General features: G+C 68.2%; 50 protein-coding genes and 1 tRNA gene (2 of these 51 only partly in view). 21 read left to right on the top strand and 30 right to left on the bottom strand.

Features of this window, described 5'->3' with window-relative positions:
* Positions 1-417 carry the 5' end (the start) of a hypothetical protein gene (locus ACFYWX_RS32905; RefSeq protein WP_389428394.1) on the bottom strand. Its footprint begins 942 nt before the window's first position, so only the first 417 of its 1,359 coding nucleotides appear in the window; the start codon lies at positions 415-417; its stop codon lies beyond the left edge, outside the window.
* 117 nt (positions 418-534) lie between these two features.
* Entirely contained in the window at positions 535-663 is a 129-nt protein-coding gene (locus ACFYWX_RS32900) for a DLW-39 family protein (protein ID WP_003999697.1), read from the bottom strand.
* A 313-nt stretch (positions 664-976) separates the two neighbouring features.
* On the opposite strand from ACFYWX_RS32900, the gene ACFYWX_RS32895 reads away from it, so the two are divergent.
* The gene (locus ACFYWX_RS32895) at positions 977-1,336 is read left to right on the top strand and encodes a DUF6344 domain-containing protein (protein ID WP_389428392.1); all 360 of its coding nucleotides are present in this window, start codon (positions 977-979) and stop codon (positions 1,334-1,336) included.
* Positions 1,337-1,579: 243 nt separating this feature from the next.
* On the opposite strand, the gene ACFYWX_RS32890 is transcribed toward ACFYWX_RS32895, so the two are convergent.
* The 9 genes from ACFYWX_RS32890 to dnaA all read right to left on the bottom strand — a co-directional run bounded on the left by ACFYWX_RS32890 (position 1,580) and on the right by dnaA (position 14,593).
* Positions 1,580-1,653, bottom strand: a tRNA-Ile gene (locus ACFYWX_RS32890).
* 134 nt (positions 1,654-1,787) lie between these two features.
* The gene (locus ACFYWX_RS32885) at positions 1,788-2,594 is read right to left on the bottom strand and encodes a DUF3566 domain-containing protein (RefSeq protein WP_389428390.1); all 807 of its coding nucleotides are present in this window, start codon (positions 2,592-2,594) and stop codon (positions 1,788-1,790) included.
* Between the two features lie 18 nt (positions 2,595-2,612).
* Positions 2,613-5,207, bottom strand: coding sequence for a DNA gyrase subunit A (gene gyrA / locus ACFYWX_RS32880; protein WP_389428388.1), 2,595 nt, complete (start codon positions 5,205-5,207; stop codon positions 2,613-2,615).
* A gap of 42 nt (positions 5,208-5,249) precedes the next feature.
* On the bottom strand, positions 5,250-7,310 hold the full coding sequence (gyrB, locus tag ACFYWX_RS32875; RefSeq protein WP_389428386.1) for a DNA topoisomerase (ATP-hydrolyzing) subunit B: 2,061 nt from the start codon (positions 7,308-7,310) through the stop codon (positions 5,250-5,252).
* Positions 7,311-7,719: 409 nt separating this feature from the next.
* Positions 7,720-8,253 (bottom strand): DUF721 domain-containing protein, encoded by a 534-nt coding sequence (locus tag ACFYWX_RS32870; RefSeq protein ID WP_389428384.1) that lies wholly within the window; start codon positions 8,251-8,253, stop codon positions 7,720-7,722.
* Positions 8,250-9,371, bottom strand: coding sequence for a DNA replication/repair protein RecF (gene recF / locus ACFYWX_RS32865; RefSeq protein ID WP_389428382.1), 1,122 nt, complete (start codon positions 9,369-9,371; stop codon positions 8,250-8,252). Before recF ends, ACFYWX_RS32870 begins: the two co-directional genes overlap by 4 nt.
* Positions 9,372-9,413: 42 nt before the next feature.
* Positions 9,414-10,289, bottom strand: coding sequence for a phosphogluconate dehydrogenase (NAD(+)-dependent, decarboxylating) (gene gnd / locus ACFYWX_RS32860; RefSeq protein WP_389428380.1), 876 nt, complete (start codon positions 10,287-10,289; stop codon positions 9,414-9,416).
* Between the two features lie 251 nt (positions 10,290-10,540).
* The gene (gene dnaN, locus ACFYWX_RS32855; protein ID WP_389428378.1) at positions 10,541-11,671 is read right to left on the bottom strand and encodes a DNA polymerase III subunit beta; all 1,131 of its coding nucleotides are present in this window, start codon (positions 11,669-11,671) and stop codon (positions 10,541-10,543) included.
* Between the two features lie 882 nt (positions 11,672-12,553).
* A complete protein-coding gene (gene dnaA / locus ACFYWX_RS32850; RefSeq protein WP_389428376.1) occupies positions 12,554-14,593 on the bottom strand; it encodes a chromosomal replication initiator protein DnaA in 2,040 nt (679 codons plus the stop codon).
* Between the two features lie 373 nt (positions 14,594-14,966).
* Here dnaA and rpmH point away from each other — a divergent pair, with 373 nt between their 5' ends.
* From rpmH to ACFYWX_RS32805, 9 genes are all read left to right on the top strand, one after another.
* Positions 14,967-15,104: a 50S ribosomal protein L34 gene (gene rpmH, locus ACFYWX_RS32845; protein ID WP_005482975.1), complete on the top strand. Its 138-nt coding sequence runs from the start codon at positions 14,967-14,969 to the stop codon at positions 15,102-15,104.
* A 21-nt stretch (positions 15,105-15,125) separates the two neighbouring features.
* Positions 15,126-15,497: a ribonuclease P protein component gene (gene rnpA, locus ACFYWX_RS32840; RefSeq protein ID WP_389428374.1), complete on the top strand. Its 372-nt coding sequence runs from the start codon at positions 15,126-15,128 to the stop codon at positions 15,495-15,497.
* A complete protein-coding gene (yidD, locus tag ACFYWX_RS32835) occupies positions 15,494-15,847 on the top strand; it encodes a membrane protein insertion efficiency factor YidD (RefSeq protein WP_389428372.1) in 354 nt (117 codons plus the stop codon). The genes rnpA and yidD overlap by 4 nt, the downstream gene beginning before the upstream one ends.
* Before the next feature lie 3 nt (positions 15,848-15,850).
* Complete coding sequence (yidC, locus tag ACFYWX_RS32830) at positions 15,851-17,137, top strand: membrane protein insertase YidC (RefSeq protein ID WP_389428370.1); 1,287 nt, start codon at positions 15,851-15,853, stop codon at positions 17,135-17,137.
* A 15-nt stretch (positions 17,138-17,152) separates the two neighbouring features.
* Positions 17,153-17,665, top strand: coding sequence for a protein jag (locus tag ACFYWX_RS32825; RefSeq protein WP_389428368.1), 513 nt, complete (start codon positions 17,153-17,155; stop codon positions 17,663-17,665).
* Between the two features lie 118 nt (positions 17,666-17,783).
* A complete protein-coding gene (gene rsmG / locus ACFYWX_RS32820; protein WP_389428366.1) occupies positions 17,784-18,500 on the top strand; it encodes a 16S rRNA (guanine(527)-N(7))-methyltransferase RsmG in 717 nt (238 codons plus the stop codon).
* Positions 18,501-18,765: 265 nt separating this feature from the next.
* Complete coding sequence (locus ACFYWX_RS32815) at positions 18,766-19,839, top strand: ParA family protein (protein ID WP_389428404.1); 1,074 nt, start codon at positions 18,766-18,768, stop codon at positions 19,837-19,839.
* The gene (locus ACFYWX_RS32810) at positions 19,836-20,936 is read left to right on the top strand and encodes a ParB/RepB/Spo0J family partition protein (protein ID WP_389428364.1); all 1,101 of its coding nucleotides are present in this window, start codon (positions 19,836-19,838) and stop codon (positions 20,934-20,936) included. Before ACFYWX_RS32815 ends, ACFYWX_RS32810 begins: the two co-directional genes overlap by 4 nt.
* 323 nt (positions 20,937-21,259) lie before the next feature.
* On the top strand, positions 21,260-21,877 hold the full coding sequence (locus ACFYWX_RS32805; protein WP_389428362.1) for a GNAT family N-acetyltransferase: 618 nt from the start codon (positions 21,260-21,262) through the stop codon (positions 21,875-21,877).
* Between the two features lie 173 nt (positions 21,878-22,050).
* On the opposite strand, the gene trxA is transcribed toward ACFYWX_RS32805, so the two are convergent.
* From trxA to ACFYWX_RS32770, 7 genes are all read right to left on the bottom strand, one after another.
* Positions 22,051-22,383: a thioredoxin gene (gene trxA / locus ACFYWX_RS32800; protein WP_062707865.1), complete on the bottom strand. Its 333-nt coding sequence runs from the start codon at positions 22,381-22,383 to the stop codon at positions 22,051-22,053.
* Between the two features lie 40 nt (positions 22,384-22,423).
* A complete protein-coding gene (trxB, locus tag ACFYWX_RS32795) occupies positions 22,424-23,392 on the bottom strand; it encodes a thioredoxin-disulfide reductase (protein WP_389428360.1) in 969 nt (322 codons plus the stop codon).
* Between the two features lie 167 nt (positions 23,393-23,559).
* Positions 23,560-24,483, bottom strand: a complete 924-nt coding sequence (locus tag ACFYWX_RS32790) for an anti-sigma factor family protein (RefSeq protein ID WP_389428358.1) — start codon at positions 24,481-24,483, stop codon at positions 23,560-23,562.
* Entirely contained in the window at positions 24,480-25,205 is a 726-nt protein-coding gene (gene sigM / locus ACFYWX_RS32785; protein WP_389428356.1) for an RNA polymerase sigma factor SigM, read from the bottom strand. The genes ACFYWX_RS32790 and sigM overlap by 4 nt, the downstream gene beginning before the upstream one ends.
* 27 nt (positions 25,206-25,232) lie before the next feature.
* Entirely contained in the window at positions 25,233-26,951 is a 1,719-nt protein-coding gene (locus ACFYWX_RS32780; protein ID WP_389428354.1) for a protein kinase family protein, read from the bottom strand.
* A 138-nt stretch (positions 26,952-27,089) separates the two neighbouring features.
* Positions 27,090-29,354: a murein biosynthesis integral membrane protein MurJ gene (gene murJ, locus ACFYWX_RS32775; protein WP_389428352.1), complete on the bottom strand. Its 2,265-nt coding sequence runs from the start codon at positions 29,352-29,354 to the stop codon at positions 27,090-27,092.
* 44 nt (positions 29,355-29,398) lie between these two features.
* On the bottom strand, positions 29,399-31,786 hold the full coding sequence (locus ACFYWX_RS32770) for a DUF6049 family protein (protein WP_389428350.1): 2,388 nt from the start codon (positions 31,784-31,786) through the stop codon (positions 29,399-29,401).
* A 274-nt stretch (positions 31,787-32,060) separates the two neighbouring features.
* Here ACFYWX_RS32770 and ACFYWX_RS32765 point away from each other — a divergent pair, with 274 nt between their 5' ends.
* Positions 32,061-33,527: a CCA tRNA nucleotidyltransferase gene (locus tag ACFYWX_RS32765; protein ID WP_389428348.1), complete on the top strand. Its 1,467-nt coding sequence runs from the start codon at positions 32,061-32,063 to the stop codon at positions 33,525-33,527.
* 766 nt (positions 33,528-34,293) lie between these two features.
* Here the strand turns inward: ACFYWX_RS32765 and ACFYWX_RS32760 are convergent.
* The 4 genes from ACFYWX_RS32760 to ACFYWX_RS32745 all read right to left on the bottom strand — a co-directional run bounded on the left by ACFYWX_RS32760 (position 34,294) and on the right by ACFYWX_RS32745 (position 38,070).
* Positions 34,294-34,770 carry a hypothetical protein gene (locus ACFYWX_RS32760; protein WP_389428346.1) on the bottom strand — a complete coding sequence of 159 codons (477 nt, stop codon included), beginning with the start codon at positions 34,768-34,770 and terminating at the stop codon, positions 34,294-34,296.
* A gap of 134 nt (positions 34,771-34,904) precedes the next feature.
* Complete coding sequence (locus tag ACFYWX_RS32755; RefSeq protein ID WP_389428345.1) at positions 34,905-36,167, bottom strand: MFS transporter; 1,263 nt, start codon at positions 36,165-36,167, stop codon at positions 34,905-34,907.
* A gap of 95 nt (positions 36,168-36,262) precedes the next feature.
* Complete coding sequence (locus tag ACFYWX_RS32750) at positions 36,263-37,345, bottom strand: inositol-3-phosphate synthase (RefSeq protein WP_389428343.1); 1,083 nt, start codon at positions 37,343-37,345, stop codon at positions 36,263-36,265.
* 44 nt (positions 37,346-37,389) lie between these two features.
* Complete coding sequence (locus tag ACFYWX_RS32745) at positions 37,390-38,070, bottom strand: PadR family transcriptional regulator (RefSeq protein ID WP_389428341.1); 681 nt, start codon at positions 38,068-38,070, stop codon at positions 37,390-37,392.
* A gap of 371 nt (positions 38,071-38,441) precedes the next feature.
* Here ACFYWX_RS32745 and ACFYWX_RS32740 point away from each other — a divergent pair, with 371 nt between their 5' ends.
* Entirely contained in the window at positions 38,442-41,132 is a 2,691-nt protein-coding gene (locus ACFYWX_RS32740) for a transglycosylase domain-containing protein (protein ID WP_389428339.1), read from the top strand.
* A gap of 131 nt (positions 41,133-41,263) precedes the next feature.
* Complete coding sequence (locus ACFYWX_RS32735; RefSeq protein ID WP_389428337.1) at positions 41,264-42,772, top strand: glycosyltransferase family 87 protein; 1,509 nt, start codon at positions 41,264-41,266, stop codon at positions 42,770-42,772.
* A gap of 110 nt (positions 42,773-42,882) precedes the next feature.
* Here ACFYWX_RS32735 and ACFYWX_RS32730 read toward each other — a convergent pair whose 3' ends face one another.
* The 3 genes from ACFYWX_RS32730 to ACFYWX_RS32720 form a co-directional block, all read right to left on the bottom strand.
* Complete coding sequence (locus ACFYWX_RS32730; protein ID WP_389428335.1) at positions 42,883-43,914, bottom strand: alanine racemase; 1,032 nt, start codon at positions 43,912-43,914, stop codon at positions 42,883-42,885.
* A 75-nt stretch (positions 43,915-43,989) separates the two neighbouring features.
* On the bottom strand, positions 43,990-45,108 hold the full coding sequence (gene femX / locus ACFYWX_RS32725; protein WP_389428333.1) for a peptidoglycan bridge formation glycyltransferase FemX: 1,119 nt from the start codon (positions 45,106-45,108) through the stop codon (positions 43,990-43,992).
* Positions 45,109-45,285: 177 nt separating this feature from the next.
* Positions 45,286-45,600 carry a hypothetical protein gene (locus ACFYWX_RS32720; protein ID WP_389428331.1) on the bottom strand — a complete coding sequence of 105 codons (315 nt, stop codon included), beginning with the start codon at positions 45,598-45,600 and terminating at the stop codon, positions 45,286-45,288.
* Positions 45,601-45,885: 285 nt separating this feature from the next.
* On the opposite strand from ACFYWX_RS32720, the gene rpsF reads away from it, so the two are divergent.
* From rpsF to rplI, 4 genes are all read left to right on the top strand, one after another.
* Positions 45,886-46,176 (top strand): 30S ribosomal protein S6, encoded by a 291-nt coding sequence (gene rpsF, locus ACFYWX_RS32715; protein ID WP_006604399.1) that lies wholly within the window; start codon positions 45,886-45,888, stop codon positions 46,174-46,176.
* A gap of 69 nt (positions 46,177-46,245) precedes the next feature.
* Complete coding sequence (locus ACFYWX_RS32710) at positions 46,246-46,848, top strand: single-stranded DNA-binding protein (protein ID WP_389428329.1); 603 nt, start codon at positions 46,246-46,248, stop codon at positions 46,846-46,848.
* Positions 46,849-46,926: 78 nt separating this feature from the next.
* Positions 46,927-47,163, top strand: a complete 237-nt coding sequence (gene rpsR, locus ACFYWX_RS32705) for a 30S ribosomal protein S18 (protein ID WP_003949403.1) — start codon at positions 46,927-46,929, stop codon at positions 47,161-47,163.
* A gap of 18 nt (positions 47,164-47,181) precedes the next feature.
* Entirely contained in the window at positions 47,182-47,628 is a 447-nt protein-coding gene (gene rplI, locus ACFYWX_RS32700; protein ID WP_389428327.1) for a 50S ribosomal protein L9, read from the top strand.
* A 104-nt stretch (positions 47,629-47,732) separates the two neighbouring features.
* Here the strand turns inward: rplI and ACFYWX_RS32695 are convergent, their stop codons facing one another.
* Positions 47,733-49,070, bottom strand: a complete 1,338-nt coding sequence (locus tag ACFYWX_RS32695) for an MATE family efflux transporter (protein WP_389428325.1) — start codon at positions 49,068-49,070, stop codon at positions 47,733-47,735.
* Positions 49,071-49,530: 460 nt separating this feature from the next.
* Between ACFYWX_RS32695 and dnaB the strand changes: the two genes are divergently transcribed.
* On the top strand, positions 49,531-51,009 hold the full coding sequence (gene dnaB, locus ACFYWX_RS32690) for a replicative DNA helicase (protein ID WP_389428323.1): 1,479 nt from the start codon (positions 49,531-49,533) through the stop codon (positions 51,007-51,009).
* Positions 51,010-51,017: 8 nt separating this feature from the next.
* Here dnaB and ACFYWX_RS32685 read toward each other — a convergent pair whose 3' ends face one another.
* Positions 51,018-52,316 carry a phosphatase PAP2 family protein gene (locus tag ACFYWX_RS32685; protein WP_389428321.1) on the bottom strand — a complete coding sequence of 433 codons (1,299 nt, stop codon included), beginning with the start codon at positions 52,314-52,316 and terminating at the stop codon, positions 51,018-51,020.
* Positions 52,317-52,618: 302 nt separating this feature from the next.
* Between ACFYWX_RS32685 and ACFYWX_RS32680 the strand changes: the two genes are divergently transcribed.
* Entirely contained in the window at positions 52,619-54,004 is a 1,386-nt protein-coding gene (locus ACFYWX_RS32680) for a serine hydrolase domain-containing protein (protein ID WP_389428319.1), read from the top strand.
* Positions 54,005-54,101: 97 nt separating this feature from the next.
* Here the strand turns inward: ACFYWX_RS32680 and ACFYWX_RS32675 are convergent, their stop codons facing one another.
* Together ACFYWX_RS32675 and ACFYWX_RS32670 are read right to left on the bottom strand one after the other, a co-directional pair.
* Positions 54,102-54,554 carry a GNAT family N-acetyltransferase gene (locus tag ACFYWX_RS32675; protein ID WP_389428318.1) on the bottom strand — a complete coding sequence of 151 codons (453 nt, stop codon included), beginning with the start codon at positions 54,552-54,554 and terminating at the stop codon, positions 54,102-54,104.
* A gap of 9 nt (positions 54,555-54,563) precedes the next feature.
* The gene (locus ACFYWX_RS32670) at positions 54,564-55,022 is read right to left on the bottom strand and encodes a MarR family winged helix-turn-helix transcriptional regulator (RefSeq protein WP_389428316.1); all 459 of its coding nucleotides are present in this window, start codon (positions 55,020-55,022) and stop codon (positions 54,564-54,566) included.
* A 142-nt stretch (positions 55,023-55,164) separates the two neighbouring features.
* Between ACFYWX_RS32670 and ACFYWX_RS32665 the strand changes: the two genes are divergently transcribed.
* Positions 55,165-56,373, top strand: coding sequence for an MFS transporter (locus tag ACFYWX_RS32665; RefSeq protein ID WP_389428314.1), 1,209 nt, complete (start codon positions 55,165-55,167; stop codon positions 56,371-56,373).
* 163 nt (positions 56,374-56,536) lie between these two features.
* Here the strand turns inward: ACFYWX_RS32665 and ACFYWX_RS32660 are convergent, their stop codons facing one another.
* The gene (locus ACFYWX_RS32660) at positions 56,537-57,403 is read right to left on the bottom strand and encodes a GNAT family N-acetyltransferase (protein WP_389428312.1); all 867 of its coding nucleotides are present in this window, start codon (positions 57,401-57,403) and stop codon (positions 56,537-56,539) included.
* Positions 57,404-57,587: 184 nt separating this feature from the next.
* Between ACFYWX_RS32660 and ACFYWX_RS32655 the strand changes: the two genes are divergently transcribed.
* Positions 57,588-57,671, top strand: partial view of an HAD family hydrolase gene (locus ACFYWX_RS32655; RefSeq protein ID WP_389428310.1) — the 5' end (the start) only. Its footprint extends 549 nt past the window's final position; 84 of the gene's 633 nt are visible here — the first part of the coding sequence; it begins with the start codon at positions 57,588-57,590; its stop codon lies beyond the right edge, outside the window.

Below are 57,671 nucleotides of genomic sequence, written 5' to 3'. Positions count from 1 at the left end.
CTGGCTCTCGATGGAGCAGCTGTGGCTGTCGGCGTCCTGCACGGTGACCTTGAGCCCGTCGGTGGCGGCGACCGTGGTGCCGGGGCGGGGGACGGCGGTGGCGGAGACGTACGCGTTCGAGGTGGCGTCGAGTTCGAGGCGGTAGTAGATCTTCCCGCTGCCCGGGAGGGTGCTCCGGTAGGTGCTGCCGGGTTCCAGGCGTTCGGCGTCGGTGGTGCTCGTCGCGCCCTCGACGGACCGGACGTCGTCGGCGAAGGCGTACGCCCCGGCGGTCGGCAGCCCGACGGCGTGGGCGCCGGGCGCGGGAAGTGCGGCGGCCGCGCAGAGTAAGGCACCGGCGACGATCGCGCGCGGGGGCGTGGGCCGACGAGCGCGCCGTTCTGCCGCGCGCCGCCACGCCGTCGTACGCCGCCCCATCGCACGCCCCCTTGTCGTCGCCCATCCTGCCCCGTCGGGCGGTACGGCACCCCCGAGACAACGCAAAACCCCGACCGCGAGGGCGGTCGGGGTCTGTTCAGATTCCGGTGTCGGGACTCACGAACCCGTGGGCACGGAGTCAGTCGCCTCCGTCCACAGATCCTGCTCGGCGCGATCCGCCTGGATCTGGCGGTACACGAGGAGACCGCCGATGGCGGCCAGTGCGACCAGGAGCAGCTTCTTCACCGCGCGACCTCGTCTTTCCTTGACGTAGGGGACCTCTGGCGCCCGACTATACACACCGACCGATACCGATCGGTGACCTGAGTCGACCGCCAACTACCGCTCGGTACGGCCCAGTAGAACCGGATGCCCAGATTCCATCTGAGGATCAGGCGCCCCTATTTCTCCTCTTTTCTTATTTTTCCTCCTTCGTGCCCCCAACCGAGTGGTGTTCATCCGAAGAACGACGCGCCACGGGCGTCGGTCCACCACTTTGCGCCCCCCATACACATCATGAGGAAAGTACGCAAATCGCCCAACCCGAAAGTGAGGGGTCATGGCTCAGAACCACGTCATGAAGCTGTGGACCGCCATCGTCACCGCCTTCCTCGCGCTCTGCACGACGCTCGGACTCGTCACCACGACCGCCACCGCGGCCGTACAGGAGACCGGCACCGCGCGCAACAGCGACGACAGCACCGCGCACGTGACACCACCGGCGATGACCCCCTGGGCCTGGTCCCATAACCGGGCCCTGCCCCCCACGATGAAGCAGCGCATTCGTGCCGAGGCCCACGGCAAGTCCCCCGGCTGCCGCCACCGCCCGCTCTCCGACACGGCGGAGGCGACCACCCCGGCCACACAGCCCGCCTGCGACGAGACCCCACCCAGGCCCGCCATCCCCCTGCAGCGCTGACACCCCCGCCCCACCAGCACAATCACCGGCGAAATTGCGTACCGCCGCCCGAGAGGCCCGGCCCCTCCCCCAGGAGCGACCGGGCCTCCGCCATGTCCTCGGCCCCCGCCAACCTCCGGGCCCACCAGCTTCCGGGCCCGCCACCCTCCGGGCCCCACCATCCTCCCGGGCGCCACCGCCGCCCACGTCTTCCGGGAACGCCGAAGGCCCCCAACCTCAAGAGGTTGGGGGCCTTCACGTCTGTGGGGCTAACAGGATTTGAACCTGTGGCCTCATCCTTATCAGGGATGCGCTCTAACCAACTGAGCTATAGCCCCGCCGCGCTCTGCGGTGTGTGTCCCGCGCGCTGACTCCTGAAGATTAGCGCACGACGTGGGCAGTCCCAAAATCGGTTGTCGGGGGACCGTCAGAGCACATCGGGAACGGCCTACGGACGACCTTCAGGCGAAAGTCACTCGTCCTCGGCCAGCGTCAGCTCGACGCCGCCGACAAAGCCCGCGGAGAGGTTGTAGATGAACGCGCCGAGGGTCGCGAGGGCCGTCGCGAGGACGACGTCGATGACCGCGATGATCGACGTGAACATCAGCACGTGGGGGAGCGAGAGGAAGGACTGGAGGTCGAAGCCGTTCGACTCGTTCGAGCCGGTCGCCTCCGAGATCGTGCCGCCGACCGACGAGAAGACGCCCATCGCGTCCATGACCATCCACAGCACCGCCGCCGCGACGATCGTGCAGATGCCCAGCGCGATGGAGAGCAGGAAGCTGACCTTCATCACGGACCAGGGGTCGGCCTTGGCCACCCGCAGACGCGCCTTGCGGACGCGAGGCGTCGTGCTCGCCCCCGTGCGCGGCCGGCGTACGGACCCGGAGGGGGCCTGCGCCTGCGCCTGGTAGGCCTGCGGCGGGTGGTACGGCCCCGCCGCCTGCTGCGACTGCCGCTCCCCCGGAAGCGGGGAGGCGGGCGGCGCGGAGGCCGACTGCGGCGCCGCGGGCCGGGCCGGCGGCTGTCCCTGCGCGCCGGAGGCCGCCGGGCCCGCGCCGGCGTCCTGCTTCCGGGCCTGCGGACCTCGGGAGTCCGTCACAGTTCCCCCCTGGGATCCCTGAGCGTCAGGCGCGTGCGAGTCGGTCGCCTTGATCGCCTTCAGCTGGGTCGTGTGCGTATCCGTCGCACGCGCGGCGGAGCCACGGCCGCCGCCGTCCGTTTCCGTACCGGTGGAGGTACCGGAACCGGTCGACCCGGCGCCCGTGGCTCCGCTCACGATGACTCACTCCTCGTGCTACTCAGCCGAGGGCGCCTCACCCTCGTCCGTGCCGGTGGGCGCGACACTGTCGGCGGTCTCGTCGACGACCACATCGCCGTCGACCTCCTCCGCCTCGCGTCCCGCCTCGGCGTTACGAGCGATGCCGACCACGGCATCGCGCTTGCCCAGGTTGATCAGTTGGACGCCCATGGTGTCACGGCCCGTCTCCCTGATCTCGTTGACTCGCGTACGAATCACACCGCCCGACAGCGTGATGGCGAGGATCTCATCGGTCTCCTCGACCACCAGCGCGCCGACGAGCGAACCGCGATCCTCGACGATCTTGGCAGCCTTGATACCGAGGCCGCCGCGACCCTGAACGCGGTAGTCGTCGACGGCAGTCCGCTTCGCGTACCCACCGTCTGTGGCAGTGAACACGAACGTACCGGGTCGAACAACATTCATCGAGAGCAGCTCGTCTCCCTCACGGAAACTCATGCCCTTGACACCCGAGGTCGCACGGCCCATGGGCCGCAGCGACTCGTCCGTGGCGGTGAACCTGATCGACTGCGCCTTCTTGCTGATCAGAAGCAAGTCGTCGTCCGCCGAGACCAGTTCGGCTCCGATCAGTTCGTCGTCGGAACCGTCCTCCCGCTCACGGAGGTTGATCGCGATCACACCGCCGGCACGGGGGGAATCGTAATCCTTCAGAGGCGTCTTCTTGACCAAGCCGGCCTTGGTGGCCAGGACCAGGTAGGGCGTCGCGTCGTAGTCGCGGATCGCGAGGATCTCGGCGATCGCCTCGTCCGGCTGGAAGGCCAGCAGGTTCGCGACGTGCTGTCCACGCGCGTCCCGCCCGGCGTCGGGCAGCTCGTACGCCTTCGCCCGGTACACCCGGCCCTTGTTGGTGAAGAACAGCAGCCAGTGGTGCGTCGTCGACACGAAGAAGTGGTCGACGATGTCGTCTTCCTTCAGCTTCGCGCCGCGCACGCCCTTGCCGCCGCGCTTCTGCGCCCGGTAGTCGACGGACTTGGTGCGCTTGACGTAACCACCGCGCGTGACGGTGACGACGATGTCCTCCTCGGCGATCAGGTCCTCGATGGACATGTCACCGTCGTAGGGCACCAGCATGGTCTTGCGGTCGTCGCCGAACTTCTCGACGATGGCGGCGAGTTCCGCGCTGACGATGCCGCGCTGACGGACCGGCGAGGCGAGGATCTCGTTGTACTCGCTGATCTTCGCCTGGAGTTCGTCGTGCTCCTGGACGATCTTCTGGCGCTCCAGGGCGGCCAGTCGGCGCAGCTGCATCTCGAGGATGGCGTTGGCCTGGATCTCGTCGATCTCCAGGAGGCTCATCAGGCCCCCGCGGGCGATCTCGACGGTGTCACTGCGCCGGATCAGCGCGATGACCTCGTCGATGGCGTCCAGGGCCTTCAGCAGGCCGCGCAGGATGTGCGCCCGCTCCTCGGCCTTGCGCAGCCGGAAGCGCGTACGGCGGACGACGACCTCGATCTGGTGCGTCACCCAGTGGCGGATGAACGCGTCGAGCGAGAGCGTGCGCGGGACGCCGTCGACCAGCGCCAGCATGTTGGCGCCGAAGTTCGTCTGCAGGTCCGTGTGCTTGTACAGGTTGTTCAGGACGACCTTGGCGACCGCGTCGCGCTTGAGGACGATGACCAGGCGCTGCCCCGTGCGGGACGACGTCTCGTCGCGGACGTCCGCGATGCCGCCGATCTTGCCGTCCTTGACCAGGTCGGCGATCTTCTGCGCGAGGTTGTCGGGGTTGACCTGGTACGGGAGCTCCGTCACCACCAGGCACTGGCGGTTCTGGATCTCCTCGACCTCGACGACCGCCCGCATGGTGATCGAGCCGCGGCCGGTGCGGTAGGCCTCCTCGATGCCCTTGCGGCCGACGACGAGCGCGCCGGTCGGGAAGTCGGGGCCCTTGATGCGCTCGATGAGCGCGTCGAGGAGCTCCTCGTGCGAGGCCTCGGGGTTCTCCAGGTACCACTGGGCACCGGAGGCGACCTCGCGCAGGTTGTGCGACGGGATGTTGGTCGCCATACCGACCGCGATCCCGGCCGAGCCGTTGATCAGCAGGTTCGGGAAGCGGGCCGGCAGGACGGTCGGCTCCTGGGAGCGGCCGTCGTAGTTGTCCGTGAAGTCGACGGTCTCCTCGTCGATGTCCCGGACCATCTCCATCGACAGCGGCGCCATCTTGCACTCGGTGTAGCGCATCGCCGCCGCCGGGTCGTTGCCCGGGGAGCCGAAGTTGCCGTTGGAGTCGACGAGTGGCATCCGCATCGCCCACGGCTGGGCGAGGCGGACCAGGGCGTCGTAGATCGAACTGTCGCCGTGGGGGTGGTAGTTGCCCATGACGTCGCCGACCACGCGCGCGCACTTGTAGAAGCCGCGCTCGGGGCGGTAGCCGCCGTCATACATGGCGTACAGCACACGGCGGTGGACGGGCTTCAGGCCGTCACGGACGTCCGGCAGCGCGCGCGAGACGATGACGGACATCGCGTAGTCGAGGTACGAGCGCTGCATCTCCGTCTCGAGCCCGACGGGCTCGATGCGCATGGCGATGTCGCCGCCCTCTTCAGGGGTGACTGGAGTGTTCTCGTCGGCCATTGCTGGTGAAAATCCTTCCTGGTGCGGTCAGCTGAGACCGACTCAGATGTCGAGGAAGCGGACGTCCTTGGCGTTGCGCTGGATGAAGGCGCGGCGGGCCTCGACGTCCTCGCCCATGAGGACCGAGAACAGGTCGTCGGCCTGGGCGGCGTCGTCGAGGGTGACCTGACCGAGGACGCGGTGCTCCTGGTCCATCGTCGTGATGCGCAGCTCCTCGGCGTTCATCTCACCGAGACCCTTGAAGCGCTGGATCGAGTCCTCCCTGATCCGCTTGCCCCGCTGACGGCCCATCTCGATCAGCGCGTCGCGCTCGCGGTCGGAGTACGCGTACTCGACGTCCTCCCGGCCCCACTTGATCTTGTAGAGCGGGGGACGGGACAGGAACACGTGCCCGGCCTCGACCAGCGGCCGCATGAAGCGGAACAGGAAGGTCAGCAGCAGGGTGTTGATGTGCTGGCCGTCGACGTCGGCGTCCGCCATCAGAATGATCTTGTGATAGCGGAGCTTCTCGATGTCGAAGTCCTCGTGGACTCCGGTACCGAAGGCGGAGATCAGTGCCTGGATCTCCTGGTTCTGCAGGATCTTGTCGATCCTGGCCTTCTCGACGTTGAGGATCTTGCCGCGGATCGGGAGGATCGCCTGGTACTCCGGGTTGCGGCCGGACTTGGCCGAGCCGCCGGCGGAGTCACCCTCGACGATGAAGATCTCGCACTTGATGGGGTCGTTCGACTGGCAGTCGGAGAGCTTGCCCGGCAGGGACGCCGACTCCAGCAGGCCCTTGCGGCGGGTGAGGTCGCGGGCCTTGCGGGCCGCCACGCGCGCGGTGGCCGCCTGGATGCCCTTGCGGACGATGTCCGCCGCCTCGACCGGGTTGCGGTCCAGCCAGTCGTTGAGGTGCTCGTAGACCGCCTTCTGGACGAAGGTCTTGGCCTCCGTGTTGCCCAGCTTGGTCTTGGTCTGGCCCTCGAACTGGGGCTCGCTCAGCTTGACCGAGATGATCGCGGTCAGACCCTCGCGGATGTCGTCGCCCGTGAGGTTGTCGTCCTTGTCCCGCAGCAGCTTCTTGTCGCGCGCGTACTTGTTGATCAGGTTCGTCAGCGCCGAGCGGAAGCCCTCTTCGTGCGTACCGCCCTCATGCGTGTGGATGATGTTGGCGAAGGAGTAGACACCCTCGGTGTAGCCGCCGTTCCACTGCATCGCGACCTCCAGGGACAGGCTCCTGTCCCTGTCCTCGGCCTCGAGGTCGATGACGGTGGGGTGCACCGCCTCTCCCTTGCGGGAGTTGAGGTACTTCACGAAGTCGACGATGCCGCCCTCGTAGTGGTACGTGACGGTCTTGACCTCGTCCTTCTCGTCCGTACCCGCCTCGTCGGCACCGGTCACGGCCTTCGCGGACTCGCGCTCGTCAGTGAGTTTGATCGTCAAACCCTTGTTGAGGAACGCCATCTCCTGGAAGCGCCGCGAGAGCGTCTCGAAGGAGTAGTCGGTGGTCTCGAAGATGTCGCCGTCGGCCCAGAAGGTGACCGAGGTGCCGGTCTTCTCGATGGCCTCGTGCTTGACGAGCGGGGCGGTCGGGACGCCCATCTTGTAATCCTGCGTCCAGCGGTGGCCGTCGGTCCTGACCTCGACGGAGACCTTGCTGGACAGGGCGTTCACGACCGAGACGCCGACGCCGTGCAGACCACCGGAGACCGCGTAGCCGCCGCCGCCGAACTTGCCGCCCGCGTGGAGCACGGTCAGCACGACCTCGACGGCCGGCTTGCCCTCGGACGGGACGATGCCCACGGGGATGCCACGGCCGTTGTCGATGACGCGGACGCCGCCGTCGGCGAGGATCGTCACGTCGATCGTGTCCGCGTGCCCGGCCAGGGCCTCGTCGACGGAGTTGTCGACCACCTCGTACACGAGGTGGTGCAGGCCGCGCTCACCGGTGGAACCGATGTACATACCGGGTCGCTTGCGGACCGCGTCCAGACCCTCGAGGACGGTGATGGCGCTGGCGTCGTAGGAGGCGGTGACCTCGCTGTTCGACGGGGTCACCGCGCTGTTGGCGCCGGCGTCGGTGGACGGGATGTTCTCGTTGGGGTTGCCGGAATCGGCCACGAAGCGCCCTTTCTGGCACAGCACGAGCCGGGCTCGTCGGCGGGTTGCCGGAGCGGCTGCGGCATGTTGCGTTGGTAAGCCTTGATCAGCGTTGCTCAGCTTGTCCCGGACGGTCCCCACGTTCGGGGCGGGATTGTCTCCCAGTCTACCGGTAGCGCCGACAGTGATGGGGGTTTGCCGGTACCTGAGTCCTGATGTGCCGCCCTCAACCGGTCTCGGACGGGTCCCGATATGTGGATGGGGTATCCAAGAGGCTCACAGCGGCACTCAGCGCTTCCGGGTGTCAACCCGTTGCTACCCCCGGGTCAGGTCGGTGTCCACACCCGTGCGCGAGGGCATCGCGGGCGCGTCGCGGGGGCATGACGAGGCCGCCGACGCCACGATTACGGCATCGGCGATGTGACAGAGCTCACCCGTAGGTGTCGCCGGGACCCGTGCTCCCAGGGGCACGCAGGGGGCCGTAGCGGCGGGCGGGGCCACCGGGACCGAAGACCTTGATCTGCTTCACCGCGCCGTGGCCCAGGTCCTCGTTCAGACGGGCGACCAGCGTCGGGGCCAGCAGGCGCAGGTTCGTCGCCCACGCCGTGGAGTCGCAGCGCACGACCAGGACCCGCTCGTCCTCGTCGTACCGCTCCGGTACGCAGTGCTTGGCCACGTCCTCGCCGACGATCTCCGGCCAGCGGCCCATGACGCCGCCCACCGCGGCCGGGGCCTCCCAGCCGCGCTCGGTGAGGAGCCGGTTGATCGCGGCGCCGAGCGCCATGGGGTCGCGGCCGTCCGCGCGCGCGCCGGAGCGCAGGCCGGCGCCGCGCCGCGCCTGCTTGCGCTGCTGCGCCGCGTCCCCACGCGCGCGTGCCTGCTCCCGTGCCGCGCGCAGCGCCACGCGCGCGAGGTCGACACCGGAGGGTTCGGGGGACTTCGGGGCCGGTTCCTCGGTGCTCATACGCGCTCCACCGTCCCGTCGGCCACGGCGTACCGCGCCCCCGCCAGCACATGCGGCACGTCGTCGTCGACCGCGGCCGTCACCAGCACCTGCTCACCGGGCGCGACCAGCTCGGCCAGCCGCTCCCGGCGGCGGGCGTCGAGCTCCGCGAACACGTCGTCGAGGATCAGCACCGGCTCGTTGCCCTCGGCCCGCAGCAGGTCGTAGGAGGCCAGCCGCAGCGCCAGCGCGTAGGACCAGGACTCGCCGTGGGAGGCGTATCCCTTGGCCGGCAGCTGACCGAGCTTGAGAACCACATCGTCCCGATGAGGGCCCACGAGGGTGACGCCCCGCTCGATCTCCTGCTTGCGGGCGTCGGCAATCGCCGCGATGAGCTGGGCGTAGAGATCCTCGCGCGTGTGCGCCTCACCGGGCGCGGACGGTTTGTACTCCAGGGCGACGGGGCCGCCGCCGGGCGCCAGTTGCTCGTACGCCTTGTCGGCCAGCGGCTGGATCGCGGCGATCAGGTCGAGGCGCTGGGCGAGCAGTTCGGCACCCACGCGCGCGAGGTGCTGGTCCCAGACGTCGAGTGTGGACAGGTCCATCGAGCGACCGCCGTGCCGACGGGCCAGCGCGGCCGACTTCAGGAGGGTGTTGCGCTGCTTGAGCACCCGCTCGTAGTCGGAACGCACGCCCGCCATGCGCGGTGAGCGGGCGGTGATCAGCTCGTCGAGGAAGCGGCGCCGCTCCCCGGGGTCGCCCTTGACCAGGGCGAGGTCCTCGGGCGCGAACAGGACGGTCCGTACGATCCCCAGGACGTCACGGGGTCTGACCTGCGAGGACCTGTTGATGCGGGCGCGGTTGGACTTGCCGGGGTTCAGTTCCAGCTCGACGAGTTGCTGCCGCTCGCCCTGGCGGACCTGCGCCCGGATGACCGCCCGGTCGGCGCCCATACGGATCAGAGGGGCGTCGGAGGCGACGCGGTGGCTGCCGAGGGTGGCGAGGTAGCCGACCGCCTCGACGAGGTTCGTCTTGCCCTGCCCGTTGGGGCCGACGAAGGCGGTGACGCCCGGGTCGAGAGGGACCTCGACCCGGGCGTACGAGCGGAAGTCGGCCAGTGACAGATGCGTGACGTGCATGGTCGGGAGCCGACCTCCCCAGAGTGCTCGGGTGCGGGTTGCTTACTTCGTCTCGACCGCGTGGCCGCCGAACTGGTTGCGCAGCGCGGCGATCATCTTCATCTGCGGCGAGTCCTCCTGGCGGGACGCGAACCGCGCGAACAGCGACGCGGTGATCGCCGGCAGCGGCACCGCGTGGTCGATGGCGGCTTCCACAGTCCAGCGTCCCTCGCCGGAGTCCTGTGCAAAACCCTTCAGCCTGCCCAGGTGCTCGTCCTCGTCGAGGGCGTTGACCGCGAGGTCGAGCAGCCAGGAACGGATGACGGTGCCCTCCTGCCAGGAGCGGAAGACCTCGCGTACGTCCGTGACGGAGTCGACCTTCTCCAGCAGTTCCCAGCCCTCGGCATAGGCCTGCATCATGGCGTACTCGATGCCGTTGTGGACCATCTTCGCGAAGTGGCCCGCGCCGACCTTGCCGGCGTGCACCGCGCCGAAGTCGCCCTTCGGCTTGAGGGCGTCGAAGACCGGCAGCGCCTTGGCGACGTGCTCCGCGTCGCCGCCGTACATCAGCGCGTAGCCGTTCTCCAGGCCCCAGACGCCGCCGGAGACACCGCAGTCGACGAAGCCGATGCCCTTGGCGGCCAGCTCCTCGGCGTGCTTCTCGTCGTCGGTCCAGCGGGAGTTGCCGCCGTCCACGACGACGTCACCGGGCTCGAGGAGCTCGGCGAGCTCGTCGATGGTCGACTGGGTGGCGGCACCCGCAGGGACCATCACCCATACGACGCGCGGCCCCTTGAGGCTGTCCACAAGCTCTTTCAGGTTGTGGACATCGGCGAGGTCCGGATTGCGGTCGTATCCGACGACGGTGTGGCCCGCGCGGCGTATCCGCTCGCGCATGTTGCCGCCCATCTTGCCGAGGCCGACGAGACCGAGCTCCATCAGTTGTGTTCCTTAGGTTTCCGAGGTGGCGTCGCGGCACTTTCGTACCTGCGTCCGACCCTAAACCCGGACGCTCGCGCACATCTGTGGGCATACGCGCTCAGGCGTGGGCCCTCACCTGCGGATTCATCCTCAGCCTGTGGACGACCGTCGGCAACGCTCAGCCGCTCAGCCGCACCGGCATACTGCGATCTTGTGGGGGACAACCCCACACCCCCGGCCGTCCTCGGGGCTGAACCGCTTCACATGGCTCAGCCGCTCAGCCGCACCGGCATGATCAGGTACTTGTACGCCTCGTCCGCCTCGGCGTCCACCGCCGGCTTGCCACTGAGGAGCGCGGGCTTCGTGGACGTCGTGAAGGACAGCTGGGCCACCGGGGAGTCGATGGCGCTCAGGCCGTCCAGCAGGAAGGTCGGGTTGAAGGCGATGGAGATGTCGTCGCCCTCCAGCTGGGCGTCGACCCTTTCCACAGCCTGTGCGTCGTCGCTGGAGCCGGCCTCCAGGATCAGCACACCCTGCTCGAAGCTGAGCCGCACCGGGGTGTTGCGCTCGGCGACCAGGGCCACGCGCTTGACGGCCTCCACGAAGGGGGCGGTCTCGATCACGGCGACGGAGTTGAACTCGGTCGGGAACAGCGTGCGGTACTTCGGGAGGTCGCCCTCCAGCAGACGCGTCGTCGTGCGACGCCCGGCGCCCTCGAAGCCGATGAGGCCCTCGCCCGAGCCCGAGCCGGACAGCGCCAGGATGACGCTGTCGCCGCTTGTGAGCGCCTTGGCGGTGTCCTGGAGGGTCTTGGCGGGCACCAGGGCGACCGCGGAGACCTCAGGGTTCTCCGGCTTCCACAGGAACTCGCGGACCGCGAAGCGGTAGCGGTCGGTGGAGGCCAGCGTGACCGTGTCGCCCTCGATCTCGATGCGCACACCGGTGAGGACGGGCAGCGTGTCGTCACGCCCGGCCGCGATGGCGACCTGCTGGACGGCGGAGGCGAAGACCTCACCGGGGACCGTGCCCGTGGCGTTCGGCATCTGCGGCAGCGCCGGGTACTCCTCCACAGGCAGGGTGTGGAGTGTGAACCGCGAGGAGCCGCAGACCACGGTCGCCCGTACACCGTCTGTGGAAATCTCCACCGGGCGGTTGGGGAGGGCGCGGGAGATGTCGGCCAGCAGACGGCCGGAGACCAGGACGGTGCCCTCCTCCTCGACCTCCGCGTCCACCGACACCCGCGCGGAGACCTCGTAGTCGAAGCTGGACAGGCTCAGCTGGCCGTCCTCGGCCTTCAGCAGCAGGCCGGCGAGGACAGGCGCCGGCGGACGGGCCGGGAGGCTGCGTGCCGCCCAGGCCACTGCCTCCGCGAGTACGTCGCGTTCCACCCGGATCTTCACTGTTGCCGCCTCCTGCTGTTGCCGGCGCTTCTCGCTCTGCCTGGCCCTCGACGTCTGTCTCGGTGTCGCCGCTTCCCGTGGTGGGAAGGACACCGGGGAACAGTCTGACGCACCGCACTGACAGTAGGTGCCTCTCGGGGTCAAGTCGTGACGAGGGGCAGCCGGGCAACGAAGAGCGAGTTGTGCACAGGACCCACTTCGAAACGGATTCCCAGCTCTCTCTAGTTGGGAGTAGTAGTAGGGGCTGTGGATACCGTGGATAACTACGTTTTCCCAGCTCAGAGCGGAAATTTTGTCCACGGGCCCTGTGGGCGGAGGCGGTGGACAACCGGGGGTATCTGTGGAGAACAGAAAGTTCTGCACACCCCATGCACAGGTTGAGGCGAGTTCTCCCCAGCGCCGTCCCCAGCTTTACCCACCTTTCCCACAGGGCAACCCGGCAGCTTCGTGTGACGGCTTTCACTCGACACGGTGAGCAGGTGCGTCGCGTTGCCGAACAGTGGACAGACATGTGGAGAAGCGGCCGATCGCTGGGGACAACCGGCTCCAGCCTGTGGGTTGTCCGTGGACAACTTCGTGCACAGCTTGTGGATCGTCTCTCTGTCCACAGCCTGTGGAGATCCTTCGTCCACGAATCCACAACCAGCTGACCTGGCCCGACGGTCCTTCAACAGGACGCCCTGTGGACACCGTATGGACAACTTCGCAGTCCCCAGGGTGTGGACGGGAAAAAGTCACCGAATCTGTGGAGAGTGGCCGTAACCCGGCAGCTATTCGAACAGCGGCTGACAACGCCATGACGAGTGGCGGCCCCCGGAACGACGAAGGGCGCCCCCGGGATGTCCTCCCGGGGGCGCCCTCAGCGGCTTGCGGTGCCTGCTGTCAGCCGGCCTTGATGCGGTTGGTGAGCTCGGTGACCTGGTTGTAGATGGAGCGCCGCTCGGCCATCAGATTGCGGATCTTGCGGTCGGCGTGCATGACCGTCGTGTGGTCGCGGCCGCCGAACAGCGCGCCGATCTTCGGCAGCGACAGGTCCGTGAGCTCACGGCACAGGTACATGGCGATCTGGCGGGCGGTGACCAGGGCCCGGCCGCGCGAGGTGCCGCACAGGTCCTCGACGGTGAGCCCGAAGTAGTCGGCCGTCGCGCTCATGATGGCCGTGGACGTGATCTCGGGGGCCGAGTCCTCACCGCCGGGGATCAGGTCCTTCAGGACGATCTCGGTCAGGCCCAGGTCCACCGGCTGCCGGTTGAGCGACGCGAACGCCGTCACCCGGATCAGCGCGCCCTCCAGCTCGCGGATGTTGCGCGAGATCCGCGAGGCGATGAACTCCAGCACCTCCGGCGGGGCGTTGAGCTGCTCCTGCACCGCCTTCTTGCGCAGGATCGCGATACGCGTCTCCAGCTCGGGCGGCTGGACGTCGGTGATCAGGCCCCACTCGAAACGGTTCCGCAGCCGGTCCTCCAGGGTCACCAGCTGCTTCGGCGGCCGGTCACTGGAGAGCACGATCTGCTTGTTGGCGTTGTGGAGCGTGTTGAAGGTGTGGAAGAACTCCTCCTGCGTCGACTCCTTGTCCGCCAGGAACTGGATGTCGTCGACGAGCAGGATGTCCATCTCGCGGTAGCGCTTGCGGAAGCTGTCGCCCTTGCCGTCGCGGATGGAGTTGATGAACTCGTTGGTGAACTCCTCCGAGCTCACGTACCGCACGCGGGTGCCCGGATAGAGGCTCCGCGCGTAGTGTCCGATCGCGTGCAGCAGGTGCGTCTTGCCGAGCCCGGACTCCCCGTAGATGAAGAGGGGGTTGTACGCCTTCGCGGGCGCCTCGGCGACGGCGACCGCGGCCGCGTGGGCGAAGCGGTTCGATGCGCCGATGACGAACGTGTCGAAGAGGTACTTCGGATTCAGGCGGGCGGTCGGCTCACCGGGCCCGGTCGCCGGCGCGGGCTGCGCCGCCAGCGGGCCGGGCGCGCCGGTGGTGGGCAGGCTGGATCCGACGGGCCCACCGCGGTGGACGCGCCCGGAGCCGGCCGGCGGCTCGGGCAGGTCACGGCGGCCGCCGTCGCGCTGGTCGTAGTCCGCGCGGGACTGCTCGTACTCCGTGCGCGTCGGGTCGTACTCGGAACGCTGCTTGTCGTAGGGCGGGCGCTCCATCGACTGCGGGCGGTAGTCCTGCGCAGGCGAGCCGTACGGGTCCTGTGCCGGGGCGCCGTACGCATCCTGCGCGGGGGCGCCGTATGCGTCATGTCCCTGACCGCCGTAGGCGTCCTGTCCGCGACCGCCGTACGTCTCCTGCGACGGTGACGCGTACGGGTCGCGCTCCGGGAAGCCGAGTCGCTGCTGCTGCCAGCCGTACTCGTCCTGCGAGGCGCGCGGCCAGGCGCCGGGCTCGGGGCGCTGGTACTCCGAGGGGTACGCGGGGCGGGCCGTCGGGAGCTGGTCCGCGCGGGCGGGGGGCTGTGGATCGCCGTCGGGCATCTGTTCGCCGCGGCCGGGGCCGCGGTCCTCCGCGCGGTGGCGGCCGTAGCCCCCATAGGGAGCGGAGGGGAGTTCGGGTTCCTCGTACCGCTGCTGCTCGTCGTACCGCGGCTGGTCGTCATAGCGCGACTGGGGACGGGCGGGCGGCCCCGGCGGGGCCGGAGGGTCGCCCGCGGAGTCGTCCACGGTGATCGCGATGCGGATCGGGCGGCCGCACTCGCGGCTCAGGCTCTCGCTGACGATCGGGGCGAGGCGGCCTTCGAGCACGCCCTTCGCAAACTCGTTCGGTACGGCGAGCAGGGCCGTGTCCGCGACCAGCGCGAGGGGCTGACACCGCCGGATCCAGTGCTCGTCCTTCGTCTCGACACCCTGGCCGCGACCCTCACCGAGAAGCTGTTCCAGTACGCGTGGCCACACTGCGGCAAGATCGGCAGGTACGTCAGCCACAGGGCACGCTTTCTCGCAGGTCCCACGAACGTGTGGTTGTGGGACGGCTCGGGATGTAAATCGGGTGGGTCAGAGATAAGGGAACGAATCGGAGTCCAGCCACGGTAGTCAGGGCGACCGGTGCGGTTCAAGTTGTTGTCCCCAGCCTGTGGATAGTGTCTCTCAGTGATCCCTGGTTTGACCGGATGGCGTAGCCGCGCGTACCGTAACCAGGTCGAGTTGTCGATGGCTGCTGCCGCCTGCCTCCGATGGGCACAGATCGCGTCAGGTGATCGGAAAGCGGTGCACACGGGCGTAACGAGAGCTACTCGTGGGCGCACGGTGACAGCCAGGACGGCACCCCGCAACTACCGATTCTTTCTGGAGCCCCCGAGTGAGCAAGCGCACCTTCCAGCCGAACAACCGTCGTCGCGCGAAGACCCACGGCTTCCGCCTGCGGATGCGTACCCGTGCCGGCCGCGCGATTCTCGCGAACCGCCGCAGCAAGGGTCGCGCCAGCCTGTCCGCCTGATCCCGATCAGGTCATGACGTCGTGCTGCCTACCGAGCATCGGCTGAGGCGGCGCGAGGACTTCGCGACCGCGGTACGACGAGGGCGCCGCGCCGGACGCCCGCTCCTCGTCGTCCACCTTCGTAGCGGTGCCACGGACCCGCACGCGCCTGGGGAGAGCGCTCCCCCGACGCGTGCGGGTTTCGTCGTGAGCAAGGCCGTGGGCGGAGCGGTCGTACGCAACACCGTGAAGCGCCGGCTGCGCCATCTGATGCGTGACCGAGTCGCCCTGTTTCCCCCCGGTAGCCTGGTAGTCGTACGAGCGCTGCCCGGTGCGGGTGACGCCGACCATGCACAGCTGGCCCAAGACCTGGATGCCGCCCTTCAACGGCTGCTGGGAGGGGGCGCGCGATGAAGTACCCGCTGCTGGCTCTGATCAAGCTCTACCAGTGGACGATCAGTCCGCTGCTCGGGCCGGTCTGCAAGTACTACCCGTCGTGCTCCCACTACGGCTACACAGCCATCGACCGGCACGGCGCGATCAAGGGAACGGCACTGACCGCCTGGCGCATCCTCCGGTGCAATCCGTGGTCGCTGGGCGGCGTGGACCACGTCCCGCCGCGCAAGCGTCCGCGGTGGCACGAGATGCTGCTGGGCGCCTGGCGCGCACGCAAGGGCGGGCCCTCCGCCGCCGAAACGGCCACCGAAGAGAGCGTTGCTTCGAGCCCGGCCGCAGAGACCCAGTCCCATGCCCAAGGAGCATGATTAGTGGACACGATTGCCAGCCTCTTCAGCTTCATCACGACACCTGTCTCCTGGGTCATCGTCCAGTTCCACACGGTGTACGGCGCCCTCTTCGGCCCCGACACCGGGTGGGCCTGGGGCCTGTCGATCGTGTCTCTGGTGATCCTGATCCGTATCTGCCTGATCCCGCTCTTCGTGAAGCAGATCAAGGCGACCCGGGCCATGCAGACACTGCAGCCCGAGATGAAGAAGATCCAGGAGCGCTACAAGAACGACAAGCAGCGTCAGTCCGAAGAGATGATGAAGCTGTACAAGGAGACGGGCACCAATCCGCTCTCCTCGTGCCTTCCCATCCTGGCGCAGTCCCCGTTCTTCTTCGCGCTGTACCACGTGCTCAACGGCATCGCGTCGGGCGACACCATCGGCGTGATCAACAAGAGCCTGCTGGAGAGCGCGCAGAACGCGCACATCTTCGGTGCTCCGCTGGCCGCGAAGTTCACCGACAACGCGGCGAAGGCGGAGTCCCTCGGCGCTTCGATCACCGATGTGCGGGTCGTCACCGCGATCATGATCGTCCTGATGTCGGCGTCGCAGTTCTACACGCAGCGCCAGCTGATGACGAAGAACGTCGACACGAGCGTGAAGACGCCGTTCATGCAGCAGCAGAAGATGCTGATGTACGTCTTCCCCGTCATGTTCGCCGTCTTCGGCATCAACTTCCCGGTCGGTGTCCTCGTCTACTGGCTGACCACCAACGTGTGGACCATGGGCCAGCAGATGTATGTCATCCGCAACAACCCGACCCCGGGCTCCAAGGCCCAGGCCGCGTACCTGGAGCGCCTCTCCAAGCACGTCACGGACCACGGCAAGACCCGCAACCGCCGTGAGAAGGCCATCGTCAAGGCCATCGTGACCAAGGGCCGCGACCGCAACGAGCACGAGCGCAAGTTCATCAACGGCCTGAACAAGGCGGGTCTCGCGGCGCAGGCCGATGGCACCGTGGTGAAGGGCGAGAGCCAGGCCGTCGTCCAGACCGAGGACGGCACGGTGACCACCACCGCGGCCACCGCCAAGCGCCAGCAGCCCAAGCGGCAGTCCAAGTCCCAGCGCCAGTCCGGTGCCACGAAGGCGGCCGGCGAGACCGAGCCGAATCAGTCGACGCCGCCGTCGCTGAGCAAGTCCGACGAGCCGGAGGACGCCAAGCCGGCTGCCAAGAAGGGCGATGCGAAGTCCGGAGCCGGCGGTCGCAGCAAGGCACAGTCCGGGCAGCGCAAGGGCCCGCAGCGCCCCAAGTCCCCGTCCAAGAAGTAAGAAGGAGTCCATCCCGTGACGGAAGGCACCACCTCCGCCGCTGCCGAGGGTGCAGACACCCTGTCCCGCCTGGAGCAGGAGGGCGAGATCGCGGCGGACTACCTCGAGGGTCTGCTGGACATCGCCGACCTCGACGGCGACATCGACATGGACGTCGAGGCCGACCGCGCGTCCGTGTCGATCATCAGCGACTCGGGGAGCCGAGACCTGCAGAAGCTGGTCGGGCGGGACGGCGAGGTGCTGGAGGCACTGCAGGAGCTGACGCGCCTGGCCGTGCACCGGGAGACCGGCGACCGCAGCCGACTGATGCTGGACATCGCGGGCTACCGGGCCAAGAAGCGCGCCGAGCTCTCCGAGCTGGGTGCCAAGGCCGCGGCCGAGGCCAAGAGCACCGGTGAGCCCGTGAAGCTGAAGCCGATGACGCCCTTCGAGCGCAAGGTTGTACACGACGCGGTGAAGAGCGCGGGCCTGCGCAGCGAGTCCGAGGGCGAGGAGCCGCAGCGGTTCGTCGTCGTGCTCCCCGACTGATTCGATACGTGCGTTCCTCCGGCCCCGTCTGTTTCCCAGACGGGGCCGAACTTTGTCAGCCTGGTAGTTCTGGTGGTCGGTGCCCGAAGCACCGATGCGGTACGGAAGGACGGTCCCCGTGACGGAGGCAGCGGAGCTCCCCCCTGTGCCTGAAAAGGCACGCGACGTATTCGGTGATCGCTTCACCGATGCGGTCCGATACGCCGAGCTCCTGTCCGAGGCAGGAGTGCAGCGGGGGCTCATCGGCCCGCGAGAGGTGCCTCGCCTGTGGGAGAGGCACCTGCTGAACTGCGCTGTGCTCTCCGAGGTTGTGCCCGAGGGTGTGACGGTGTGCGATGTCGGTTCCGGGGCGGGGCTGCCCGGTATCCCGCTGGCCCTCGTGCGCGAGGATCTGAAGATTACGCTGCTGGAGCCGCTGCTTCGGCGCACGAACTTTCTGACCGAGGTCGTCGAGCTGCTGGGGCTGGACCATGTGACCGTGGTCCGCGGCCGGGCCGAGGAGGTCATGGGCAAGCTGCCACCGGTCCATGTGGTGACGGCTCGCGCCGTGGCCCCGCTGGACCGGCTGGCCACTTGGGGTATCCCGCTCCTCCGGCCGTACGGCGAGATGCTGGCGCTCAAGGGCGACACCGCGGAGGAGGAGCTCAAGAGCGCGGCTACTGCGTTGAGCAAGCTGGGAGCGGTGGAAACGTCGATCCTTCATGTCGGCGAGGGCGTCGTGGACCCGTTGTCCACCGTGGTGCGGGTTGAGGTCGGGGAGAGCCCGGGTGGTGTGCGCTTCGCTGCGAAGAAGGCCAAGGCGGCTCGAACCGGCCGTTCGCGTCGACGCCGCTGATCCGTCCTGACGACGAGCCGTACTCCACACAAGCTGCCAAACCTATGCATGCCGGAGTGTCGCAGCAGATCGGCGACTGCTGCTGTGCATCGTGTTTCACGTGAAACGTCGCTCACTGCTGCACGGAATCATCAGTCGTGGCCGCGCTGCGGCCGAACCCCGCGACCGTAAACCTCTCGGTTCACTCGGAGAGGGTGCGGAGTTGTCCACAGAGGTGGATTTCTCCACAGAAGACCAGGCCTCACTGGTTCACGACCCCGAAGGCATGGGAGGCTCTGTTCATTGCGAGCCTGAAGTCGAGGAGAGTGAATCCGTGCGGTCCGACGCCAACATCGCGGGACCGATGACCGATCCGGTCCCCGGTCCCCGTACCGAGTCGATGGGGGAGGATGTTTCACGTGAAACGCCGCCCCCGATGGACGACACTCCCATCGGTCGTGCTGCCCAACTGGCAGTCGAGGCTCTGGGCCGCGCCGGCGAGGGCCTGCCACGGCCCGAGCAGACGCGTGTCATGGTGGTCGCCAACCAGAAGGGCGGGGTGGGTAAGACCACGACGACCGTCAACCTTGCCGCCTCGCTGGCGCTGCACGGTGGCCGTGTCCTGGTGATCGACCTCGACCCTCAGGGCAACGCTTCCACCGCTCTGGGGATCGACCATCACGCCGATGTTCCGTCCATCTACGACGTGTTGGTCGAGAGTAGGCCGCTCGCGGAGGTGGTCCAGCCGGTACCCGATGTCGAGGGTCTGTTCTGTGCCCCCGCCACGATCGATCTCGCCGGTGCGGAGATCGAGCTGGTGTCCCTGGTGGCACGGGAAAGCCGGCTCCAGAGGGCCATTCAGGCCTACGAGCAGCCGCTGGACTACATCCTCATCGACTGCCCGCCCTCGCTCGGCCTCCTGACGGTCAACGCGCTGGTGGCGGGTCAGGAAGTCCTCATCCCGATCCAGTGCGAGTACTACGCACTGGAGGGGCTGGGTCAGCTGCTGCGCAATGTCGATCTGGTCCGGGGGCACCTCAACCCCGACCTGCATGTGTCGACCATTCTGCTCACCATGTACGACGGCCGGACGCGTCTCGCGTCCCAGGTCGCGGACGAGGTGCGCAGCCACTTCGGCGAGGAGGTCCTGCGGACGAGCATTCCCCGCTCGGTCCGTATCTCCGAGGCGCCGAGTTATGGGCAGACGGTGCTGACATACGATCCAGGATCGAGCGGTGCCCTCTCGTATCTTGAGGCGGCACGAGAAATCGCGTTGAAGGGTGTCGGCGTCAGCTACGACGCGACGCATGCCCACATCGGCGCACAGAGCGACCCGAGCATGGTGGAGGGGATCCAGTGAGCGAGCGACGGAGGGGGTTGGGCCGTGGTCTTGGCGCACTGATCCCTGCTGCCCCGACCGAGAGGACGCCGACGCCGACCGGGGCGGGGGGCGCTGCTTCCACGTCCCCCGCGGCTGTCCCGGTGCTGGCGACCGACCGAGGGGTGGCCGCGGCAAAGGTGGCCACGCTGCCGCCTGTTTCACGTGAAACAGAGGAACTGTCGGTCAATGGCACCGTGGAGACGCCCGCGCCTCCTGTGGGCGCCCACTTCGCCGAGATCCCCCTCGACTTCATCACGCCGAACCCGCGCCAGCCGCGTGAGGTCTTCGACGAGGACGCGCTCCAAGAGCTCGTCACCTCCATCAAGGAGGTCGGTCTCCTTCAGCCCGTCGTCGTGCGGCAGCTGGACACCGGGCGCTACGAGCTCATCATGGGTGAGCGGCGCTGGCGGGCCTGCCGTGAAGCGGGCCTGGAAGCGATCCCGGCGATCGTGCGGGCCACGGAGGACGAGAAGCTCCTCCTGGACGCTCTCCTGGAGAACCTGCACCGGGCTCAGTTGAATCCGCTGGAAGAGGCCGCCGCCTACGACCAGTTGCTCCAGGACTTCAACTGCACGCACGACCAGCTCGCCGACCGTATCGGCCGCTCTCGTCCGCAGGTCTCCAACACCCTGCGCCTGTTGAAGCTGTCGCCGGCCGTTCAGCGTCGGGTCGCCGCCGGAGTGCTCTCCGCAGGGCACGCTCGGGCTCTGCTCGCCGTCGAGGACTCGGAGGAGCAGGACCGGCTCGCCCACCGGATCGTGGCCGAGGGGCTCTCGGTGCGGGCGGTCGAGGAGATCGTGACCCTTATGGGTTCGCGGCCGCAGAAGGCCCAGCGCGCCAAGGGGCCGCGGGCCGGTGCCCTGGTCTCTCCGGCGCTGTCCGATCTCGCGGGCCGTCTCTCGGATCGCTTCGAGACTCGGGTGAAGGTCGACCTGGGGCAGAAGAAGGGCAAGATCACCGTCGAGTTCGCGTCCATGGAGGATCTTGAGCGGATCCTCAGCTCGCTCGCTCCCGGTGAGGGTCCCGTTCTCCAGAGGAGCCTTCTGGACGGGGACTCCGAGGACACAGAGGACTGAGACTGCCCGGCGGCCGGGCATGCGCCTCGGCCGACCTGAGAGCGGGCTGTGTCCGGTTTACCCCGGAGACAGCCCGCTCCTTGTATGGCGGCAGTATCGAGGGAATCGCATCGTCGATACGATGCGGTGGGGTATGGCGCATCCACTGGGCAGCACGTCTGATGAGAGGCGAGGGCCGTGCGAACGATGAGCCGGACCGGATTCGTGAGCGCCGGACTGGGGCTGGGCGCAGTCGGCGGATTCGTCGGCAGCCTGCTCAGGGAACGGAGCGCTCTGACAGCCGCTCGCACCGCTGCGGGCGAAGGAAGCGAGGAACAGCCTCCATGGGGCGTCGGCTTGTACCGCTCACGCTGGACAACCTTCAGGACCTTCCCAAACGCTGTCGCTCGTGCGTCTTCTGGGAACTGGACCCAGTCAGCGGTGAGGCCGCGGTAAAGGCAGGCACGTCCGCGCCGGAGAAGGAGGCCTGGATCTCCGCCGTCCTGCTGGACTGGGGCTCGTGCGGGCGCGTCGTGTATGTCGACGAGGTCCCGGTCGGCTTTGTGCTCTACGCGCCGCCTGCCTACGTGCCCCGCTCGACGGCGTTCCCCACAAGCCCTGTGTCGCCGGACGCGGTCCAGCTGATGACGGCGTTCATCATGCCGGGGTACCAGGGGCAGGGGCTGGGCCGGGTGATGGTCCAGACGGTCGCCAAGGATCTGCTGAGGCGGGGCTTCAAGGCCATCGAGGCATTCGGTGATGCCCGTTGGAAGGAGCCGGCGTGTGTCCTTCCGGCCGACCATCTGCTGGCGGTGGGCTTCAAGACCGTGAGGCCGCATCCCGCGCATCCCCGCCTGAGGCTGGAGCTGAGAACGACGCTCTCCTGGAAGGAAGATGTGGAGATGGCGCTGGACCGGCTGCTGGGGGCCGTGCAGAAGGAGCCGGCGCTGCGGCCGCTGTGAGGGGCAGGTATCTCGGGTAAAGCGAATGGGCCTCAAGCGAATCGGCCTCAAGCGAATCGGCCTCAAGCGAATGGGCCTCAAGCGAATGGGCCTCAAGCGAATGGGCCAACCCTTGCGGGTTGGCCCATTCGTGTTTCACGTGAAACATGCCGCCACCTCGACGGCCAGGAACGTCACTCGGCGATGAAGTCCTCGAGGTCGCGGACGATCGCGGCCTTCGGCTTGGCGCCGACGATGGTCTTGGCGACCTCGCCGTTGTGGTAGACGTTCAGCGTCGGGATGGACATGACGCCGTACTTGGCGGCCGTACCCGGGTTCTCGTCGATGTTGAGCTTGACGATCTCGATCTTGTCGCCGTACTCGGCGGCAATCGCCTCGAGGGACGGAGCGATCTGGCGGCACGGACCGCACCAGGCGGCCCAGAAGTCCACCAGGACGGGCTTGTCGCTCTTGAGGACGTCCTGTTCGAAGGAGTCGTCGGTCACGTTCTTCAGGGTGCCGGCCACTGCGGGCTCCTTACTGGTTGGTGCGTGGGGCGAATGGGGGTCAGACAGACGTCTTCTCGGGCTCGGCCTTCTCCTCGTCCGCGAGTGCGGCGAGGAAACGCTCGGCGTCGAGAGCAGCGGAGCAGCCGGTGCCGGCCGCGGTGATCGCCTGGCGGTAGGTGTGGTCGACCACGTCACCGGCGCCGAAGACACCGGTCAGGTTGGTGCGGGTCGACGGTGCGTCGACCTTCAGGTAGCCCTCTTCGTCGAGGTCCAGCTGGCCCTTGAACAGCTCGGTGCGAGGGTCGTGGCCGATCGCGATGAACAGCCCGGTCACCGGCAGATCCGAGAGCTCGCCGGTCTTGAGGTTGCGCAGCTTCAGGCCGGACAGCTTCTGGTCACCCTGGACCTCGGCGATCTCGCTGTCCCACACGAACGAGATCTTCGGGTCGGCGAAGGCGCGCTCCTGCATCGCCTTGGAGGCGCGCAGGGTGTCCCGGCGGTGGACGATCGTCACGGACTTGGCGAAGCGCGAGAGGAAGGTGGCCTCCTCCATCGCGGTGTCGCCGCCGCCGATGACGGCGATGTCCTGCTCCCTGAAGAAGAAGCCGTCACAGGTGGCGCACCAGGAGACGCCTCGGCCGGAGAGGGCGTCCTCGTTCGGCAGCCCGAGCTTGCGGTGCTGGGACCCGGTGGTGACGATGACCGCCTTCGCCTGGTGGACCGTGCCGGCGGTGTCCGTGACCGTCTTGATCTCGCCGGCCAGGTCGACGGAGACGACATCGTCCGGGATGAGCTCGGCGCCGAAGCGCTCGGCCTGGGCCCGCATGTTGTCCATGAGCTCGGGGCCCATGATGCCGCTCTGGAAGCCGGGGAAGTTCTCCACCTCGGTCGTGTTCATCAGCGCACCACCCGCGGTGACGGCGCCCTCGAACACCAGCGGCTTCAGCGACGCGCGCGCGGTGTAGAGCGCTGCCGTGTAGCCGGCGGGCCCGGAGCCGATGATGATCACGTTACGGACGTCGCTCACGGCTTGATTCCTCGTCTCTGGTCTGCGTCGTTCGACCGGGGGGAGCCTGTCTGAACTCTCACCCCACCCAACGGATCCTAAGGGGCGTGCATTCCCGGTGTGTCCGGGCACACGGCCAGGCGACACCGTACGGGATACCACGCAGGACAGAGGCGAAGCCCCGACGCTCAGGGATGGGTGTAGGAGTCCTTGAGAAGGATCTCTGCCTTGGTGGAGGACGGGTGATCCACACACGTCGATTCCACGAGGTAGGCGGTGACCCGGGCGGTGTCGGAGGTGTCGGGCAGGACGACGAGCAGGACGTCCTTCCCCTGGAACACGCCCTTCTCGGTGGCCAGCGCCTGGTCGCTGCGGCCGATGCCCTTCTGGATGCACTCGGGAACCGTGGACTGCTTGAGGATCCTGGGGCTCTGGCCGTCGGGGCCGCCCTCCACGCCCAGATCCGGGGTGCGTGAGCCTCCCCCGGAGCTGTCGTTCTTGGCGAGGAGGCTGTCGACCTGCTTCTCCAGCTTTTCCTCGGAGAACGTGTCCGCGGCGGTGGAGTGCCGGCCCTCTGCCGTGGGCCCGGACGGGGATCCGCCCATCAGCGATGTCAGCAGCACGGACCCGAGTCCCAGGGCGGCGGCCGTGAAGGCGGCGCCGAGAACCGCGACCTTGCGGCGCTTGCCCCGCAGACGGTTCTTGCGGCCCGGGCCGGTGGTGGAGCCGCGGGCGTGGCCTGCCGGGCGATCCGCAGCGGGCGATGTTTCACGTGAAACGCGCGTGCTGTCGTCGGTGTCGGAGACCGCCTGGGCCGCATCGGCCGGCGCCGGTGCATCCAGGTGATCGGGAGCCGTGGCGTTCAACAGGGCCTCGGCGGCGAGGGCCGCGTCGATACGGCCCGCGACATCGGCCGGCATACGAGGCGGGCCCGGGACCGCGCCGAGCAGGCTCCGGATCTCCTCCAAGGAGGCGTGGACGTCCGCGCACAGCTCGCAGCCGTCCAGATGCCGTCGTACGTCCGCGCTACGGGACGGGGGGAGCAGGCCCTCGGTGAGGTCGGAGATCTCCGCGACGTCCGGGTGCCCGGCCGTGTCTGTCGTGGATGTCACGCTCGCCCACCTCCGCCCTTCACAGCAGCTGAATCGCTTGACCCTGGATCACGGGGACCCGTGTCGTGCGGGCCCGCTGCGGGTGGGACGGATGTCCCCTGCGCCCGGTTCCGTCCCTGGCCCGGTTCCGTGGTCTCACCGGTGTTTTCCGGCCGCAGATGGGTGAGCAGGGGGAGGAGTCTGGCTCTGCCCCGGGCACAGCGGCTCTTCACCGTTCCGGTCGGGACGTCGAGCATGCGGGCGGCTTCGGCAACCGGGTAGCCCTGCATGTCCACCAGGACGAGGGCAGCACGCTGGTCGGGCGGGAGGGTGCCGAGGGCTTCGAGGAGCTGGCGGTGCAGATCGTTGCGCTCTGCGGGGGCCGATGCCGACTCGTGCGGCTCCAGCAGCTGCTCCAGCCGCTCGGTGTCGTCGACCGGCGAGGTCTTCCGGGAGGCGGCCTTGCGGGCACGGTCGAGGCAGGCGTTCACCGTGATGCGGTGCAGCCACGTTGTGACGGCCGACTGGCCGCGGAACGTGTGGGCGGCCCGGTAGGCGGAGACGAGGGCGTCCTGGACCGCGTCAGCGGCTTCCTCGCGGTCTCCCAGCGTGCGCAGTGCCACTGCCCACAGTCGATCGCGGTGACGCCGTACGAGCTCACCGAAGGCTTCGGGGTCGCCTTCGACGTGACGGGCGAGCAGATCCTGATCGCTCGCTTCGTCGTATCCGGCGCCTTCCGCCATCGGACCCCCTCCCTCTTCGGTGAGACATCAGCCCGTGAACTTCACGTCGGTGATGGCCTGCTTGTATCCGGAGCTGCTGTAGCCGTCGGTGGGCGCTTTCGGCACGGCCGTCACCCACAGCAGCACGTACCGCGTCTTCACCGCCTTCGACGCCTTCACGGCGAGAGAGGAGCCGCTCGTGGTGGCGGTTCCGATCTCCTCCATCCCGTCGACCCCCGTCGACGGGGACAGCGAGTCCGTGGCGTAGAGGTGAACCGTCGTGCGGTCACCCTGGTACCGGAGCCCTATTGACGCGGCCGAGACCTGCTGGGACGAGCCGAGGTCGTAGACGATGCCCACACCCGGCTTGTAGGGGGCCAGCGTCGGACCGCTGTTGTAGCGCTTGGTGCGCCAGAACGTGGAGCTGTCGCCGTCGTACGTGTTGGCGACGTCCTCGGGCGCCTGGGCGTCGCCACTCGCGACGTACTCCTGGGCTCCCTTGACGGCGAGCGTCTTGACCGGCTTGGTCTTGTCGCCGTTCTTGTCGTTCCCGTCCGTGGTCTGCGTCTGGTTCGTGTCGTCGGACTGGTTGGCCTGATCCATGAGCGCGTCCGCCAGCTGCCAACTGCCCAGGCCGAGCGCCGCGATGAGAAGCGCCGAGACGGCCCACTTCAGGGCCCTGCCGGTGCGGCTCTGCAGCGGGGGCGGCGGGGTCGGCACCGGCTGGGTGGCACCGGGATGCGGCGCGGAACGGCCGTAGGTGCCCTGCTGGTACGTGGTGCGCTGGTACTCCGGCGGCGCGGTGAACGCGGGCTCCGGCGGTCGGATGCGGGGCATCTCGCCGATCGCCTTCACGAGCTCCTCCGGAGTGGTGCACGGGGACTCGTGTCGCGAGGCCGTCGCGCCGTCGTTGACGAGCGCGCGCATCGACAGCTCCGACAGGCCGCGATGGATCCCGGCACGCACCTGGTCCGGAGCGATCAGGCCGACGGCCTTGGGGAGCCCGGACAGACCGTAGGCATCGCTCTCGTACGGCCAGCGCTGGGTGAGCGCCGCGTACAGCAGGGCGCCGATCGCCTCGGTGTCGGTGCGCTGCGGGGTGTCGGAGCTGATGCCGCGCAGGGCGGCGTTCACGGCGAGGCCGCGGATGCGCCACTGGCCGGTGGAGGCGCGCAGGACGGCGTTGGGGTTCAGACGGAGATGGGCCAGGCCCTCGCGGTGCGCGGCGGCCATGGCGGAGGCGATCTGACTGACCATCTGGTACGCGTCGTGCGGCTCCAGCGGACCGGAGGCGAGGAGCGTGGTCAGCTCGGTGGCGTCGGGCAGCCATTCGTGGACGACGTAGACGAGGTCGTTCTCCTCGACGGCGTCCAGCACCTGGACGAAGCGGGGATCGCCGAGCAGCGCGGAGGAGCGGGCCGCAGCCAGTACGGAACGGGCTCGTGTGTGGTCCGCGGGCAGGAGGTGGACACCGACGGCGCGACGGAGTTTCTCGTCGACCGCACGCCAACTGCTGAAACCGTCCAGACGGGTGACGCACTCCTCGAGGCGGTAGCGTCTGGCGAGCTTGTGGCCGCTGTGCAGCTCGGGCGGTGAGGCCTTCCCGGGACCCTGGGTCCCGCCACTCCCCTGCGCCTCGTCGATGTCCGTGTCCCGCTCCCGGTTCTGGGCCACCCCGTCGGCCGTGGACTGGTCCGCCTGTGCGGTCAGCGGCTCGTCGCCGCTGTTGTCTGCCACGTCGACGGCAGCTGTGCTCCGTTCTGCCACCGTCGTTCCTGCCTCCCCATTCAATGCGCGCCGTTCGGCACCCGTGCGCGCCGTCCGACGCCGAAACCAATTGTGCCCACAGTCCGCCGCTATGCACGACACGCGGCGGCGGACGATGGTTGTGCGCGTACCCCCGTCTCAGCGGCCCAGCCGCCCGCGCACCATGCCGACGAGCGAGTTGAGCTCCTCGATACGCATGCGGCGGGCCGCCATGTAGAAGACTGCGAGCAGGATGGCACCGCCGGCGATCAGCGCCGCGAAGGACCCGACGACGCCCTGGCCCAGCGTGTGCCCGATGCCGTAGCAGGCCGCGCCGCTGAGCAGCACCGCGGGCACCGAGGCGATGCTCAGCCGCGCGTAGGTGCGCAGCACGCGGGCGCCGTCCAGGTCGCCGCCCAGGCGCTTGCGCAGCCGACGCCAGGCGACGCCGACACCGATCAGGTAGGCGAGGCCGTACGCGGCTGCCATGCCGGCCACGGCCCAGCGGGCCGGGAGCAGGAGGTAGCAGGCACCGGAGGCGGCGGCGTTGACGGCTGCCACGATGACCGTGTTGTAGAAGGGGGTCCGGGTGTCCTCGTAGGCGTAGAAGGCCCGCAGGACGACGTACTGCACGGAGTACGGGATCAGGCCGAGGCCGAAAGCCATCAGCATGTACCCCATGTTCGTCGCCTCGCTGGTGCCCGAGGAGCCGAAGATCAGCGTGCACATCGGGACGCCGAGGGACACGAAGCCGAAGGCGATGGGCACGATCGCGACGGCCGTGGTGCGCAGGCCCTGGGAGATGTCGTCGCGGACGGCGCCCGTGTCGTCCTCGGCCGCCGAGCGCGAGATGCGCGGCAGCAGGGCGGCCATCAGGGACACGGTGATGATGGCCTGCGGCAGGCCCCAGATCAGCTGGGCGTTGGCGTAGGCGGCGAAACTGGTGCCCTTGACGCCGGAGTTGGTACCTGCGGCGATGGACAGCTGGGTGACCACCAGCGCGCCCGCCTGGTTGGCCAGGACGAACAGGATCGTCCACTTGGCGAGCATGGCGGCCTTGCCGAGCCCGTGGCCCTTCCAGTCGAAGCGCAGCCGCATCCGGAAGCCGGTCTCGCGCAGGTACGGGATCATCGCGAGGGCCTGGACGACCAGGCCGAGCAGAATGCCGATGCCGAGAAGGCGCTGGCCTTCCGGCGGAATGTTGGTGACCTCCATGCCGGAGTCCGCCGCGGTGCCGTACACCCAGATGAACATGCCGAGCGTCACGATGATGACGATGTTGTTCAGGACCGGGGTCCACATCATCGCGCCGAACTTGCCGCGGGCGTTGAGGATCTGGCCCATCACCACGTGGATGCCCATGAAGAAGATCGAGGGCAGGAAGTAGCGGGTGAAGGTGACGGCGACCTCGTTGGCCGCGGGGTTGTTGGCGACCGGATTGGCCAGCATGCGGACCAGGAGCGGCGCGGCGAACATCGCGAGCCCGGTGAGCGCGGCCAGGGCCACCACGACGAGGGTCAGCAGGCGGTTGGCGAACGCCTCGCCGCCGTCGTCGTCCTCCTTCATGGCGCGCACGAGCTGCGGCACGAAGACGGAGTTGAGACCGCCGCCGACGGTCAGGATGTAGATCATCGTCGGCAGCTGGTACGCGACCTGGAAGGAGTCGCCCAGGAAGCCGAGGCCCAGGGCCGACACGATCAGCGCGGAGCGGACGAAGCCGGTCAGGCGAGAGACCATCGTTCCCGCAGCCATCACGGCGCTGGACTTCAGCAGACCCGCCGCCTTGCCGCCCTTCTTCGCCGCCGGGGCGGGCGCCGCAGCGGGAGGGGCCTCGGGCTCGGGCACCGGTGCCGGCGCCTGGTACTGCGGCGGCCCCTGGTACTGCGGCGGCCCCTGGCCCACGACCGGCACGGCGGTCGGACCGGGAACCGCCGACGACTCCGCCGACGGGTACAGGCCGCCCTGCTGCTGGTCCCGGAAGAGGTGCGCGAAGGCGTCCGGCTCGCGGTGCTCCTCGCCGGCCTGGGTGACCAGGTCGTCGACGCCCACGAACTGGGTCGTGCGAGGGTCGTCGCCGTACGGCAGGTACTGGGTCGGGCCTTCCGGCTCCGGCGCCGGGGTCTGCGCCCACACCCGCGGGTCCGGGGCGTACGGCGACTGCGGCGGCCGGCCGTAGAGCGGCTGCTGCGGCTGGTACGTGCCCGGAGGCGGCGGGGGGTGCGCGGCACGGTCGTAGAGCGCCTCGGCGACCGGGTCCTGGGCGGAGAGGTCCTGTGCCTGGTAGGGGTCCTGGCTGTAGGCGTCCTGGAGGTACATGTCCGCGGGGTGCTGCGGCGGCACCTGACCGTGCTCGGGCGGCGGGCCCTCGGGGTACCCCGAGCTGCCCGCGGCCTGGCCGCGGTCACCGTCGTACGGCGCGTTCATGCTTACCCCACCTCATCGTCCCGGGCCCACCGGCCACGACATCCTCAACGGTCCACTCTCTCACCCGTGCCGGATGGGTCGGCGCTTTCCGCTGCGGTGTCCGGTGTCGGGTCACTCGGCTGCTCCGGGTCGCCTGCCCCGGGCCGAGTGCCGGACTCTTCCTTGAGACGGTCCATGGTGCCCTCGGGGTTCACCGGGCCGTCGGCGGTCTCATCGGCCTCGGCGTCGGGGCCGTCCTCCTCGGGCTCCCGGGCGGCCGCGCGCTTGCGCTGCGTGTACATCCGGAAGCCGGCGAGGACGAGCAGCAGGACGCCGCCGCCGATGACCAGCATCACGGTGGCCGTGATCTCGGTGACCTTCACGTCGAAGGTGACGGCGTCACCGTAGGCCTGACCGTCCTCCGTGTACAGCTGGGCGATCACCGTGGCCCGGCCGTTGGCGTTGGCGGACGTGGTGAACTTCACCGTCTGGCTGTGCCCGCCGGAGACCGTGATCGGCTGCTCCTCGTAGTCCTCGCCGTCGATCTTGAGGCGGGTGGGGTTCGTCGAGGTGAGCCGCAGCACCAGGTGGTCGACGCCCTGCACCAGGTTGTTCTGCACGGTCACGGGGATCGTGGCGCTGCGGCCGGAGAGCTTGGTCTCGGACTTGTCGATCAGCTTGACCTGCTCGGCCAGGTCGTCGAGATACGCCTCCACGCCCCGGCGGAAGGTGCTCGCTTCGGTGCTCCGCCCACGCCACGACGTGGACATCTCGCGGTTGAGGGCCCGCCCGAAGGGGGTCACCACGCGCGATTCGTCGGTGAGGATCACCTGGAACCTGTCGAGCTTGTCCTGGGTGTTCGCGATCACGCCGAAGGCCGACCGCGGCAGCTGCTGCTTGCGCAGCGACGAGGGATAGGCCGCCGGGACCTTCGTGGTGGCGCCCGGGTCCGGCTTGGCCTTGGCGGCGGCCGTGAGTGCCTGGGATTCCGACCAGGTGCTGTCCTGGAGCGCTGTCAGCGCTTCGGCCATGGCTTTGGCCTGGGTCGCGGTGGGCATGCGCTGCGGGGCGACGACGATGCTGCGCTGCTTGTTCGTCTGCAGGTCCAGCGCCAGGCTCTGCGCGAGGAACTGTTGCACGGCGAGCGTCGACGTGGACGCCTTCGTCAGGTCGCCCTGGAAGGCTGTCGACATCCGCGCGTCCGCGACCACCGCCGTCGTACCGCCGCCGATGGGGCGGGCCGCGGAGGGCGTGTAGGTCAGGTCGCCGGTCTCCTCGAGGCTGTCGCCGCGCGCGATCACCTTGTCGGCGCCCGCGGAGGTGGCGACCTTGACGATTCCCGGGTCGACGGCGCCGTTCACGGGCCAGGTGAAGTCGGTGCTCGGCGTCACGTGGAGGATCGTCTCCACCGTGGTGGCGGCGACATCGGTGGCGGCCTTGAGCTGGCTGAGCGAGCCGGTGACGCTCGTGCCGTTGTGGGCGAGGGAGGCCACGTCCGGGTCGGCGAAGGGCAGGGCGACGATCTCCTTGTCCACCACTGCCTGCTGCACCTCGGCGAGCCACTGCTTGGCGACCGCCTGGTGGGTGCCCGCTGTGGTGGTGTCGCCCTCGCCGCGGACCCGGTAGCCGTCCGCCATCGCGTCGACGGACGCCAGCAGGTCGGGGTCGATCACCCAGGTGACGTCGAGGTCCTTGCCCAGCGACACGAGCTGGTCCAGCCGGCCGCCGGGGGAGATCTCCTTGGCGAGGTCGTCGTCGGCGAAAACCGGCGTCTGCTGCTCGTTGGAACCGGTCTCCGCCGTCATGTGGGACGAGGAGATCAGCGGCCACAGGGCGGTGGTTTTCGTCCTCGTCTCCGCCTCGTCCGGCTGCCACGGCAGGAACGTCCGCTGGATGCCCAGCACCTGCTCCCACTGCTGAGTGGACGTCTGGCCGGAGAGCGAGACCCCGAGGGGATAGACCCCGTCGTCGCCCAGGTCCAGCTTGTCGACCGGTACGGAGATGCTGAACTCCTCGGCGACGCCCGGGGTGAGCTTGGAGAACTTCTCGACGTACTTACCGCCCACCTCGGAGCCGTCGGCGCCCGGCATGTAGTCGGTGCGCTTGGAGATGGCGTCGACCGCTGACCGGGTGGACAGCGCGGACCCCATCCGCAGGCCCACGTGGGCGTCGGTGACCGTCTGCTTGCCGTTGTTCGTCACCGTGCCTGAGACGGTCACGGTGTCCCCGTCGGAGGGGGCGCTGGGGCTGAGCGAGTCGACGGAGACGGCCACCGTGCCCGAACCCGATGCGTCCCGCACGGCGTCCTGACCGGTGGCCTGTGCGGACGGGGAGGCGGGCAGCTGGAGCAGACCGGTCAGCAGAGGCGCCCCGGCGAGCAGTGCTCCGGTGCGCCGCAGCCACCGACGGGCAGGTGAGGGACTCATCCCCTGGAAGTCTGCCGCCTCGGCCACGCGCTCGCCCGTCCCTCGTCGTCAGTGGTCGTCGGAATGTGCGTCCACGCATGGTAACGATGCGCGCTGAGGGGAAGTGCCGCGGTCTGCTCCACAAGATCAGAGAAGGCGGCCGGGCCGTCCTGTATGTCCCCGTATAAAGAGAGCGCCCCTCGGTCCGGGGGCCGCGGTGATTCTGTGTGTGTTTGGGGGAGGTGTCTGCACCCTCTTCACAGAGGCGTCAGTACTTAATCGAGGCGCTGGCGGCCCGCCCGGCCACGTACCCTCTTCTGTTGTGCCGAACGCCAACGAAGACAACCTCAGTGCCCTGAGCCAGGTGCAGCACCGCGCGGTGAGCGAACTGCTGCGGGTCGCGCCTGTCGCCGACGACCTCGCCCGCCGCTTCCGGGAGGCCGGGTTCTCACTCGCCCTGGTCGGCGGCTCGGTCCGGGACGCGCTGCTCGGCCGGCTCGGCAACGACCTGGACTTCACGACCGACGCCCGACCCGACGACGTCCTCAAGATCGTGCGGCCGTGGGCGGACGCCGTGTGGGAGGTCGGGATCGCCTTCGGCACGGTCGGGGTACAGAAGGACGCCCGCGTCGGAGACGCTGACAGGAGCTTTCAGATCGAGGTCACGACCTATCGGTCGGAGGCCTACGACCGCACCTCACGCAAGCCCGAGGTGTCCTACGGCGACTCCATCGAGCAGGACCTCGTCCGACGCGACTTCACCGTGAACGCGATGGCCGTGGCGCTCCCGGAGAAGGACTTCATCGACCCGCACGGCGGCCTCGGCGATCTCGCGGAGCGGGTGCTGCGTACCCCGGGCACTCCGGAGGAGTCCTTCTCCGACGACCCGCTGAGGATGATGCGGGCCGCGCGCTTCGCCGCCCAGCTCGACTTCGAGGTCGCCCCCGAGGTCGTCACGGCGATGAACGAGATGGCCGGCCGCATCGATATCGTTTCGGCCGAGCGGGTCCGGGACGAGCTGAACAAGCTCATCCTGTCCCAGAACCCGCGCAAGGGGCTGGCTCTGCTGGTCGACACCGGGCTCGCCGACCACGTGCTGCCCGAGCTGCCCGCCCTGCGCCTGGAGAGCGACGAACACCACCGGCACAAGGATGTCTACGAGCACACCCTGATCGTCCTGGAGCAGGCGATCGCGCTGGAGGAGAACGGTCCGGACCTGACCCTCCGCCTGGCCGCCCTGCTGCACGACATCGGCAAGCCGCGCACCCGCCGCTTCGAGAAGGACGGCCGGGTCTCGTTCCACCACCACGAGGTGGTCGGAGCCAAGATGACCAAGAAGCGCATGACGGCGCTGAAGTACTCCAACGAGCTGGTGAAGGACGTCTCGCACCTGGTCGAACTCCACCTGCGCTTCCACGGGTACGGCACCGGCGAGTGGACGGACTCCGCGGTCCGACGCTACGTCCGTGACGCCGGCCCGCTTCTCGAGCGTCTCCACAAGCTGACCCGCTCGGACTGTACGACCCGCAACAAGCGCAAGGCGGCCGCGCTCTCGCGTGCGTACGACGGCCTGGAGGAGCGCATCTCCCAGCTCCAGGAGCAGGAGGAGCTGGACGCGATCCGACCCGACCTCGACGGCAACGAGATCATGGAGATCCTCGGGGTGGGGCCGGGTCCGGTGGTCGGCAAGGCGTACAAGCACATGCTGGAGCTGCGGCTGGAGAACGGGCCGATGGAGCGTGAGGCGGCGGAAGCGGCCCTCAAGGAGTGGTGGGCCGAGCAGAGCTGAGTTGTGAAACGGGGTCATGTTTCACGTGAAACATGACCCCGCGCAGGATGTGCGAAGGGGCGGTGTTTCACTGAAACACCGCCCCTTCGCACATCCCACGCGGGGGGTGGCTCAATGTTTATGTGAGGTGGACCACTTGATTGCTGTGAGCGTGCTGTGTGCTAACGAGACGTGATCAGATCGCTTCTGACCATCTTTGAGTCTCAGTTGGAGGGAACAGTGAAGCGTCTTGGCGCATTCCTGGCCACAGCGGGTGCAACCGTGACTTTGGTTGCCATGCCCGTTCAGGCCCACGCAGAGCCGACGAACTGCTTTACGGAGTACCACCGCCAGAGTTACCCGATGTACATAAAGTCTGCCTGTGGTGCTGGTAGCGGAGAGTTCAGGGCTGTTGCTCGCTGCCGCAGGCAGAGTGGCGAGGTCTTTTATGTGCGCAGCGCCTGGAAGGCGCCGAGGGTGGATACCGCAAGTGCCCACTGCGCAGGTCGGGAGTACTTGGTGAGCGGGTATACCGATGTCAGGTAGCGGTCCTTCGGCTTTGTGAGCCGTGGCGATGCGGGGCGCATAAGCGCCCCGCATCTGTCATGAGCGTGCCACGTATGTGCGCAGCGGACTCAGTGATCGGTGCGTGACCCCTGCTGCCTTCCGGCTTGATGAGCATGGGGACTTCGGCAAGGGGCAGACCAGGCGTCAGTTACGGGCTGCGGTGGACCCGGCAAAGGCGATGACCCAGTCCTCTTGTTGTTTGTGAGTAGGCTGGGCAGCCCTACTTTGCTGAGTAGTCCTCCAGACAGAGGGTGAAGTCGCTATCGCCCCCGGTCTCGGTGTACTCGCTGTACTTGCTGCGATCGCATCCAGAACCGTCGTCCTTCTTCTGTGCAACCTTGTACGCCGCCTTGGAGCTGCCGCAGTCGACGACCTCGAGGTCCGGGTTGTTGTCGTCGGTGCTGCCGCGGTGCATGCAGTCCCCGACCGCCGCGGTGTTGGCGTCGTCGCGGCTGGATATGTAGCCGCCGATGGCCACGCCGGCGACGGCGATGACGATGACGACGTTCTTGATCAGCTTGAAGCTGACCTTGCGGCGCGGCTGCTCCGGCGGGACCGGTGCGTACGGAGCGGCACCCTGCGGGTAGCCGGGCTGTACGGGCTGCGTGGGGTAGCCGCCCTGGGGCGGGTACGGGGCCTGGCCCTGGGGCTGCTGGCCCTGAGCGAACGGGTTGCCCTGGGGCGGCGGAGTAGACACTTGGGGGTCCCCCTAAGAACCTGGATGCGCGCGAGACCGTGAGTCCGCGTGGCGCGAAGTAAGACGCACGTAAATTACAGGCCACCACTGACAAGCCAGTAGTCGAGGGGAACTTCGTGGCTTTGATGTGACACTTACCGGCGCCCAAAGCGGGTCATAGCCATAGCAACCGCCCCGTAGACAACGGTGACTGTGACCACCAGCGGTGCCGAGCGGCCGTCAGGGGGCAGCATCAGCGCGGCCACCCCGGCGGCGCCGACGAAGGCGACGTTGAACAGCACGTCGTAAACCGAGAAGATTCGGCCGCGGAAGCTGTCCTCCACGGAGGACTGGACAATGGTGTCCGTGGCGATCTTCGCTCCCTGGGTGGACAGCCCCAGGACGAACGCCGCGACCATGAAAGGGGCTTCGACGAACGGCAGTCCCAGCGGGGGCAACAGGACGGCGGCCGCGGCCGAGCAGACGACGATCCAGCGGCCCGGCCCGAGCCGCCCCGCGGTGGAGGGCGTGACGACGGCCGCCGCGAAGAAACCCGCGCCGGAGATGCCCACGGCCAGACCGAGCAACCCCAGCCCTCCGTCCGTGTCGGTCGACCAGGCGTACCGACAGAGCATCAGAACCATGACGGTCAGGGCGCCGTAGCAGAACCTCATCAGCGTCATCGAGGCGAGCGCCCAGACGGCCTCCCTCCTCTTCGGTTCGGCGAGGTGCCGTACGCCTGCCACGAGGCCGTGTGCGGTGCCGGTGAGGGCTGAGGTCAGCCGGGGCGGCCCCAACTCACGGTCAGGGCCCAGTAGTTCCGGGGCCATGCGCAGCGAGGCGAGCGCCGCGCACAGGTACAGGGCGGAGCCCAGCAGCACCACGGCGGCGTCGGAGTCCGCGGCCACCAGCCGCACGACGAAGGCGAGGCCCCCACCCGCCGTCGCGGCGAGCGTTCCGGCCGTCGGGGACAGGGAGTTGGCCATCACCAGGCGTTCGGCGTCGACGACCCGCGGCAGCGCGGCGGACAGACCCGCCAGGACGAAGCGGTTGACGGCGGTGACGCACAGAGCGGAGATGTAGAAGAGCCAGTCCGGGACGTGACTGATCATCAGGGCGGCCGTCGCCGAGGCCAGCACGGCGCGCAGCAGGTTGCCGTACACGAAGACCTGGCGACGGCGCCAGCGGTCCAGCAGGACGCCGGCGAACGGGCCCACCAGGGAGTACGGAAGCAGCAGGACCGCCATCGCGGAGGCGATCGCGGTCGCCGAGGTCTGCTTCTCCGGGGAGAAGACGACGTACGTGGCGAGCCCGACCTGGTAGACACCGTCGGCTCCCTGGGAGAGCAGCCGTACCGAGAGCAGACGCCGGAAGTCCCGGAAGCGCAGGAGGATGCGCAGATCGCGGACGACGGACATGGGGCACAGCCTCACATACGGGGAGGGTCCCCGGGCGGTACAACCCGGGGACCCTCGACAGCCCTGGCAGGAGCGTTTTCAGCGAGCCCTGTCGGCTAGCGCTCGACCTCACCCTTGATGAACTTCTCGACGTTCTCGCGAGCCTCGTCGTCGAAGTACTGAACGGGCGGGGACTTCATGAAGTACGACGACGCCGACAGGATCGGGCCGCCGATGCCGCGGTCCTTGGCGATCTTCGCGGCGCGCAGGGCGTCGATGATGACACCGGCGGAGTTCGGGGAGTCCCAGACCTCGAGCTTGTACTCCAGGTTCAGCGGGACGTCACCGAAGGCACGGCCCTCGAGGCGGACGTACGCCCACTTGCGGTCGTCGAGCCAGGCGACGTAGTCGGACGGTCCGATGTGGACGTTCTTCTCGCCGAGGTCCCGGTCGGGGATCTGGGAGGTGACAGCCTGCGTCTTGGAGATCTTCTTGGACTCCAGGCGGTCACGCTCGAGCATGTTCTTGAAGTCCATGTTGCCGCCGACGTTCAGCTGCATCGTGCGGTCGAGGACGACACCGCGGTCCTCGAAGAGCTTCGCCATGACGCGGTGCGTGATGGTGGCGCCGACCTGGGACTTGATGTCGTCACCGACGATCGGGACGCCCGCCTCGGTGAACTTGTCCGCCCACTCCTTGGTGCCGGCGATGAAGACCGGAAGGGCGTTGACGAATGCGACCTTCGCGTCGATGGCGCACTGGGCGTAGAACTTCGCCGCGACCTCGGAACCGACGGGCAGGTAGCAGACGAGGACGTCGACCTGCTTGTCCTTGAGGACCTGGACGACGTCGACCGGGGCCTCGGCGGACTCCTCGATGGTCTCGCGGTAGTACTTGCCGAGGCCGTCGTGGGTGTGGCCGCGCTGAACGGTCACGCCGGTGTTCGGCACATCGCAGATCTTGATGGTGTTGTTCTCGGACGCGCCGATGGCGTCCGCGAGATCGAGGCCGACCTTCTTCGCGTCGACATCGAAGGCGGCGACGAACTCCACGTCACGGACGTGGTACTCGCCGAACTGCACGTGCATGAGGCCCGGGACCCTGGACGCCGGGTCGGCGTCCTTGTAGTACTCGACTCCCTGCACCAGCGACGCGGCGCAGTTGCCCACGCCGACGATGGCTACGCGCACCGAACCCATTCTGGTTGCTCCCTGTGTGTACGAGTGAGGCCCTGGCAGGGGCCTCACGTGGCGGTGTCGCCGGGCGTATCCGGCCCGGGGGTGTCCCCGGGCCGGGGCAGGACGCCCGGCGCTCCCTCTGTGGTGTCGCGAGCGGGTTCTCCGTGGGCCGGACGGTTCAGATCCCGGCCCGCCCGCTCGCTCTCGATGAGCTCGTTCAGCCAGCGCACTTCGCGCTCCACGGACTCCATCCCGTGGCGCTGGAGCTCAAGGGTGTAGTCGTCGAGGCGCTCCCGGGTGCGCGCAAGCGAGGCGCGCATCTTCTCCAGGCGCTCCTCCAGCCGACTGCGGCGGCCTTCGAGGACTCGCATACGGACGTCGCGCGAGGTCTGCCCGAAGAAGGCGAAACGAGCGGCGAAGTGCTCGTCCTCGTACGCGTCGGGCCCCGTCTGCGAGAGCAGTTCCTCGAAGTGCTCCTTACCTTCCGCCGTCAACCGGTAGACGATCTTGGCGCGACGCCCTGCGAGTGGTGCGGCGAGGGCGTCCTCGGAGGTGTTCCCCGGCTCTTCGATCAACCAGCCGTTGGCGAGCAGCGTCTTGAGGCAGGGGTACAGCGTTCCGTAGCTGAACGCGCGGAACACACCCAGTGACGTATTGAGTCGTTTGCGCAGCTCATAGCCGTGCATCGGGGACTCGCGGAGCAGGCCGAGTACGGCGAACTCGAGGATCCCGGCACGCCGGCTCATCGTCGCCTCCTCTCTGCCGCGGACGTGCCGTGACGTTTATGTCGCGCTGATGTATCGACTCGATACATCACGACGATAGAACGGCCTTCCGGATGCGACAAGGGGAGGGGTGGTGAACGGGATCACATCACTGATTCGTTGCAGGCGAGATGCCTGATTTGGGGTGAACTTCGGGACTCGGCGGGTTTTGACGGTGCGTAGTCTGTGCGCCATGCACACCACCGGGAACCACGTGACGCATGGGGGCGTCGTCGTCCTAGGTGCAGTACGGATGAATGCAGAACCGACCACATCCGTACTTCGGGGGGACCGGAAACCAGCCGCCGTTTCCAGGCGCGCAAGGGTGCGCCTGCCCGAGGAGTAGTCGTTCGATGAGCGAGCACCGTCGCAAACCGCCGCAGCCGCAGGAAGGCGGACGTGCCGCGGCCCGACGCGGCCAGTCCGGCTCGTCCTCCGGCCGCCGTGCGGCACCGCGAGGCGCCACCGGGTCTCCATCCGACGCGTACGGGTCGGGATCCTACGAGCCGGGAGGCGAGGAGCGGTCGCCCGGCGGCCGCGCCGAGGCCCGGCGCGCGGCACAGAGAAGCACCAGTGGCCGCCGCAGAGCGGCCGAACCCGGCCGAGGGGGCCGTGGTGGCCCGACCGGACCAGGCCGCGGCAGAGGCCGTGCGGCCGTCCCTGCCAAGAAGCGCATCATCGACTATCCGCGGACCGGCAAGGACGGCTGGCGCCGTTGGATGCCCTCCTGGAAGCTTGTCTCCGGTCTGTGTATCGGCTTCATCGGCAGCCTGGTGGCCGTGGCGGGCATCGGCTACGCCATGGTGGGCGTCCCGGACATCGCGAAGACGGCCGAGGCGCAGAACAACGTCTTCTACTGGTCCGACGGCTCCGAGATGGTGTCCACCGGTGGTGAGACGAACCGCCAGATCGTGAACCTCTCGCAGATCCCCAGGGCGATGCAGGACGCCGTCATCTCGCAGGAGAACAAGACCTTCGAGACCGACAGCGGCATCGACCCGAAGGGCATCGCCCGCGCCGTGTTCAACATGGCCAGGGGTGGCAACACCCAGGGTGGCTCGACCATCACCCAGCAGTACGTCAAGAACGCGATGCTGGACGACCAGTCCCAGACGATCTCCCGGAAGTTCAGGGAAATCCTCGTCTCGGTCAAGGTGGGCGCCACCGTCCCCAAGGACAAGATCATGGCGGGCTACCTGAACTCCGCCTACTACGGGCGCGGTGCGTACGGGATCCAGGCCGCTGCCCGCGCCTACTTCAACAAGGACGCCATCGACCTGAACCCGGGTGAGTGCGCCTTCCTGTCGGCGATGCTCAAGGGTGCGACGTACTACGACCCGGCGGGCGCCCAGTCCATCGACCAGGCGGCCAAGCCCGAGGCGAACAGCCGGCGGGCCCTGCGTCAGATGCAGGACACCCTCGACAAGATGGTCGAGTACGGTCACCTGGACGCCACGGAGCGGGCCAAGTACACCGAGCTCCCCAAATGGCAGAGCCCGCGGTCGAACCGTGAGCTGGGCGGTCAGATCGGCTATCTCGTCGACCTGGCCAAGGCCTACGTGATCAACAACAAGATCATCAGCGCCGACAAGCTGCAGCAGGGCGGGTACTCGATCTACACGACCTTCGACAAGAAGAAGATCAAGGAGCTCGAGACCTCCGTCCAGAAGGTCCAGAAGGCCAACATCAAGCCCAAGGAGCGCCCGAAGACGGACACCCACGTCCAGTTCGGCGGCGCCTCCGTGGATCCGGCGACGGGTGCCATCAAGGCGATCTACGGCGGTGACAGCGCGACCAAGCACTTCACCAACAACGCCGACACCACCGGCGCCCAGGTCGGTTCGACCTTCAAGCCGTTCGTCCTCGCGGCCGCGATGACCTGGGGCGTGCGCGACCCCGACGGCCCCGAGACACAGGCGCAGGACGAGCGGACCATCGTCTCCCCGAAGAGCCTGTTCAGCGGCAAGAACAAGCTCAAGATCGAGGAGTACAACAAGGATATCTGGAAGAACGAGAAGGGTGCGGAGTGGCTGCAGACCAATGACGGCCAGGTCTCCTACGGAGATGCCCCCAACTTCCAGATCGACCTGCGTGAGGCGATGCGCGAGTCGGTGAACTCCGCCTTCGTGCAGCTCGGCATGGACGTCGGTCTGGACAAGGTGAAGGAGTCCGCCGTCAGCGCGGGCCTCAAGCCGAACAGCCTGGCCGGCGTCACTTACCCGTCCTTCTCCATCGGCATCTCCCAGCCCAGCGCGATCCGCATGGCCGGTGCCTACGCCACCTTCGCGGCCAGCGGCAAGCAGCGTGAGCCGTACTCCGTCGAGAAGGTGACGAGCAAGGACGGCACGGCCTACACGCACAAGGTCGCGACGAAGGACGCCTTCACCGCGAAGGTCGCCGACAACGTCACGGACGTCCTGAAGACCGTGGTCGAGAAGGGCACAGGTACCAGCGCCCAGCTCACCGGCCGCGAGGTCGCCGGCAAGACCGGTACGACCGACGGCAACAAGTCGGCCTGGTTCGTGGGCTACACCCCGCAGCTGTCCACGTCGATCACGATGTTCCGGTACGACGACGACGAGACCAAGAAGAACCGCGAGTTCCTGAAGATGTTCGGAACTGGTGGTCAGAAGAAGATCCACGGTGCCTCGTTCCCGGCCGAGATCTGGCGCGACTACATGGAACAGGCGCTGAAGGGCGAGCCTTCGGAGGACTTCCCGGCCCCCGAGCCCATCGGTCAGGTCGTCAACGAGGCCCCGTCGCCGACTGTCATTCCGACGCCCACCAAGACTCCGGAGTCGAGTCCGACGCCGAGTCCGACGCCCAGCGAGACGCTGACCTCTCCCTCGCCGTCGCCCAGCGAGAGCTGCAACCGCTTCGGCTTCGGGTGCGAGGACACCGGGGGTACGGACACCGGTGGCACGGACACCGGGGGCACGGACGGAGGGGTGACCACCTCGCCGTCGCCCACGGACACAAGCGGAGACGGCAACAACAGAGGCAATGGCAACGGAGGCGGCCTCTTCGGAGGCCAGACCGGTTAGCCGTCCTATCGCCCGACGCGGGTGTTTCACGTGAAACATCCGGACGTTTCACGTGAAACAGGGGCCGCCACACCTGGTGAGGTGTGGCGGCCCTCGGCGTATTCCTAGACGCGTACGGCAGGATGTGGCCCATGCCCAGCGCAGAATCGACGCACGCGAGCGTGCATGAGCCGGACCAGGTGCGGCCGACCAGGGACGACGCGATCGCCGTGGCCGGCAGTGAGGTGATCGGCGGTCCTCTCGGACGGCGTGCCCTGCTCGGAACGTCCTGGTGGACCCCCGTGCGGATCGTCGCTCTCGTGGCGATCGGCATGTTCGCCCTCGGACTCATCCAGAAGGCTCCCTGCTACAACGGCGCCTGGTTCTTCGGTGCCAGTTCGCAGTACACGCATGCCTGCTACTCGGACATCCCGCACCTCTACCAGGGGCGCGGCTTCGCCGACGGGCTCGTGCCGTACTTCGACAGGCTCCCCGGCGACATGCAGTACCTCGAGTACCCGGTGCTGACGGGCGTGTTCATGGAGGTCGCTGCCTGGCTGACACCCGGCAGCGGCAGCATCCAGCACCAGGAGCAGTGGTACTGGATGGTCAACGCCGGGATGCTGATGGCGTGCGCGGCCGTCATCGCGGTCTGCGTGTCCCGCACCCACGTCCGGCGCCCCTGGGACGGTCTGCTGGTCGCCCTGGCGCCCGCCTTCGCGCTGACCGCCACCATCAACTGGGACCTGCTGGCGGTCGCCCTGACGGCCGTAGCCATGCTGATGTGGTCGCGGGGCCGCTCCCTCGCCTTCGGTGTTCTGCTGGGGCTCGCCACGGCCGCCAAGCTGTATCCCGTCTTCCTGCTCGGGCCGCTGTTCGTGCTGTGCTGGCGCGCGGGGAAGTGGCGGGACTTCGGCAAGGCCTTCGGCGGCGCGGTCGTCTCCTGGCTCGTGGTGAACCTGCCGGTGATGCTCTTCGCCTTCGACGGCTGGTCGAAGTTCTACACCTTCAGCCAGGAGCGTGGCGTCGACTTCGGGTCCTTCTGGTTGATCATGGCTCAGAACTCCAGTCACCCGCTCAGCACCGAGACCGTCAACACGCTCGCCACCTCGCTGGTGTTGCTCTGCTGCGTGGGTATCGCGGTGCTCACCATCACCGCGCCACGCAGGCCGCGCTTCGCGCAGCTCGCCTTCCTGATCGTCGCGGCGTTCATCCTCACCAACAAGGTCTACTCACCGCAGTACGTGCTGTGGCTCGTCCCACTGGCCGTGCTGGCCCGTCCGAAGTGGCGGGACTTCCTGATCTGGCAGGCGTGCGAGGTGGCGTACTTCCTGGGGATCTGGATGTACCTCGCGTACACGACGAGCGGAGACGCCCACAAGGGACTGCCGACCGACGGCTATCACTGGGCGATCGGCTTGCACCTCCTGGGAACCCTCTACCTGTGCGTCGTCATCGTGCGCGACATCCTCATGCCGGAGCGGGACATGGTGCGTCGGACCGGTGAGGACGACCCCTCCGGCGGTGTGCTCGACGGCGCGGAGGACGTGTTCGTCCTCGGTCCGGCGGCCCGTCCGGCGCGGCACGCGGCCGACTACGAGGGACCCCAGGTGGCGTGGGGAAGCCGGGACACAGCTTCCTCCACCGACGGTTCGCTCTGAGCGAACAGAGCGCCCGGGGGCCCACCGGGCCGAGCAGGAGACGGCAAAGGCCGTACACGGAGAGATCCGTGTACGGCCTTGTCGGTTTCCCGGCGTCGAGCGGCGGCCGCTCAGCGGTCCACGATCCGGTCGAACTGGGTGGTGGTGTGCCGGAGATGGGCCACGAGCTCCTCGCCCACCGTCGGCTCCGGGGCGTCCGTGGGCACGAACAGGATCGACACCTGCATGTGCGGTGGCTCGGCGAACCAGCGCTGCTTGCCACCCCAGACGAACGGAGAAAGGTTCCGGTTGACCGTGGCGAGGCCGGCCCGGGCGACGCCCTTGGCCCGCGGCATGACGCCGTGCAGCGCCTTGGGGGCCTCCAGGCCCACCCCGTGAGAGGTACCGCCCGCCACGACCACCAGGAAGCCGTCCGAGGCCGCCTTCTGCTGGCGGTAGCCGAAGCGGTCGCCCTTGGCGACGCGCGTGACGTCCAGGACGGCGCCGCGGTACTCGGTGGCCTCGTGGTCCCCCAGCCACAGCCGCGTGCCGATGCGGGCACGGAAGTGCGTCTGCGGGAACTGCTGCTGGAGCCGGGCGAGTTCGTCGGCCTTGAGGTGGCTGACGAACATCGTGTGCAGCGGCAGGCGCGCCGCGCGCAGCCGGTCCATCCAGCCGATGACCTCCTCGACGGCGTCCGAGCCGTCGGTGCGGTCCAGCGGCAGATGGATCGCGAAGCCCTCGAGACGGACGTTCTCTATGGCGGCGTGCAGCTGCGGCAGGTCCTGCTCGCTGATGCCGTGGCGCTTCATCGAGGACATGACCTCGACCACGACACGGGCGCCCACGAGGCCGTACACACCGTCGATCGACGACACCGAGCGGATGACCCGGTCGGGCAGCGGCACGGGCTCCTCGCCCCGCCGGTAAGGCGTCAGCACCAGCAGGTCACCGCCGAACCAGTCCTTGATCCGCGCGGCCTCGTACGTCGTGCCCACGGCGAGGGTGTCCGAGCCCAGCCGCGTGGCCTCCTCGGCGAGGCGCTCGTGCCCAAAGCCGTACCCGTTGCCCTTGCAGACCGGGACGAGGCCCGGGAACTGGTCCTGCACGTGCTTGTGGTGCGCCCGCCAGCGCGCGGTGTCGACGTAGAGCGTGAGCGCCATGGCCGGACCTGGAACCTTTCTCGGGGTTGGGGTGGTGTCAGGGGATGGAAGCTGTGGAAGCGAACGACCCGAAACTCAGCGGCGCGACATGTAGATGTCGAGCGCCTTGTGGAGCAGTTTGTTCAGCGGGAAGTCCCACTCGCCGAGGTACTCGGCGGCCTGCCCGCCGGTGCCGACCTTGAACTGGATCAGGCCGAAGAGGTGGTCGCTCTCGTCGAGCGAGTCGGAGATGCCCCGCAGGTCGTAGACCGTCGCGCCGAGCGCGTAGGCGTCGCGCAGCATCCGCCACTGCATCGCGTTGGAGGGGCGGAACTCCCGGCCGATGTTGTCGGAGGCGCCGTAGGAGTACCAGACGTGCCCGCCGACGATCAGCATCGTCGCCGCCGACAGGTTCACACCGTTGTGGCGGGCGAAGTACAGCCGCATACGGTTGGGGTCCTCGCTGTTGAGGGCCGTCCACATGCGCTGGAAGTACGACAGCGGCCGGGGCCGGAAGTGGTCGCGCACGGCCGTGATCTCGTACAGCCGCTGCCACTCCTCGAGGTCGTGATAGCCGCCCTGGACGACCTCGACGCCGGCCTTCTCGGCCTTCTTGATGTTGCGGCGCCACAGCTGGTTGAAGTTCTTGTGGACCTCTTCCAGGGAGCGGTTCGCCAGCGGTACCTGGTAGACGTAGCGGGGCTGTACGTCGCCGAAGCCCGCGCCCCCGTCCTCGCCCTGCTGCCAGCCCATACGGCGCAGCTTGTCGGCGACCTCGAAGGCGCGCGGCTCGATGAAGTCGGCCTCGATGTCCCGCAGCCGCTTCACGTCCGGGTTCTGGATGCCCGCCTTGATGGAGGTGGCCTCCCAGCGCCGGATGATGACCGGCGGGCCCATCTTCACGGAGAACGCGCCCTGCTGCTTGAGGTGCGCGAGCATCGGTTCCAGCCACTCGGTCAGATTTGGCGCATACCAGTTGATGACCGGGCCCTCGGGCAGGTAGGCGAGGTAGCGCTTGATCTTGGGCAGCTGGCGGTAGAGGACCATGCCCACGCCCACGAGCTGACCGGTCTTGTCGAACCAGCCGAGGTTCTCCGAACGCCATTCCGCCTTGACATCAGCCCAGGCCGGGACCTGCATGTGGCTAGCCGACGGCAGGCTCTGGATGTAAGCCAGATGCTGCTCGCGACTGATGGTCCTCAGGGTCAGGCTCATTCGGGGCGCTCCTCGGGCTGGTGTGTCCCCATGGGTTCAGGGGCTCCGGCTCTCGCGCGAAGCCTACTGCGCCCTGCGAGCGCCCCGACTGGGCGTACGGCACCTTCGCCCCGGCCTGTTGGCCGCCGGGGCGTTCCCGCGGTGTTCGACAGGCGCCGCAGGGGCGGCGCCCGGCGGTCAGCTGATCCAGCCGCCGAAGAGGCCGCCGTGCGCCATGCCGAGGAAGAAGCCGACGCCGGAGGCACCGAGGCCCAGGATCAGCCCGAAGCGCTGACGCGTGGTCTCCGAGATCCACTGTCCGTAAGCGCCCGTGAAGATCCCCACCAGGCCGGTCCAGGAGCTGAGCAGGTGGAGATGATCGAACAGCCCTGACACGAACGCCGTGACTCCGAACACCAGGGTCACTGCGAGCAGCGCGTCCTGGAGGGGATGGGGCCTGTCGTCCGTGGCGAAGAGGGATCCGGCGGTGTTGGGTCGCAATGCCTGTGCCATAGGGCACCTCCTGCGGAAGGCGGCGCATCGTAGCGCCATACACACCCGATGTGTACAGACTGACGGTCCCGGCGGCCGGATTTCAACCGCACGGCGCGTGCGGGTAGTGTGTACCGTCTGCACCGGTGTCTGCCCAGACAATGCCAGGGGATCTCTCCAGGCCGAGCCGGGGACGCCGCTCGCGGCCCCCGATTGTCAGTGGCGGCCGATACCGTTGCGAACGCATCACAACCCTCCTGCCACGGAACGACCGTGGCCGCTGAGTCCAAAGGAGGTGGGTTCCACATGCGTCACTACGAGGTGATGGTCATCCTCGACCCCGATCTCGAGGAGCGTGCTGTCTCCCCGCTGATCGAGAACTTCCTCTCCGTCGTCCGCGAGGGCAACGGAAAGGTCGAGAAGGTCGACACCTGGGGCCGTCGTCGTCTCTCGTACGAGATCAAGAAGAAGCCTGAGGGCATCTACTCGGTCATCGACCTGCAGGCCGAGCCTGCGGTCGTGAAGGAGCTCGACCGCCAGATGAACCTGAACGAGTCGGTCCTCCGGACCAAGGTCCTCCGCCCCGAGACCCACTGAGCTCTCCCGCTCAGCTGAACTCGGGATTCGAGTAGTAAGCAGCCAGCAAACCCGCCGAGAGGTTCCCCCATGGCAGGCGAGACCGTCATCACGGTCATCGGCAATCTTGTCGATGACCCCGAGCTGCGCTTCACCCCCTCCGGTGCGGCGGTCGCGAAGTTCCGTGTCGCGTCCACCCCGCGCACCTTCGACCGCCAGACGAACGAGTGGAAGGACGGCGAGAGCCTCTTCCTGACCTGCTCGGTCTGGCGTCAGGCGGCGGAGAACGTCGCCGAGTCGCTTCAGCGAGGCATGCGCGTCGTCGTGCAGGGCCGGCTGAAGCAGCGGTCCTACGAGGACCGCGAGGGCGTCAAGCGCACGGTCTACGAGCTGGATGTCGAGGAAGTCGGCCCCAGCCTGCGCAATGCCACGGCCAAGGTCACCAAGACCTCCGGCCGCGGTGGCCAGGGTGGTGGCGGTGGCTTCGGCGGCGGTAGCGGTGGCGGCCAGGGTGGCGGCGGCTGGGGCGGCGGCCCCGGTGGCGGTCAGCAGGGCGGCGGCGCTCCCGCCGACGACCCGTGGGCGACCGGCGCTCCCGCCGGTGGCAACCAGGCCGGCGGCAACCAGGGCGGCGGCGGCTGGGGCGGAAGCTCCGGCGGTGGCGGCGGCTACTCGGACGAACCCCCCTTCTAGGCCCTGGGCCGGACCTTCGGTCCGGGCCGGTCGAAGGCGGGTCGTACCCCAACTTCTTGATCACACAGGAGATACACCATGGCGAAGCCGCCTGTGCGCAAGCCTAAGAAGAAGGTCTGCGCTTTCTGCAAGGACAAGGTCACGTACGTGGACTACAAGGACACGAACATGCTGCGGAAGTTCATTTCCGACCGCGGCAAGATCCGTGCCCGCCGCGTGACCGGCAACTGCACGCAGCACCAGCGTGACGTCGCCACGGCCGTCAAGAACAGCCGTGAGATGGCGCTGCTGCCCTACACGTCCACCGCGCGCTAAGGGAAGGGTGACCGACTCATGAAGATCATCCTGACCCACGAGGTCTCCGGCCTCGGTGCCGCGGGCGAAGTCGTCGACGTCAAGGACGGCTACGCTCGTAACTACCTCATCCCGCGGAAGTTCGCGATCCGCTGGACCAAGGGTGGCGAGAAGGACGTCGAGCAGATCCGTCGTGCTCGCAAGATCCACGAGATCCAGACCATCGAGCAGGCCAACGCTGTGAAGGCCCAGCTCGAGGGCGTGAAGGTCCGTCTGGCCGTTCGCTCCGGCGACGCCGGTCGTCTCTTCGGTTCCGTCACCCCGGCCGACGTCGCTTCGGCGATCAAGGCTGCCGGTGGTCCCGAGGTCGACAAGCGCCGCATCGAGCTCGGCACGCCCATCAAGACCCTGGGCGCTCACGAGACGTCCGTGCGTCTGCACCCCGAGGTTGCCGCCAAGGTCAACATCGAGGTCGTCGCGGCCTGATCGCCGCGCTCGGCTTGAACGCTGAGAAGGGGCCGCACCCGTTGGGTGCGGCCCCTTACGCGTTGCCGGTAGGACCGTGCGGTCATGTTTCACGTGAAACGCGCTCAGCGCGTCGCACCAGTCACCAACCAGCGTCCCGAGCGGGTGCGCAGCCACAGGGTCAGCATGCGCATGGCCATCATCAACGTCATGGCCATCCAGAGAGCGGTCAGACCACCGCCCACGACAGGAACGAGCAGGGCGACGGGGGCGAAGACCGCCAGGGTGAGCAGCATCGCCCACGCCAGGTACGGCCCGTCGCCCGCGCCCATCAGAACGCCGTCCAGAACGAAGACGACGCCGCAGATCGGCTGGGAGACGGCCACGATCACCAGAGCGGGCAGGGCGGCGTCCTTGACTCCGAGGTCGCTGGTGAACAGGGTCAGGAACACCGGCCGAGTGATCAGCACCAGGAGGCCGAGGGCGACTCCTACGGCGACGCCCCACTCCACCATGCGACGGCAGACGGCGCGGGCGCCCTGGACATCCTCGGCACCGAGATAGCGGCCGATGATGGCCTGCCCGGCGATGGCGATGGCGTCCAGTGCGAAGGCGAGCAGGCTCCACAGGGACAGGATGATCTGGTGGGCCGCGATGTCGGCGTCCCCGAGGCGGGCGGCGACGGCCGTGGCGATCACCAGGATCGCCCGCAGGGAGAGCGTACGGACCAGCAGAGGCGCACCGGCCTGGGCGGAGGCCCTGATCCCGGCGGCGTCGGGGCGCAGTGAGGCGCCGTGCCGACGGGCACCGCGGACCACCACCGCGAGGTAGACCGCGGCCATGCCGCACTGGGCGATGACGGTGCCCCAGGCGGAACCCGCGATGCCGAGGTCGGCACCGTAGACGAGACCGGCGTTGAGAGCGGCGTTGGCGATGAAACCGCCGATGGCCACGTACAGCGGGGTCTTCGTGTCCTGAAGGCCCCGCAGCACGCCGGTCGCGGCGAGCACCACCAGCATCGCCGGGATGCCGAGAGCCGAGATGCGCAGGTAGGTGGTTGCGTACGGAGCGGCCGTGTCCGAGGCGCCGAAGAGTTCCACGAGGGCGGGCGCGGTGGGCAGGACTACGGCGATGACGGCGGCGCCGAGCAGCAGTGCCAGCCAGATGCCGTCCATACCCTGGCGTATGGCGGCCGGGAGTTCGCCGGCGCCCACGCGGCGTGCGACGCCCGCTGTGGTGGCGTAGGCGAGGAACACGAAGACACTGACGGCGGTCATGAGGAGGGCGGAGGCGACACCGAGTCCGGCCAGTTGCGCCGTGCCCAGGTGGCCCACGATCGCGCTGTCGGCCATGACGAAGAGGGGCTCGGCGACGAGTGCGCCGAAGGCCGGGGCGGCCAGTGCGACGATCTCTCGATCGTGCTGTCGCCGGGCAGCCCTGGGGGGCGCGGGAGCCTGTGTCATGGCCATCAATCTAATCGTCCACAGGTAAGAGATGCAAGCGCCTTGTGCTCCTTACTTCTTTGTTGACTGTGTGTGCTCTCGCGCACTGTTCGAGGCGATCTTGATCCGACTGGGAAAGTTTTTCTTCTGCACAGCCGGTGGACGGTAAACATGCAGGTCAGAGCCGTCGCCTCAACGAAGGTGAAAGCTTGTTCACAGGGCTGTCCACCGGGTCGTGCACAGGTTTTGCGGAGTTCTCCACAGCATCGGGGCCGTCGTCCACATGGCCTGTGGATAACCAGATTGGCTGACGCCGCCCGCGGGCCTACCGTTGTCCGGCGCCCCCTCCGTGCCGCCGGTCGCGAAACCGTCACAAAACCGGCGTGCCAGAACCGGAGAGGGGCCTCTCAGTTGTCAGTGCCGTGCCGTAGAACAGAGGGGCATGGCGAGGTCCGCTCGGCGGACGGGAGGAGGTGGCTCGGTGAGCATTTCCGAGCCCTTGGACGACCCGTGGGCCGACAGCGGTCCCGGTGATCGTCTGCCCGCCTCCCGCCGCCGCGGTGATGTGGGCCGGGGGCGCGGTGAGCAGCACGACCGCGGCCGGGAGGACGGGGAGTGGGAGAGCGGGGGCACGTCGTTCGAGCGGGTACCTCCGCAGGATCTCGACGCCGAGCAGTCCGTCCTGGGCGGCATGCTCCTGTCGAAGGACGCCATCGCCGACGTCGTCGAGGTCATCAAGGGCCACGACTTCTACAAGCCCGCCCACGAAACGATCTTCCAGGCGATCCTCGACGTCTACGCGAAGGGCGAGCCGGCCGACCCCATCACGATCGCCGCCGAGCTGACCAAGCGCGGTGAGATCAACAAGGTCGGTGGAGCGTCGTATCTCCACACCCTCGTCCAGACCGTGCCGACGGCGGCGAACGCCGAGTACTACGCGGAGATCGTGCACGAGCGCGCGGTCCTGCGTCGGCTGGTCGAGGCGGGCACCCGCATCACACAGATGGGATACGCGGCCGACGACGACGTCGACGAGATCGTCAACCGCGCCCAGGCCGAGATCTACGCGGTCACGGAGCAGCGCACCAGCGAGGACTACCTGCCGCTCGGCGACATCATGGAAGGCGCACTCGACGAGATCGAGGCGATCGGCTCACGCAGTGGCGAGATGACCGGTGTTCCTACGGGGTTCACCGACCTCGACTCCCTCACCAACGGTCTGCACCCGGGCCAGATGATCGTCATCGCGGCCCGTCCCGCCATGGGTAAGTCCACACTGGCCCTGGACTTCGCCCGGGCCGCGTCGATCAAGCACAACCTGCCCAGCGTCATCTTCTCCCTCGAAATGGGGCGCAACGAGATCGCGATGCGTCTGCTGTCCGCCGAGGCCCGGGTCGCCCTTCACCACATGCGGTCCGGCACGATGACGGACGAGGACTGGACGCGTCTGGCGCGCCGGATGCCCGAGGTGTCGTCCGCACCGCTGTACATCGACGACTCCCCGAACCTGTCGATGATGGAGATCCGCGCGAAGTGCCGCCGGCTGAAGCAGCGCAACGACATCAAGCTCGTGATCATCGACTATCTGCAACTGATGCAGGCAGGCGGTTCCAAACGCTCCGAGAGCCGTCAGCAGGAGGTCTCGGACATGTCCCGAAACCTCAAGCTCCTGGCCAAGGAGTTGGAGGTCCCGGTGATCGCGCTCTCCCAGCTGAACCGTGGTCCCGAGCAGCGCACCGACAAGAAGCCGATGGTGTCCGACCTGCGTGAGTCCGGCTCCATCGAGCAGGACGCCGACATGGTGATCCTGCTGCACCGCGAGGACGCCTACGAGAAGGAGTCGCCGCGCGCGGGCGAGGCGGACATCATCGTGGGCAAGCACCGTAACGGCCCGACGGCCACGATCACCGTGGCTTTCCAGGGGCACTACTCGCGCTTCGTGGACATGGCGCAGACCTGATCCGGGACTCACACCAGTTCGGGTTGCGCTTCCGGTCGCCGCGCTGCTGGGGCCTTCGGCTCCCACAGCCTGGTGGTCCGTACGTAGCCGTGCACCACTGAGGTCATCGCCAGAATGAGAAGTGGCCCGAACACCCATGGATGTTCGGCCATTTCCATCGATAGATAGCGATATGACACCAAAAGCGCAACAAAGACCGTTGTGCCGTAGGCGACCAGCTGGATTCCTGACCGGCCCCAGCCACGTTCGAGCGAGCGCAGCGCTGTCTCGATCGTGAGCGTGAACACCACGCCGGCCACGAGATCCACACCGTAGTGGTAGCCGAAGCCCAGGGTTGCGGCGAGCGTGGCAACCAGCCAGAACACGCCTGCGAATTGCAGAATCCGTGGGCCCTTGCGGGAATGAATGAAGATTGCGATAGCCCACGCTGTATGCAGGCTGGGCATGCAGTTGCGAGGGGTGATCTCGTCGTACGGCATCTGGTGCGGGGTCATGAGCGGTGGCGGAATGTCCGGCCACAGGTTGGCCACTGCCCAGTGCCCGCCGCCGGTGCCGAAGGCGCCGGTGCCGTAGGCGTAGATCGGTCCGACCACCGGGAAGAGCATGTATATGCCCGGCCCGAGGAGGCCGATCGTCAGAAAGGTGCGCACCAGGTGATGGCGCGGGAAGCGGCGCTCGACCGCGACGTTACGCAGCTGGTACAGCGCGATGATGACTCCGGCCACCGCAATCTGACCGTAGACCAGGTCGAGGACATGGGCGCCGGTCGGGCCGGCGGCCTCGACAATCCGGCCTGCCAGCCACGACGGGTTGCCCAGCGCGTGATCGGCGGTTGCCACGTACTGGTCGAGCACCGTCGGGCGGGTCTTCGACGTGATCAGCAGCCAGGTGTCGCCGGTCTTGCGGCCGGTCACCAGCAGCAGGCCCAGACCGACGCCCTTCAGCAGCAGGACACGTTCCTGGCCGGTGCGGCGCGTGAGAGCGATGACCGCATAGCCCAAAATCACCCACAACGCGCCGTTGCCGAACGGGTGGCCGTCGGTCGGCTTGGCGTCGACCGCCCACCGCACCAGAAAGAAGGCGACGTCGATGCCGATCGCGGCACCAGTCGCGATGAACCGTTGCCGCCAGGTGAGCACCACCATCATCAACGCCATGCTGGCGTACAACAGCGGCCCCGATTTGGGGGCGTATACCACCTCTTGCACCTGGTTGGTGATCGGCCCCGGTATGCCGTAGCGACGCGCGGCGATCTCCAGCGCGATGAGGAATCCGAGGGCTGTCACACCTGCTGTGGCCCACAGCATCGCCCGTGGTTGACGCCACGCGGCGAACGCGATTCTGCCCTTTATTCGCGAAAACACCCGCGATGCTATAGATATCAATTATTTGGCCGATTTTGTTAGTTGTTAGATAACCAGGACAGGCGATGGGGGCAATCGTCGTGAGTTCGAACATGCTAACGGAGCGGTGCGGGTGGGTTTCGGTGAACCGGCAGCCTGGCCTGTAATGCCGGTATACCGCCAACACGTCGAATACAGCGACCAGTTCCTCGGCGCCCTGGTGGAATGGGCTCGACGCAGGCTGCGGCGCCGGGTGGACTGGGCCCATGACGACACCTCAGGAAGAGCTCCTCCCCGGTACGCGTCGGGCGCTGCTGCACCGGATCGCCGTGGCACAGGCCGAAGGGCGGGCACCTTCGCTGGTCGCGGCGGTCGTACGGGACGGGCGGGCCGTGTGGCACGGTGCGCGGACCTCGGTGGACGGGCACGGGCCGGACGGGAACGTGCAGTACCGCATCGGCTCGATCACCAAGACCTTCACCGCTGTCCTCGTGCTGCGGCTGCGCGACGAGGGTGCGCTCGACCTCGGTGACCCGATCGAGAAGCATCTGCCGGGCACCGGCGCGGGAGAGGCCACGATCGCCCAGCTGCTCGCGCACACGGCCGGCCTGGCGGCAGAGTCGCCCGAACCGTGGTGGGAGCGCACTCCCGGGTCGCTGCGGCCGGAGCTGGCCGATGTGCTCGGTGAGCAGCCCTTCCGCCATCCGGTCGGCCGACGGTTCCACTATTCGAACCCCGGCTACACGCTGCTCGGCGCGCTGGTCGAGCAGTTCAGGGGCGCCTCCTGGGAGGACGTCCTCAGGCGGGAAGTGCTCGAACCTCTGGGCCTGGATCGAACCAGTGCACGACCGCGAGCGCCCCACGCAGGCGGTTGGGCCGTGCACCCCTGGGCCGACGCACTGCTGCCCGAACCCGTACAGGACCTGGGACGGATGGCACCGGCCGGTCAACTCTGGTCGACCACCACCGACTTGGCACGGTTTGCGGCCTTCCTGGTCAAGGGGGACGACCGCGTGTTGAGTGCCGCATCACTGGCAGAGATGCGTACGCCGGCGGCGCCGCCCGGCGCCGCGGACGTGGCGGCCGGTTACGCGTACTGCCTGGGTCTGGAGATCCGTCACCAGGAGGGGCGGACCCTCATCGGTCACACGGGGTCCCTGCCGGGCTTCCTGGCGAACCTCACCATCAGCGTGGCGGACGACGTGGCGGCGGTCGTGCTGGCCAACTGCACGTCAGGCCCGCTGCTGTCCGCCGTTGGCGCCGATCTCGTCCGCATCGTCGCCGAGGCCGAGCCGAGGATCCCGGAGCCGTGGCGGCCACTGCGGGAAGTCGATCCGTCCGTGCTGGAGTTGGTAGGGCAGTGGTACTGGGGGACATCCGGCTTCGGACTGAGGCTGACGGCCGACGGGCTGGCCTCCTTGGAGCCGCTGTCGGGCACGGGGCGGCGTTCGCGGTTCCGGCCGAACGGTGACGGCACCTGGACGGGCCTGGAGGGCTACTACGCCGGAGAGCTTCTGCGGCCCGTACGGCGCCCCGACGGGTCCGTGAGCCATCTGGACCTCGGCTCGTTCGTCTTCACGCGTCAGCCGTACGAGGAGGGGGCTCCTGTGCCGGGCGGAGTCGACCCCGAGGGGTGGCGGGGGATCGGCTAGTGAGGACGGGTGAGCGCCTTGTTTCACGTGAAACAAGGCGCTTCTTGTGGCCGCTGGAGTCCGCTTGCTGTGACCGCTGAAGCAGCGTCTGCGCCTCTCAGAGCTGGAGCTTGAAGCCCACGTGCGAGGCTGTGAAACCGAGCCGCTCGTAGAAGCGGTGCGCGTCGGTGCGCGTGTTGTCGGAGGTCAGCTGGACCAGCTGGCAGTTCTGTCGCCGGGATTCATCGACCGCCCACTCGATGAGCCGGGTGCCCAGACCGCTGCCGCGCTCGTCGGCGTGAATGCGTACGCCTTCGATGATCGACCTGGTGGAGCCGCGCCGGGACAGTCCGGGAATGACCGTGAGCTGGAGCGTGCCCACGACGCGGCCCTCGCGGACCGCCACGACCAGGTGTTGGTTCGGGTCGGCGCGGAGCCGCTCCAGTGCGGTCAGGTACGGGGTGAGGTCGCCGGGTGACTCCCGCTGTGCGCCCAGTGGGTCGTCCGCGAGCATGGCGACGATCGCCGGGATGTCGTCGGCTGCGGCGGCGCGTATCTCAAGATCTCCCATGGCCGAAGCCTATGCGGGCACGTTCAGCGACTCCACGACCCGGACGAGCGGGGCCAGTTCCTGGCTCTTGGCCGCCTCGTCGAGCGCTTCCCGCAGGGCGGCGTCATTGGTGGGCCTGGCCTCTTCCAGCAGCTTGAGGCCGGCCTCGGTGACGTTCGTGTAGATGCCGCGCCGGTCGGTGGGACAGAGGTAGCGCTCGAGCAGGCCGCGGTCCTCGAGCCGGGTGACCAGTCGGGTGGTGGCGCTCTGGCTGAGGACGACCGCGTCGGCGACCTGCTTCATCTGCAGATGGCCTCCGTCGCCGTCGTGCTGCCGGCTGAGCACGTCGAGGAGGGAGTACTCGCGCACGCTCAGGTCGTGCCCGGCCTGCAGGGAGCGCTCGATGTGCGCCTCGATCCTCCCGTGCAGGAGGGAGAGGGCGCACCAGCCCTGGGAGAGGGCGGTGAGCGCGGGGTCCGTCGCTGTCATTGGCGTTTCCTCCGTCCCGGAGCGGCTGAAACAAGGATAGAGCAGGTTCGCGATAGTGGGCTGTTGCATGTAGCCCGCGTCTGCAACTATTGTTGACGCTTGCAAAGCGCACCTGCAATCTTTTTTGGAAGGTACACCCCTCATGCCTCTCGCGCTTCTGGCCCTCGCGATCGGGGCCTTCGGGATCGGAACGACCGAGTTCGTGATCATGGGCTTGCTGCCCGAGGTCGCGGACGACTTCGGGGTCTCCGTCCCCACGGCCGGCTTCCTCGTGACCGGCTACGCGCTGGGCGTCATGTTCGGCGCCCCGCTGATGACCGTGGTCGGCACCAAGGTCTCCCGCAAGCGGATGCTGATGCTGCTGATGGGCCTGTTCATCGTCGGTAACCTGCTGTCCGCCCTTGCCCCCGCCTTCGCCGTCATGCTGATCGGCCGTGTGGTCGCCTCACTCGCCCACGGCGCCTTCTTCGGCATTGGTTCCGTCGTCGCGGCCGAGCTGGTCGCACCGGACAAGAAGGCCGGCGCCATCGCGATGATGTTCACCGGCCTGACCGTCGCCAACGTGGTCGGCGTGCCGCTGGGCACTCTCGTCGGACAGCAGGTGGGCTGGCGCGTGACCTTCGGCCTCGTCGCCGCCCTCGGCGTCATCGGCCTGGCCGGCGTCGCCAGGCTGGTCCCCGACATGCCCAGGCCGGAGGGTGTGCACCTGCGGCACGAACTGGCCGCCTTCAAGAACGTCCAGGTACTGCTCGCCATGGCGATGACCGTCCTCGGCTTCGGCGGTGTCTTCGCGGCCATCACCTACATCACGCCGATGATGACCCATGTCGCCGGCTTCGCCGACGGCTCCGTCACCTGGCTGCTGGTCCTCTTCGGACTCGGCATGGTCGGCGGCAACCTCGTCGGCGGCAGGTTCGCCGACCGCGCCCTGATGCCCATGCTGTACGTCTCGCTGAGCGCCCTGGCGATCGTGCTGGCGCTCTTCACGGTCACCGCGCACCACAAGGTCCTCGCGGCCGTCACGATCACCCTGATCGGTGCCCTGGGTTTCGCCACCGTCCCACCGCTGCAGAAGCGCGTCCTCGACCAGGCGCACGGCGCCCCGACGCTGGCCGCCGCCGTGAACATCGGTGCCTTCAACCTGGGCAATGCCCTCTCTGCCTGGCTCGGTGGCCTCGTCATCGCGGCCGGCCTCGGCTACACCGCCCCGAACTGGGTCGGCGCGGTCCTCGCGGCGGCCGCCCTGGTCCTCGCCGTGCTCTCGGCCGCCCTGGAGCGCCGTGACAGCACGCCCAGCGCCGTGGTCGCGGGCGCAGCCCCCGCCGAGCAGCGGGCCGCCGTCCATCACTGATCCGACCCGGGCGCCAGGGCCGTCCCCGAGCTCCGGGACCGGTGAGACGTCACCTCACCAGGACCACGGCTTTGCCGCGGCCACCGTGGAGGCACTCGCCTGACGGCACCTCCCCAACAGGAAACGCCGGCCCTACGGGGGCCGGCGTTCTCCGTACCGCGACTCAGCCCGCCGCCACCGTCAGCGGAGCGAACCGCCGGGTCCAGTCGCCGGGCACCTCCGTGATCCCGTACGTCATGACCGCGTTGAAGGCGACCGACGCCAGCCCGCGCTCCTTCGCCCATGCCAGCAGCTCTTGGTGCCGTACGTCGATGTCAGTGCGCAGAGGGCGGTCGGTGTGGGCGGCGAGGGAGGCGATGAGGGCCTTCGCGGCCTCCGTGTCCCGGGCGATCAGAGGGCCCACGACATGCGTGTCCATGTTGGGCCAGGCGCCCGCGTACCCGATGAGGCGGCCATCCTCCTCGGCCACGCGCAGCTGGTCGGCGAAAGCGGGAAGCCGCGTGATGATGTGCGTGCGATCCGCGCCGAACACCTCCTCGTCGAGCCGGAGGATCGCGGTGAGATCCTCGGCCGTGGCGGCACGTGTGGCTACCCGGGACTCCGTCCCGCCGGGTGTGAAGTGCCCGCTCAGCATCTCCGCCCGGCCGGTCACCTTGAAGCCGAGTTCCTCGTAGAGGGGACGGCCGTACGGCGTCGCGTGCAGCGTCAGAGGCGTGGTGCCCATCGCCGAGACCACCTGGCGCATCAACCGGCGTCCGATGCCCTTGCGGGCATGCCGTTCGGCGATCAGCACCATGCCGATGGCGCCCAGGTCGGGACGGTCCTGTGTTCCGTACTCGGTGACGACGCAGGCGCCGACGAGACCGCCGTCGGGGTCGTCGATGCCGTAGCCCTTCCCGGCCGTGAGGAGGAAGCCCCACTTGTGTTCCTCACGAGGCCACCCCCGGTTCTCGGACAAGTCGGCGCAGGCGGTGAGATCGCGGAGCGTCAGACGGCGAATGGGGAGTTCGGGGAGGGAAGGAGTCGGCACGCAGGTCAGGCTGTCCGATGGCCGGCCTTGACGTCCACCCGTTTCCGGGCGGACGTACGCGCTTTTGGCCATGTCGTGGACAACCGACAAGATGGGGAGATGGGCGCGGTGTTTCACGTGAAACATGGGCGAACGCCAGACCTCATCCAGGTGTTGACAGTAAGTACCTCTAGCCTCGGTGTGCATGACGAGACTTCATCTCTTCGACATGGATGGCACTCTGCTGCACGGCACGTCCGCGCCCGTGGAGATCTCGCGGCAACTGGGT

The organism is Streptomyces sp. NPDC002888, from assembly GCF_042888465.1.
Lineage (GTDB): Bacteria > Actinomycetota > Actinomycetes > Streptomycetales > Streptomycetaceae > Streptomyces.
The sequence above is the reverse complement of the archived record's forward strand: the minus strand, read 5'-3'. Positions and strand labels throughout refer to the sequence as shown.

Excerpts from the sequence above, each read along its gene's own strand:
- ACFYWX_RS32895 (WP_389428392.1), top strand. The coding sequence starts at position 977 with ATGGCTCAGAACCACGTCATGAAGCTGTGGACCGCCATCGTCACCGCC.
- gyrA (WP_389428388.1), bottom strand. The coding sequence starts at position 5,207 with ATGGCCGACGAGAACACTCCAGTCACCCCTGAAGAGGGCGGCGACATC.
- ACFYWX_RS32870 (WP_389428384.1), bottom strand. The coding sequence starts at position 8,253 with ATGAGCACCGAGGAACCGGCCCCGAAGTCCCCCGAACCCTCCGGTGTC.
- recF (WP_389428382.1), bottom strand. The coding sequence starts at position 9,371 with ATGCACGTCACGCATCTGTCACTGGCCGACTTCCGCTCGTACGCCCGG.
- gnd (WP_389428380.1), bottom strand. The coding sequence starts at position 10,289 with ATGGAGCTCGGTCTCGTCGGCCTCGGCAAGATGGGCGGCAACATGCGC.
- yidD (WP_389428372.1), top strand. The coding sequence starts at position 15,494 with ATGAAGTACCCGCTGCTGGCTCTGATCAAGCTCTACCAGTGGACGATC.
- ACFYWX_RS32815 (WP_389428404.1), top strand. The coding sequence starts at position 18,766 with ATGGGAGGCTCTGTTCATTGCGAGCCTGAAGTCGAGGAGAGTGAATCC.
- ACFYWX_RS32805 (WP_389428362.1), top strand. The coding sequence starts at position 21,260 with ATGGGGCGTCGGCTTGTACCGCTCACGCTGGACAACCTTCAGGACCTT.
- sigM (WP_389428356.1), bottom strand. The coding sequence starts at position 25,205 with ATGGCGGAAGGCGCCGGATACGACGAAGCGAGCGATCAGGATCTGCTC.
- murJ (WP_389428352.1), bottom strand. The coding sequence starts at position 29,354 with ATGAACGCGCCGTACGACGGTGACCGCGGCCAGGCCGCGGGCAGCTCG.
- ACFYWX_RS32755 (WP_389428345.1), bottom strand. The coding sequence starts at position 36,167 with ATGTCCGTCGTCCGCGATCTGCGCATCCTCCTGCGCTTCCGGGACTTC.
- ACFYWX_RS32750 (WP_389428343.1), bottom strand. The coding sequence starts at position 37,345 with ATGGGTTCGGTGCGCGTAGCCATCGTCGGCGTGGGCAACTGCGCCGCG.
- ACFYWX_RS32745 (WP_389428341.1), bottom strand. The coding sequence starts at position 38,070 with ATGAGCCGGCGTGCCGGGATCCTCGAGTTCGCCGTACTCGGCCTGCTC.
- ACFYWX_RS32740 (WP_389428339.1), top strand. The coding sequence starts at position 38,442 with ATGAGCGAGCACCGTCGCAAACCGCCGCAGCCGCAGGAAGGCGGACGT.
- ACFYWX_RS32735 (WP_389428337.1), top strand. The coding sequence starts at position 41,264 with ATGCCCAGCGCAGAATCGACGCACGCGAGCGTGCATGAGCCGGACCAG.
- ACFYWX_RS32730 (WP_389428335.1), bottom strand. The coding sequence starts at position 43,914 with ATGGCGCTCACGCTCTACGTCGACACCGCGCGCTGGCGGGCGCACCAC.
- femX (WP_389428333.1), bottom strand. The coding sequence starts at position 45,108 with ATGAGCCTGACCCTGAGGACCATCAGTCGCGAGCAGCATCTGGCTTAC.
- ACFYWX_RS32720 (WP_389428331.1), bottom strand. The coding sequence starts at position 45,600 with ATGGCACAGGCATTGCGACCCAACACCGCCGGATCCCTCTTCGCCACG.
- rpsF (WP_006604399.1), top strand. The coding sequence starts at position 45,886 with ATGCGTCACTACGAGGTGATGGTCATCCTCGACCCCGATCTCGAGGAG.
- ACFYWX_RS32710 (WP_389428329.1), top strand. The coding sequence starts at position 46,246 with ATGGCAGGCGAGACCGTCATCACGGTCATCGGCAATCTTGTCGATGAC.
- rpsR (WP_003949403.1), top strand. The coding sequence starts at position 46,927 with ATGGCGAAGCCGCCTGTGCGCAAGCCTAAGAAGAAGGTCTGCGCTTTC.
- rplI (WP_389428327.1), top strand. The coding sequence starts at position 47,182 with ATGAAGATCATCCTGACCCACGAGGTCTCCGGCCTCGGTGCCGCGGGC.
- ACFYWX_RS32695 (WP_389428325.1), bottom strand. The coding sequence starts at position 49,070 with ATGACACAGGCTCCCGCGCCCCCCAGGGCTGCCCGGCGACAGCACGAT.
- ACFYWX_RS32685 (WP_389428321.1), bottom strand. The coding sequence starts at position 52,316 with ATGCTGTGGGCCACAGCAGGTGTGACAGCCCTCGGATTCCTCATCGCG.
- ACFYWX_RS32680 (WP_389428319.1), top strand. The coding sequence starts at position 52,619 with ATGACGACACCTCAGGAAGAGCTCCTCCCCGGTACGCGTCGGGCGCTG.
- ACFYWX_RS32675 (WP_389428318.1), bottom strand. The coding sequence starts at position 54,554 with ATGGGAGATCTTGAGATACGCGCCGCCGCAGCCGACGACATCCCGGCG.
- ACFYWX_RS32670 (WP_389428316.1), bottom strand. The coding sequence starts at position 55,022 with ATGACAGCGACGGACCCCGCGCTCACCGCCCTCTCCCAGGGCTGGTGC.
- ACFYWX_RS32665 (WP_389428314.1), top strand. The coding sequence starts at position 55,165 with ATGCCTCTCGCGCTTCTGGCCCTCGCGATCGGGGCCTTCGGGATCGGA.